General features: G+C 61.1%; 44 protein-coding genes, 1 other RNA gene, 5 pseudogenes and 1 riboswitch (1 of these 51 only partly in view). Of the genes and pseudogenes, 23 read left to right on the forward strand and 27 right to left on the reverse strand.

What is annotated here, in order from left to right; translation table 11 throughout:
* Nucleotides 1-112: 112 nt before the first annotated feature.
* From metE to AC0L2J_RS13325, 3 genes are all read right to left on the reverse strand, one after another.
* Nucleotides 113-2,428 carry a 5-methyltetrahydropteroyltriglutamate--homocysteine S-methyltransferase gene (gene metE, locus AC0L2J_RS13315; RefSeq protein ID WP_473390454.1) on the reverse strand — a complete coding sequence of 772 codons (2,316 nt, stop codon included), beginning with the start codon at nt 2,426-2,428 and terminating at the stop codon, nt 113-115.
* Between the two features lie 99 nt (nt 2,429-2,527).
* Nucleotides 2,528-2,727, reverse strand: a riboswitch (cobalamin riboswitch).
* A 789-nt stretch (nt 2,728-3,516) separates the two neighbouring features.
* Entirely contained in the window at nt 3,517-3,720 is a 204-nt protein-coding gene (locus AC0L2J_RS13320; protein WP_007600001.1) for a 4Fe-4S binding protein, read from the reverse strand.
* A gap of 580 nt (nt 3,721-4,300) precedes the next feature.
* Entirely contained in the window at nt 4,301-5,515 is a 1,215-nt protein-coding gene (locus tag AC0L2J_RS13325) for an EAL domain-containing response regulator (RefSeq protein WP_007605590.1), read from the reverse strand.
* A gap of 616 nt (nt 5,516-6,131) precedes the next feature.
* On the opposite strand from AC0L2J_RS13325, the gene AC0L2J_RS13330 reads away from it, so the two are divergent.
* Nucleotides 6,132-6,590, forward strand: a complete 459-nt coding sequence (locus tag AC0L2J_RS13330; protein ID WP_231171040.1) for a GNAT family N-acetyltransferase — start codon at nt 6,132-6,134, stop codon at nt 6,588-6,590.
* Between the two features lie 229 nt (nt 6,591-6,819).
* On the opposite strand, the gene AC0L2J_RS13335 is transcribed toward AC0L2J_RS13330, so the two are convergent.
* The 6 genes from AC0L2J_RS13335 to AC0L2J_RS13360 form a co-directional block, all read right to left on the reverse strand.
* The gene (locus AC0L2J_RS13335) at nt 6,820-7,977 is read right to left on the reverse strand and encodes an SMP-30/gluconolactonase/LRE family protein (protein ID WP_473390458.1); all 1,158 of its coding nucleotides are present in this window, start codon (nt 7,975-7,977) and stop codon (nt 6,820-6,822) included.
* 37 nt (nt 7,978-8,014) lie between these two features.
* The gene (locus AC0L2J_RS13340) at nt 8,015-8,842 is read right to left on the reverse strand and encodes a citryl-CoA lyase (protein WP_007605586.1); all 828 of its coding nucleotides are present in this window, start codon (nt 8,840-8,842) and stop codon (nt 8,015-8,017) included.
* A 55-nt stretch (nt 8,843-8,897) separates the two neighbouring features.
* The gene (locus AC0L2J_RS13345) at nt 8,898-10,163 is read right to left on the reverse strand and encodes a CaiB/BaiF CoA transferase family protein (protein ID WP_473390462.1); all 1,266 of its coding nucleotides are present in this window, start codon (nt 10,161-10,163) and stop codon (nt 8,898-8,900) included.
* Between the two features lie 50 nt (nt 10,164-10,213).
* A complete protein-coding gene (locus tag AC0L2J_RS13350; RefSeq protein WP_473390466.1) occupies nt 10,214-11,146 on the reverse strand; it encodes an ABC transporter substrate-binding protein in 933 nt (310 codons plus the stop codon).
* Nucleotides 11,147-11,266: 120 nt separating this feature from the next.
* Nucleotides 11,267-12,040, reverse strand: a complete 774-nt coding sequence (locus AC0L2J_RS13355; RefSeq protein WP_007605581.1) for an ABC transporter permease — start codon at nt 12,038-12,040, stop codon at nt 11,267-11,269.
* Nucleotides 12,024-12,815 (reverse strand): ABC transporter ATP-binding protein, encoded by a 792-nt coding sequence (locus tag AC0L2J_RS13360; protein WP_007605580.1) that lies wholly within the window; start codon nt 12,813-12,815, stop codon nt 12,024-12,026. Before AC0L2J_RS13360 ends, AC0L2J_RS13355 begins: the two co-directional genes overlap by 17 nt.
* A gap of 163 nt (nt 12,816-12,978) precedes the next feature.
* Here AC0L2J_RS13360 and AC0L2J_RS13365 point away from each other — a divergent pair, with 163 nt between their 5' ends.
* The 3 genes and pseudogenes from AC0L2J_RS13365 (at nt 12,979) to AC0L2J_RS13375 (ending at nt 16,205) form a co-directional block, all read left to right on the forward strand.
* Nucleotides 12,979-13,668 carry an IclR family transcriptional regulator gene (locus AC0L2J_RS13365; RefSeq protein WP_085383736.1) on the forward strand — a complete coding sequence of 230 codons (690 nt, stop codon included), beginning with the start codon at nt 12,979-12,981 and terminating at the stop codon, nt 13,666-13,668.
* Between the two features lie 428 nt (nt 13,669-14,096).
* Entirely contained in the window at nt 14,097-14,960 is an 864-nt protein-coding gene (locus AC0L2J_RS13370; RefSeq protein ID WP_473390469.1) for a site-specific integrase, read from the forward strand.
* Between the two features lie 57 nt (nt 14,961-15,017).
* Nucleotides 15,018-16,205, forward strand: a pseudogene (locus AC0L2J_RS13375) (IS91 family transposase).
* 612 nt (nt 16,206-16,817) lie between these two features.
* On the opposite strand, the gene AC0L2J_RS13380 reads toward AC0L2J_RS13375, so the two are convergent.
* Nucleotides 16,818-17,123 carry a hypothetical protein gene (locus AC0L2J_RS13380; RefSeq protein ID WP_007599988.1) on the reverse strand — a complete coding sequence of 102 codons (306 nt, stop codon included), beginning with the start codon at nt 17,121-17,123 and terminating at the stop codon, nt 16,818-16,820.
* Between the two features lie 414 nt (nt 17,124-17,537).
* Here AC0L2J_RS13380 and AC0L2J_RS13385 point away from each other — a divergent pair, with 414 nt between their 5' ends.
* From AC0L2J_RS13385 to AC0L2J_RS13405, 5 genes and pseudogenes are all read left to right on the forward strand, one after another.
* Nucleotides 17,538-17,744, forward strand: a complete 207-nt coding sequence (locus AC0L2J_RS13385; protein WP_473390687.1) for a cold-shock protein — start codon at nt 17,538-17,540, stop codon at nt 17,742-17,744.
* 593 nt (nt 17,745-18,337) lie between these two features.
* Complete coding sequence (locus tag AC0L2J_RS13390; RefSeq protein WP_473390473.1) at nt 18,338-19,543, forward strand: MFS transporter; 1,206 nt, start codon at nt 18,338-18,340, stop codon at nt 19,541-19,543.
* A 1,565-nt stretch (nt 19,544-21,108) separates the two neighbouring features.
* Nucleotides 21,109-22,164 (forward strand): LysR family transcriptional regulator, encoded by a 1,056-nt coding sequence (locus tag AC0L2J_RS13395; protein ID WP_456766253.1) that lies wholly within the window; start codon nt 21,109-21,111, stop codon nt 22,162-22,164.
* Nucleotides 22,165-22,263: 99 nt separating this feature from the next.
* Nucleotides 22,264-23,664, forward strand: coding sequence for an aspartate ammonia-lyase (locus AC0L2J_RS13400; protein WP_473390476.1), 1,401 nt, complete (start codon nt 22,264-22,266; stop codon nt 23,662-23,664).
* Nucleotides 23,665-24,739: 1,075 nt separating this feature from the next.
* Nucleotides 24,740-25,143: pseudogene (locus AC0L2J_RS13405) on the forward strand (transposase); the annotation flags it as partial.
* Between the two features lie 86 nt (nt 25,144-25,229).
* On the opposite strand, the gene AC0L2J_RS13410 reads toward AC0L2J_RS13405, so the two are convergent.
* Nucleotides 25,230-26,648 (reverse strand): MATE family efflux transporter, encoded by a 1,419-nt coding sequence (locus AC0L2J_RS13410; RefSeq protein ID WP_317245407.1) that lies wholly within the window; start codon nt 26,646-26,648, stop codon nt 25,230-25,232.
* 706 nt (nt 26,649-27,354) lie between these two features.
* On the opposite strand from AC0L2J_RS13410, the gene queD reads away from it, so the two are divergent.
* Nucleotides 27,355-27,717, forward strand: coding sequence for a 6-carboxytetrahydropterin synthase QueD (queD, locus tag AC0L2J_RS13415; RefSeq protein WP_473390689.1), 363 nt, complete (start codon nt 27,355-27,357; stop codon nt 27,715-27,717).
* Nucleotides 27,718-29,081: 1,364 nt separating this feature from the next.
* Here the strand turns inward: queD and AC0L2J_RS13420 are convergent.
* Both AC0L2J_RS13420 and AC0L2J_RS13425 read right to left on the reverse strand, forming a co-directional pair.
* Complete coding sequence (locus AC0L2J_RS13420; RefSeq protein ID WP_317245409.1) at nt 29,082-32,186, reverse strand: efflux RND transporter permease subunit; 3,105 nt, start codon at nt 32,184-32,186, stop codon at nt 29,082-29,084.
* A 587-nt stretch (nt 32,187-32,773) separates the two neighbouring features.
* Nucleotides 32,774-33,034 (reverse strand): hypothetical protein, encoded by a 261-nt coding sequence (locus AC0L2J_RS13425; RefSeq protein ID WP_473390483.1) that lies wholly within the window; start codon nt 33,032-33,034, stop codon nt 32,774-32,776.
* Nucleotides 33,035-33,662: 628 nt separating this feature from the next.
* On the opposite strand from AC0L2J_RS13425, the pseudogene AC0L2J_RS13430 reads away from it, so the two are divergent.
* Together AC0L2J_RS13430 and AC0L2J_RS13435 are read left to right on the forward strand one after the other, a co-directional pair.
* Nucleotides 33,663-33,823: pseudogene (locus AC0L2J_RS13430) on the forward strand (IS256 family transposase); the annotation flags it as partial.
* 736 nt (nt 33,824-34,559) lie between these two features.
* Complete coding sequence (locus tag AC0L2J_RS13435; RefSeq protein WP_473390488.1) at nt 34,560-36,263, forward strand: recombinase family protein; 1,704 nt, start codon at nt 34,560-34,562, stop codon at nt 36,261-36,263.
* Here the strand turns inward: AC0L2J_RS13435 and AC0L2J_RS13440 are convergent.
* The 7 genes and pseudogenes from AC0L2J_RS13440 to AC0L2J_RS13470 all read right to left on the reverse strand — a co-directional run.
* Nucleotides 36,245-36,325, reverse strand: a pseudogene (locus tag AC0L2J_RS13440) (acyl-CoA thioester hydrolase); the annotation flags it as partial. The gene AC0L2J_RS13435 and the pseudogene AC0L2J_RS13440 overlap by 19 nt on opposite strands.
* Nucleotides 36,326-36,393: 68 nt before the next feature.
* The gene (locus AC0L2J_RS13445; protein ID WP_473390491.1) at nt 36,394-37,311 is read right to left on the reverse strand and encodes a metallophosphoesterase; all 918 of its coding nucleotides are present in this window, start codon (nt 37,309-37,311) and stop codon (nt 36,394-36,396) included.
* Between the two features lie 128 nt (nt 37,312-37,439).
* Entirely contained in the window at nt 37,440-38,492 is a 1,053-nt protein-coding gene (gene ruvB / locus AC0L2J_RS13450; RefSeq protein ID WP_473250669.1) for a Holliday junction branch migration DNA helicase RuvB, read from the reverse strand.
* Complete coding sequence (locus tag AC0L2J_RS13455; RefSeq protein WP_473390495.1) at nt 38,489-39,019, reverse strand: hypothetical protein; 531 nt, start codon at nt 39,017-39,019, stop codon at nt 38,489-38,491. Before AC0L2J_RS13455 ends, ruvB begins: the two co-directional genes overlap by 4 nt.
* Nucleotides 39,016-39,633, reverse strand: a complete 618-nt coding sequence (ruvA, locus tag AC0L2J_RS13460; protein WP_473390498.1) for a Holliday junction branch migration protein RuvA — start codon at nt 39,631-39,633, stop codon at nt 39,016-39,018. The genes AC0L2J_RS13455 and ruvA overlap by 4 nt, the downstream gene beginning before the upstream one ends.
* Nucleotides 39,630-40,157, reverse strand: coding sequence for a crossover junction endodeoxyribonuclease RuvC (gene ruvC, locus AC0L2J_RS13465; protein WP_063994729.1), 528 nt, complete (start codon nt 40,155-40,157; stop codon nt 39,630-39,632). The genes ruvA and ruvC overlap by 4 nt, the downstream gene beginning before the upstream one ends.
* A 71-nt stretch (nt 40,158-40,228) precedes the next feature.
* Complete coding sequence (locus tag AC0L2J_RS13470) at nt 40,229-40,975, reverse strand: YebC/PmpR family DNA-binding transcriptional regulator (protein WP_007605550.1); 747 nt, start codon at nt 40,973-40,975, stop codon at nt 40,229-40,231.
* Between the two features lie 206 nt (nt 40,976-41,181).
* Between AC0L2J_RS13470 and AC0L2J_RS13475 the strand changes: the two genes are divergently transcribed.
* The 3 genes from AC0L2J_RS13475 (at nt 41,182) to AC0L2J_RS13485 (ending at nt 45,297) form a co-directional block, all read left to right on the forward strand.
* Complete coding sequence (locus AC0L2J_RS13475) at nt 41,182-42,930, forward strand: methyl-accepting chemotaxis protein (RefSeq protein WP_473390501.1); 1,749 nt, start codon at nt 41,182-41,184, stop codon at nt 42,928-42,930.
* A gap of 109 nt (nt 42,931-43,039) precedes the next feature.
* A complete protein-coding gene (locus tag AC0L2J_RS13480) occupies nt 43,040-44,464 on the forward strand; it encodes a methyl-accepting chemotaxis protein (protein WP_473390503.1) in 1,425 nt (474 codons plus the stop codon).
* Between the two features lie 689 nt (nt 44,465-45,153).
* Nucleotides 45,154-45,297 (forward strand): hypothetical protein, encoded by a 144-nt coding sequence (locus AC0L2J_RS13485; RefSeq protein ID WP_473250662.1) that lies wholly within the window; start codon nt 45,154-45,156, stop codon nt 45,295-45,297.
* A 530-nt stretch (nt 45,298-45,827) separates the two neighbouring features.
* Here AC0L2J_RS13485 and AC0L2J_RS13490 read toward each other — a convergent pair.
* On the reverse strand, nt 45,828-46,076 hold the full coding sequence (locus tag AC0L2J_RS13490; protein ID WP_473390506.1) for a hypothetical protein: 249 nt from the start codon (nt 46,074-46,076) through the stop codon (nt 45,828-45,830).
* Between the two features lie 107 nt (nt 46,077-46,183).
* Complete coding sequence (locus AC0L2J_RS13495; protein ID WP_473390509.1) at nt 46,184-46,447, reverse strand: hypothetical protein; 264 nt, start codon at nt 46,445-46,447, stop codon at nt 46,184-46,186.
* Between the two features lie 177 nt (nt 46,448-46,624).
* Between AC0L2J_RS13495 and AC0L2J_RS13500 the strand changes: the two genes are divergently transcribed.
* From AC0L2J_RS13500 to AC0L2J_RS13525, 6 genes and pseudogenes are all read left to right on the forward strand, one after another.
* Nucleotides 46,625-46,945, forward strand: coding sequence for a hypothetical protein (locus tag AC0L2J_RS13500; RefSeq protein WP_473390513.1), 321 nt, complete (start codon nt 46,625-46,627; stop codon nt 46,943-46,945).
* A 265-nt stretch (nt 46,946-47,210) separates the two neighbouring features.
* On the forward strand, nt 47,211-49,100 hold the full coding sequence (locus AC0L2J_RS13505; RefSeq protein WP_473390516.1) for a sensor histidine kinase: 1,890 nt from the start codon (nt 47,211-47,213) through the stop codon (nt 49,098-49,100).
* Nucleotides 49,101-49,120: 20 nt separating this feature from the next.
* A pseudogene (locus AC0L2J_RS13510) lies at nt 49,121-49,247 on the forward strand (SOS response-associated peptidase); the annotation flags it as partial.
* Nucleotides 49,248-49,776: 529 nt separating this feature from the next.
* Nucleotides 49,777-50,241, forward strand: a complete 465-nt coding sequence (locus AC0L2J_RS13515) for a (2Fe-2S)-binding protein (protein ID WP_198287862.1) — start codon at nt 49,777-49,779, stop codon at nt 50,239-50,241.
* Between the two features lie 8 nt (nt 50,242-50,249).
* On the forward strand, nt 50,250-52,427 hold the full coding sequence (locus AC0L2J_RS13520) for a xanthine dehydrogenase family protein molybdopterin-binding subunit (protein WP_473390520.1): 2,178 nt from the start codon (nt 50,250-50,252) through the stop codon (nt 52,425-52,427).
* Nucleotides 52,424-53,767: a c-type cytochrome gene (locus tag AC0L2J_RS13525; protein ID WP_473390523.1), complete on the forward strand. Its 1,344-nt coding sequence runs from the start codon at nt 52,424-52,426 to the stop codon at nt 53,765-53,767. The genes AC0L2J_RS13520 and AC0L2J_RS13525 overlap by 4 nt, the downstream gene beginning before the upstream one ends.
* A 157-nt stretch (nt 53,768-53,924) precedes the next feature.
* Here the strand turns inward: AC0L2J_RS13525 and AC0L2J_RS13530 are convergent, their stop codons facing one another.
* The 5 genes from AC0L2J_RS13530 to AC0L2J_RS13550 all read right to left on the reverse strand — a co-directional run bounded on the left by AC0L2J_RS13530 (nt 53,925) and on the right by AC0L2J_RS13550 (nt 56,332).
* On the reverse strand, nt 53,925-54,749 hold the full coding sequence (locus tag AC0L2J_RS13530; RefSeq protein WP_007605532.1) for a TIGR00282 family metallophosphoesterase: 825 nt from the start codon (nt 54,747-54,749) through the stop codon (nt 53,925-53,927).
* On the reverse strand, nt 54,727-55,323 hold the full coding sequence (locus tag AC0L2J_RS13535; RefSeq protein ID WP_473390526.1) for a 5-formyltetrahydrofolate cyclo-ligase: 597 nt from the start codon (nt 55,321-55,323) through the stop codon (nt 54,727-54,729). The genes AC0L2J_RS13530 and AC0L2J_RS13535 overlap by 23 nt, the downstream gene beginning before the upstream one ends.
* A gap of 100 nt (nt 55,324-55,423) precedes the next feature.
* A non-coding RNA gene (gene ssrS, locus AC0L2J_RS13540) (6S RNA) lies at nt 55,424-55,583 on the reverse strand.
* Nucleotides 55,584-55,631: 48 nt separating this feature from the next.
* Nucleotides 55,632-56,015, reverse strand: a complete 384-nt coding sequence (locus AC0L2J_RS13545) for a cell division protein ZapA (protein ID WP_007599950.1) — start codon at nt 56,013-56,015, stop codon at nt 55,632-55,634.
* Nucleotides 56,012-56,332, reverse strand: a complete 321-nt coding sequence (locus AC0L2J_RS13550; protein ID WP_026232773.1) for a DUF4164 domain-containing protein — start codon at nt 56,330-56,332, stop codon at nt 56,012-56,014. Before AC0L2J_RS13550 ends, AC0L2J_RS13545 begins: the two co-directional genes overlap by 4 nt.
* Between AC0L2J_RS13550 and AC0L2J_RS13555 the strand changes: the two genes are divergently transcribed.
* Nucleotides 56,301-56,447 (forward strand): hypothetical protein, encoded by a 147-nt coding sequence (locus AC0L2J_RS13555; protein ID WP_156526966.1) that lies wholly within the window; start codon nt 56,301-56,303, stop codon nt 56,445-56,447. The two genes, AC0L2J_RS13550 and AC0L2J_RS13555, sit on opposite strands and share 32 nt — an antisense overlap.
* A gap of 184 nt (nt 56,448-56,631) precedes the next feature.
* Nucleotides 56,632-57,671, forward strand: partial view of a transketolase gene (gene tkt / locus AC0L2J_RS13560; RefSeq protein ID WP_007605529.1) — the 5' portion only. 946 nt of this gene lie beyond the right edge of the window; only the first 1,040 of its 1,986 coding nucleotides appear in the window; the start codon lies at nt 56,632-56,634; its stop codon lies beyond the right edge, outside the window.

The following is a 57,671-nucleotide window of genomic DNA, read 5'->3' on the forward strand; positions in this document are numbered from 1 at the left end:
AAGCAGACCGGCAGTCGCAAGCGCTGGAAGCTTTGGGAGTTCGCAAGATATCGCGACCTCCCAACGCGCGTGGATCTTATTCACAAATACGTTGGCGACACGCTGCGTACGATCATGCCTCACCCCGCAACTCGCGTGCGGCGGCCACCATATTGACGAGCGCGGGACGCACCTCTTCCCACCTTCGAGTTTTCAGTCCGCAGTCGGGATTGATCCAGAGCTGCCGATCGGAAACCCGCTGCCGCGCCAACACAATCAGCTGCTTGATCTCGGCTGCTGCGGGAATGCGCGGTGAATGAATGTCATAGACGCCCGGCCCAATTTCATTAGGATAATTGTAGCTCTTGAAAGCGTCGAGCAATTCCATTTTGGAGCGCGACGCCTCGATTGAAATGACGTCGGCATCCATTGCTGCGATCGCATCGATGATTTCGTTAAACTCGGAATAGCACATGTGCGTATGGATCTGAGTTCCGTCAGCGACAGCGGAGGAGCAAACACGGAAACTGTCCACTGCCCAATCGAGATAGTCCTTCCACTGCGATTTGCGCAGTGGCAATCCCTCCCGCAACGCAGCCTCGTCGATCTGGATCATGGTCGCTCCAGCCGCCTCAAGGTCGATGACCTCGTCTCGGATCGCGAGAGCGATCTGTCGGCATGTCTCGCTCCGCGGGATGTCGTCACGGACAAACGACCAGTTCAGGATCGTCACCGGTCCGGTCAGCATAGCCTTGACGGGTTTTTTGGTCAGAGACTGCGCATGTCGCCACCATTTAACGGTCATGGGCTTCGGGCGGGAGACATCTCCAAACAGGATAGGAGGACGAACGCACCGCGAGCCATAAGACTGAACCCAGCCGTGCTTGGTGAATGCGAAACCCAACAGCTGCTCGCCAAAGTATTGAACCATGTCATTGCGCTCGAACTCACCGTGTACGAGCACGTCCAGGCCGATATCTTCCTGCCAATGCACGGTATGGGCTGTCTCCGCTTTCAGAAGCTGCTCGTACTGCGTGTCATTCAGCGCTCCCCGCGCATGAGCTGCACGCGCATTGCGGACGTCCGCCGTTTGCGGGAAGGATCCGATGGTTGTGGTTGGAAACATCGGCAATGCGAAGGCGACGCGTTGGACGTCGGCGCGCTGGGTGAACGCACTGCGACGGCGACGCATGCTATCGTCGATCGCGGCCATTCGTCCGGCGACGTTCGCACTGTGGATCTTCGGCGATGTTTCGCGGGTGACGGATGCATCCTCTGAGAGCGTGAGTTCATCGGCCACGTCGGCAGCATGGCCAGCCAGCGCTTTGCCCAAAATCGAAAGCTCCTTGATCTTCTGCACTGAGAACGCCAACCACGTCTTCAGATTGGGATCGAGATCGATCTCTAGTTCAATATCGGTCGGAACATGAAGCAGCGAGCAGGAGGGGGCAATCTGAACACGGTCCCTGCCCAGTTTTTTGACCATAGGAGCAAGTTGGTCGAGTAGCGCCGGCAGATTAGAGCGCCACACGTTGCGACCATCAACGACACCGAGCGAGACCACTAGATCTCTACCTGCTCTGGCGACAATCGCGTCCAACTGGTAAGGTGCACGAACCAGGTCGACATGAACCCCGGCAACGGGCAAGGCCAATACTGTTTCAAGATTGTCGCCGACAGCCCCGAAGTATGTGGCCAGCATGATTTTAAGCGCCGGCACGGCCTTAGCGAAATGAGCATAGGCCCGGCGGACAGCGGCCCGAGATGCTTCGTCGACGTCCATCACTAGGCATGGCTCGTCGAGCTGAACCCATTCAGCGCCGCGCGAGGCTAGTTCGCGGAGAACATCGACATAGACGGGGAGGAGTCGATCAAGCAGCGACAGCGGATTGAATGCGGGATTTACGCTTTTGCCGAGCTTCAGGAAAGTGACTGGGCCCACTAGGACGGGCCGCGTCTGATAACCGAGGCTTCTTGCCTCCTCATATTCCTCGATCGGCTTCCGAGAGGCATACTTAAAGATCTGATCCTGGTGAAATTCCGGCACCATGTAGTGGTAGTTCGTATCGAACCACTTCGTCATCTCCTGTGCGGCTACGCCGGGCCCATGCTGAGCGTGACCACCGTCTTGAGCGCCACGCGCCATGGTGAAGTAGGTTTTGAGCGACACAGGACCTTCGTTCCAGCCGTAAATGTCGGGAATCGCGCCGACCATTAGGCTGGTATCGAGCACATGGTCGTAGAGCGAGAAGTCATTCGAAGGAATGACGGTCGCACCGCGGGATTTTTGCCGTGCCCAATTAGCGGCACGAAGTCCACTCCCCGCCTCGAGGAGCTCGGCTTCGCTAGATTTTCCCGCCCAGTAGCTCTCGAGCGCGAATTTGAGTTCGCGTCGTGGGCCGATGCGTGACGTCCCCAGTGTGGCAACGGGAAGCGAAAGGATTGACATAGCTTAGACCCCATGTTGGGGCAAAGGCCATGGCGGACGCAGACAGCGAACATCGCGTGAGCGACAACTGCTTGGCGCACACCGGGACGCCCCGCCCGTGGACGATATCTTGTCGAGGCAGGTCTCCTGGCTCACGGGTCGTCGCTGCTGTCCGGCCTTCCCGAAGCCGCATGGCTTCAGTGACTTCGTTGGACAGCGGCTCGCCGCTTACAGTTGCGGGGGCAGCGCCGGCATTGCACCGGCTTCCCTCTTAGCTCCGGATCAAACGAAATCCGGAGACCGCGACGGCTTGGATTATGCGCACGAGGATCGATGCGTCAACCTACCGATTCTCGCTGCGACATTGCCCAAGCGATTACGAGCGCACTAGGCAGGTAAGACGGTCTTGCTCGCGGCCTAGTGAACACGCCCGGATCTGTGGAGGCTCCGCTTTTGAAATGCATTCGCTCCCCGCTCGCGTAACGGTTGAGCTCCACCACCGGAACGAACCCGGGCGGCTTTCGGTATCTGTGTGATCGCGAGGAGGCGACCTTTTCCGTCAGCAGCTTTTCGAACCTGCGCGTCAGGAAGGTGCGATCATCCTCGGCCGGCATCCGTTTGGTCACAGCCCACGAGGCTCCCTAGACATTTCGAAAGCCGGATTGCTCCAGGACCGAACGGATGATCAGGTCGGCTCCTTGGTGTTCGGCGGGCCCGCGACCAGGCACGAGGTCGTCCGCCTCCGTGAGGTTGGCCAAGATGATCCTTCTCGGTGCACTAGGTGTTCACGTGCTCAGCGACTTTTGCGCCGGCTTCGATGCGTCCGTGGCCGCTCGACGCCGGGTCTGCCTCGCCTCGACTCGCCACCAGCGACGATAGGCCGTAACGCGGCCACTGAGCATCGAGGGCCTTGTCCTTGTTCGTGACAAATTCGACGGTGTCCTCCGACAGAGCCCTTTGAGGGGTTCCTCGGCGTCGCTCAGCGTCTTAAGCTCATAACGATGTTAATCGACCTCGATGCGCCCCATGCGGTCGTGGTCTCCTCAAGGTCCCACATCTACAACTTCGTTCGCGAAATCGAGCGATGAGGCCTTTTGGTCGCGGGCTGCCTATCCTGTCTTGGACGGGACACAGGTGTCAGGGACCGGACAGACCACCGCGCATTGCGGCGTGTCGCAATGGCCCTCGCACTCCGTACATTTTTTGGCATCGATAACGTAAATGTCACGCTTCAGACTGATCGCCGCGTTGGGACACTCGAACTCACATGCGCCACAAACGGTGCATTGCGAAGCGACGATCTTGTAAGCCATGCCTTCCGACTCCTTAGGCGAGCGATGCCATGGGCGATCCCTTTCAAATGCCGTGCCAAACGCAGACGCGCTCAATGTTGGGCAATTTGCCCAATTCGGCTGTCCCGGGTCTGAGACCATGTTGCGTCTGCGACAGCAACAGGTCGCTTCAATTTCAGGCTATGAGCCATCGGGCCCTCTTGCGAGAGTCAGTCGCGCCTTGAAGCTGGAAGCGTCCGTCGGTTTGTTTGGCACGTCAGCGCGGGGGCAAGCGAGGCTGACGCTTCCTCCACCGGCGGCGACAAAACCCGCGAACGGACGCAGGTCTACGTCGGATCTCGGCAAACCTCCGGTCACACACCCCGACTGGAGGTTTGTGCAAGCCTCGCTCATGGCTGCAACGCTAGCTGCGCGGAGGACTCGCTGGAGGCTTGCCAAAACGGGCTTGTGGTATAACAAGCTTCGGAGGGAAATGAAGTGGCGGCGGGACGAGCGACACTGGCCTTGCAGACCGACTGAATTGCACTCAGCCTCATGCCTGGTGCCGAGTAGGCATGGCGGTGCTCGCGAGCGTCGCTTGGCCGCACTCAGCCACTCGCAACTATTTTGGACGAGCTGGAGCAGGGTTGAAAGATGACTGTGCAAATTGCTTCAGTGGCATGGCTTTTCCGAACAGATGGCCCTGCGCAAGGTCGAAGCCGAGTTCGGCCACAGCGATTAGGTCAGCCTGGCTCTCCACACCTTCGGCGACGGTGCGCACATTGTACTCTTTGGCTAGATCGACGATATGGCGGCACACCGTTCGCTTGAGGGGCCCATTCGCGCAGCCGCCGACGAACTGACGATCTACTTTCAATTTCATGAACGGGAATTTTGTCATCCCCATCAGCTGCGGCCAATTGGCACCGACATTGTCGATTGCAAGGCCAATGTTGTGAAAGCGAACCTCACGCGCAACCTCGACCAGGAGATCTAGGTTCTGGATCGCTTCCACGCTCTCGATTTCAATCGTCAACCCGCCGAAAGCGGCGTGCGACGGCATGCGCCGACAGAGATCGCGTACCGCCTGCGGGTCAATCAGGAATGCTGCCGGGAGATTGATGGAGAGATCGATCGAAGTTTGCTGCTCCAGAAGATACTGCCAATCCTTGATCGCGCGGTCGATCACGAACTGCGACAAGTTCCTAAAATGCGGATCGTGAGATTCCGGGATGAAATAGGCCGGTGGAACAACGCCCCAGGTCGGGTGCCGCATTCGCACATGAGCCTCGGCGCCGCGGCGGCTAAGGGTACACGCGTCAAACTTCGGCTCATACCAGAGCTCAAGCCAGCCAGCGTGTAAGGCTTCTCCGACATGGACCGCGGGACGGGGCGCCGGCTCTCTTGGCAAGAGCATGCCGATCCGATCGCGCAACGTCTCGGCTGCAAACGGCGCCCTGAGCGGCGGCAGCATAGCAAGTCCATATTCACTACCGACCTGCTGCACTGCCGCCATGATGATCGACTCGCGCGCTCCGAACGCCAGCACTCGGCCTGCAAATTCTTCGCGTACCAGTATCTCGAGCAATCGTCCAGGCTCGATGCGGTCCGAGCCAATGCCGAGCAGGATCAGATCAGGGAACTCCGTGCGGAGTACGTGCGGCAACTCGTCAGCAGTCCTGCATTCGCTGATAACAAACCCCATATCCTCCAGCACATCCCGTAGAAAGGCGCGCAGATGCCGCTTGCCGACGGCCAGGCACGCCCGCGGCCGCACCTTACGTTGCCCGAAGATTACAGGTTTCCCTCCGACCAGTTCGGCCTGCCCATGTTCCATCGCAACCACTCCTGTTCCGTGACGGTGCCTTAAACGAGGAGCGAAGGTCCAAACAAGCTGTGCTTCCCGATATCTTTCGATTGTTCGAGATAAGCTTAAGATAGTGCATTGGTGTGCAAAATCTTTCGCGATCTTGCTCAGACGATTTTATCGGACGCACGCGTATGATACCTGTCGCGCTTCGCGCAAGTACGAGTGACGCACGCGAGGTGGGAATCTCTCCTTCGGACGCACCGAGCTGACGCTCTATGGCGCTGCGATCATCGTGGCGCACGATTTGTTGAAGCGAGTAGTTCGTGAGCGACGATCGGCAATCACTCTTACGAATGTTTGATCGGCATGACCGGCGTGTGCCGTGATATGTTTTCCAATCGAAGGCAGTCCATCATGAGTTCGCAGCTGCTCAACCCGCAGTCGATTCTGAGAACGGCAATGGCTTGCAATTACCTCAGCTCTGTTGCCTTAGCGAGTGTGGACGTGCTGCTTCCTACCGAGCCTGATAGTTGCTCTCAATTGCGTTTTCTGTATCCTCCTGAGCATGAATTTCCCCCAGTGGGCCAGGTCGGGTGTTCGTGTTGGTGCTGAAGGGCAAGGCACGTCCAGCGCGGGCACGGCTTTGCGCAAGAGCGTGCCAGGAGATGAGAACGCGGTCGCAAAAGCGGTCGAAGAGCTACTTTCCGAGTTAGGTGGCCCCGGACCGGAGTTCAGCCTTCAAGGCGCGAAGCAGGCGGCGTTGCGCCTGATTCAGGATCCCGAACAGGGCTTCATTTTTGTCGTTGAGGAACAAGGCACCGGGCAGATTGTAGGGGTAGCTAGCATCTCGGCCGTACAGGCCGTGAGAGCAGCCGGAGCGTACGGCGTGCTTCAGGAGCTATGGATTTCTCGTGACTTCCGGAGCTCTGACTGCGGTCGGCATCTGCTCGAGGCGGTAGATTCGGAGGCGAAGCGACGCGGCTGGCAGATGATTGAGGTTGCGTTGCCTCCGGATGGTTATCCGGCCCTAGAACGGGTACGCCACTTCTACGAGGAGAGGGGATATCGGGTTGGAGGATTGCGCGCGCGCAAGAGGCTCTGACAGTAGTACGACCTCTGCGCCACACACTTGAAGCGCTCTGGGCTAGCGTGCTATCGGTAAAGTCCTTCAAGCAGTAAATCCTGGGCTTGTTCCTTCTCAAAACGAACGCTTCACGCGTGCGTCGCGGCCAAGCATGATCGAGAACCTTGACGCTGATGCGGAGCTGACTCCCACCGCGAGCGGTTACCTCTTCGGCCTTCTTGGCGAGAACGTTCGAAAATATCGGCGATCAATCATTCTGCGTTGTGGGCAGCGATACCGCGACCCGCCCGACCAAAAGGCGACAGGTCGGCGGCGGCCCGTTCCGGGCGGAGCCCGACCCAGCATTACGAATCCTTCTTTTGCGCTTCCCATGCAGTGCGATTACCGGCTCTGGTTTGAGATCACCGCACACAAACGCCATCCATTCGTCACCAATTACATTCTCTCGGCGACTGGCTAGCCAGTCGTCTACCACACTCATTCCTGCAGCTTGGTGCGGCGGACCGGCGCGTGAAAAGATTCCGCACCACCTTGCCACTCCTGCTGGCGAATTTCGAGGAAGGTGAGCGAGATCAGCCATCACACTGATCCGGTAGAAGATTCCGTAATGAGCAATGCGCCGAGTGCCGCGTCCAATACGACATTCGTGCAGCTTCCACCCTGCGCAGGACTGGATGCAAGCGGACCGCTTTCGCCGTTTGGCCCCACCGAAGACGTGGCCGAGGGAATCATGCGCGACAAAGAGCCTCCCTTTTTGATCGACCGTCAGTCCGTCAGGACCGCTCGTCGCAAAGAACCAGCTGAATCGTCCGACTTTCCCCATGCCATCACGCATCAGCGGTACGCGCCAGATGCAATTGTCGCGCGTCATTGCAACGTACATTACGGTCTCGTCCGGACTGAGCACCAGGCCATTCGGGCCCGGGCCATTAGAAATCAAGCAGTCGATCCGGCCGTCAGGGCACAGTCGAAATGCCCGGCCGGTACGATCGTGCAATCCAGTCTGGCCCTGATCGGTGAAATAGATGTCGCGTTTGGTCGCGATATGCAGGTCGTTGCAGCCTCTGAAGGACTCGGAATTGCGGTGGCCCAGCAACGGCCGGATGGTCCCTCTCTGTCGATCGAGCTCCAGGAGACCGTTGATATAGTCGGACACGAGCACCCGGCCGTCCGGAGCAACCTTCAGACGTTCGGCCAGCCGTCGTATTCGATGATCAAAGACCAGACGTCCTCCGGTGAAATCCGGAAATCGGCCGAAGGGGATCTCGACGACATAGAGATTCCCGGACTGGTCGAACGACGGTCCCTCGATGAAACAATCTACTGGATATGCCCCGCGGTTCGCGTCTGCCCATTCCGAAGAAACACCCGGGCGACGAAACTCCGCCGGCATCGACGAGAACACGCTGGTCTCCATCAGCTTGGGCGGGTTTTCGAGATGCTTATGATGCGCCTTCCAGCCTGCGACGCGGCTGGCCCTCGTATTTGTAGCCGAACTGCTTGGGCATTGGGCCCTTGTTGCGATCGTTGCGCCCAGTTTGCTCCCAGGCGTGAGCCAGGATTCCGACCGCGCGCGACAAGCAGAAGATCCCCCGCGCGAGCGGAGAGGCGAAGCCCAGTTCGCCGTAAATGACCGCCGTCGCGCCATCGATGTTCATCGGAATGAGCATGCTCTTGCGCTGTTGCATCACCCGCTCGATCGCGCGAGCGGCCTTGGCATAATCGCCGCCGACACTGCCCTCGTCAGCTGCGGCATCCACCAGCGCCAATAGCGGGGCCGCGCGCGGGTCGACTGGATGAAACCGGTGGCCGAAGCCCGGCAGATATTTGCTGCGGGTTGCGGTGAAATGGTCGATTGCAGCGCCAGCGGCCTGCTCGATCTCTCGCCCTTGGCGCCGTCGCAGCACATCCTCGTAGAGTTCGATAGCCTGCTCCCCTGCTCCGCCATGCACGTCATCGAGCGTGTTGATTGCCGAGGCCATTGCGCCATTCAGGGGCAGGCCGCAGCTCACCGCCATTTGGGCAATTGCAATGGAGGGCGCGTGCGGACCGTGGTCAACGGATCCAACCAGCGCAGCTTGCAGCAGCTGCTCCTGTGCTGGCGTCGGCAGATTGCCACGCAACATCAGCCAGATCATGGCGGGAAAGGAAACGCGGCCTATCAAATCTTCAATTGGATAACCCCGATAGGCGATGCGACCTGGCGCGATATCGCAAATGGAGGTTCGCCACCAACTGGCCGCTTGCTGTCTCAGTTCTTCTTCGCTCATTTCCAGTTCCGTCCTTTCAACCTGCCGATTGCCAACCGACGCAAGCCGTCGGATGTCATGATATCGGTCCGTCCGTGGCTACGCGGACGGGCAGGAAATCAGCCTCTCCTTGCTTTGGCGTCCCGACGGCTCGGCTCGAGACCAGTTGCTCAACCTCCGCATACGAATAGCCGAGCCGCTGCAGCCATCGCTCAGTGTCTGCTCCGAGCGTCGCAGGTGGTGAAGGCACCGAAAACTCCTCATCCAGCCGGAACCCCGGCCGCGTGATTCGTAACGGCTGCGCACCGTCTTGTTCTGGCGCCAAAGTCTCGACGAATCCGCGCTCAAGGACCTGTGGCTGCTGCAACACTTCCGAGACCGTCAGCACACGGCCGGCAGGGACACCAGCCAGATTCATTTGGGCCTCCCATTCCTCAGCGGGCTTGCAACTCAATGCCTTGTTCAACTCCGCGCTCAGCGCAGCGCGGTTGACCTTGCGCATCTCGCGTCCAGCAAAGCGTGGATCCGCCTTCAGGTCCGGTCGGTCGATCAGGTCGCATAGGGCTTGGTACTGCTTCTGCTCGTTGGCGGAAATGTTCAGCGGGCCCGTCGCGGTGCGAAACGTGCCGGAGGGAGCCGCGGTAAAGTTCTCGTTGCCGATGGGCTGCGGCTCGACCCCGGCGTTCAGGTGGTTGGAGACGACCCATCCCATCGCCGCAACGGTGGCCTCGAGCAGGGACACGTCGATGAACCGACCCCGTTGCCTATGCCGCTGGTCGACCAGAGCCGCGGCGATGGCAAACGCAGCAGTCAGTCCCGCAATCGTGTCCGAGATCGGAAAGCCCGTGCGCAGGGGAGCCGAGGTTATATCGCCGGTGACGCTCATCGCTCCGGAAAGACCCTGGACGATCTGATCATAGGCCGGACGGGCGGACCACGGTCCGCTCTGCCCAAAGCCGGAGATCGCGCAGTAGACCAGACGCGGGTTCAGCCCGACAAGCACATCAAAGCCGAGGCCAAGGCGTTCCATCACCTTCGGCCGGAAGTTTTCGAGCACCACGTCGGCTTCCTTGACCAGTCGCAAGAACACCTCGCGGCCCGCTTCCGATTTCAGGTCCAGTGCAATCGATTGCTTGCCGGCGTTCACGGCGACAAACGAGAGTCCCTGCAGGCGCTCCGCTCTTTGCGGATCCGCGCCGAGGCGCCGCGCCAGGTCGCCGCCGTTCGGATTTTCCACCTTAATGACCTCCGCGCCAAGGCGCGCAAGATGGTAACCACAGAACGGACCCGCCAACACGTTTGACAGGTCGAGAACGCGGATACCGGTTAGCGGCAGAGACATCTGAAGAGCCTTCTTGTAGGTGATCCGATAGCGAGCGCTTAGTACGCAACTTATTTCAGTTGCTGCGCAGCACGTTCCGCGAATCGATTCGTGAAGGTCTTGATGAGGTCGATCTTTGCGGCTGCGATCTTCGGATCAAAGTCGCCTAGGACAGCGAGCGGGACCTTGGCCGCGTCGATGTCCATCTGACCGGTTGGCGAGAACAGCGCTTTCGACGCGTTCATGATCTCGATGTTCACCTCGCGATTGTCGGTCTTGTATGCAGGAGGCATCGCGTCGACGAGTTGTTCCGTCGACGCCGTGTTGATCCAGCGGTGGGTTTTGAGCAAGGCGTTGACGAGGCGCTGGACCGTTTCTGGATTTTTGTCGATGAAAGTCTGCTGCAGGTAGAGACAGGCGGTCGGATAGATTCCGCCAAAGGCCTGTTTTGAGCCTTCGAGTGTGCGCGCGTCGAACAGCGGCGTCGCACTCTTTTTGCGCGCGAGAAGGGTCGCAATCGGGTCGAAATAGACGAGCGCGTCGATATTCCTGGCCTCGAGCGCCACCATGCCGGGTGCCCCGCTGCCGACCGCGATAATGTTCACGTCGCGCGGACCCAACCCAGATTTCTTGATGTAGTAGCGCGCCATGGTGTCGGTCGATGACCCCGGCGCCGTGATCCCGAGCTTGAGGCCCTTCAGGTCGGCACCGGACTTGACCTTGTCAGCGAGGCCGCTGCGGACACCGAGCAACACGCCGGGAATGTCATTGAGCAGGAACACGCAGGAAATCTGTTTGCCCTGCGCCTGCATCTGAATGGTGTGATCGTAAAAGCCGACTGTCCCGTCCACCGAACCGCCGACCACCGCCTGCAAAGCCTTCGAACCACCGGCCTGGAAGTTTTCGACGCTCACCTCAAGGCCCTGGTCCTTAAACGAACCGAGCTTCACACCAAGCTCGAGAGGCATATAGTTGAGGATCTGTGATCCCACTGCGATCTTCAATTTTGTCTTCTCCGCTCGGCGGCATGCGCTGAAATGAGCGGCAATACAGCTGCCGCGATAACCACCATCAGTCTCGGAAAAGCGTGCATGGGAACCTCCGTGAGAATGGGAGCGCTACGATCAAACTTCGTGGGCAGGTGCCGGCCGCCAGACCAGCAGCCGCTTTTCCACCCGGTCGACGATGGCATCGAGCGCGATGACGAAAGCGGAGAGGACGATGATTCCTGCGAAGACACCGGCGGCATCAAGGACGCCCTCGGCCTGCGCAATCAGGTGCCCCAATCCTGCGGACGAACCGAGATATTCGGCGACCACCGCTCCCATCACGGCCATGCCGACAGATACCCGCAGACTCGACAGGATCCACGTGGTGGCGGACGGCAGGTAGACATGGCGCAGCAGGGAGGACTTCGATGCACGTAGCAGGCGCGCATTCGCGAGCACGACCGGATTGACCTCGCGAACGCCCTGAAAGGTGTTGAAAAAAGCGACGAAGAGAACCAGCGTCACGCCCAGCGCGACCTTGGAGGTGAGGCCCAATCCGAACCAGATGACAAAAATGGGCCCCAGCAAGATGCGCGGGATCGCATTGAACATCTTGATGAAGGGCTGAACGACCTCGGCCGCAAACGGGCTTAAGCCCAACCAGATACCAAGCGCCGTGCCGATCCCGATACCAGCCAGGAAAGACAGGACCGTCTCCAGCAGTGTTATGCTGACATCGGTCCAGAAGTCGGCCGTTGACATCCACTCTCCGATCCTTGCGATGAGTGTCGACGGGGCCGGAAAGAAGAACGGGTCGATCAACCCGGCCCGCACGCCCAATTCCCAGATCAGGATCAGCCCAAGCACGATGGCGAACTGCGTGAGAGCGACCTTACCCCTGCGTGGCATAGCTTTTCTCCACTTCGGCGCCGAGCAGCGACCAGATTTCACGGTAAAGCGCGACGAACTCGTCGGTGGTCTGTAGCGCCGAGACGTCGCGGGGACGAGGCAGCGTGATCCTGACATCGCCAACCATGCGGCTGGCGGGACCGGCAGACATCACAACGACGCGGTCCGCCAGCGTGATCGCCTCATCGAGGTCATGGGTGATGAAAACGAGTGAGCGCCGGTCCGCCTGCCATAGCTCGAGCAGGATGCGATGCATGAGGCGGCGCGTGTGAACGTCCAGCGCGGAGAAAGGCTCATCCATCAGGACGATCTTCGGCTCCATGATCAGGGTCTGCGTCATGGCGACCCGCTTGCGCTGGCCGCCGGACAATTGGTGCGGATAGCGCTCCTCGAACCCTTTCAAGCCAACCTTGGCGAGCCAGGGCCGCGCCTGCTCGCGCGCTTTCGCGATCGAGCTTCCCTGAAACACCAGCCCGAGGCCGACATTGTCCTGGGCTGTTTTCCAGGGCAGCAGCCCTTCCTGTTGCAGCATGTAGCCGGACTGACCGTTCAGGCCCCTAAGCGATTTGCCGAAAATGCGAACCTCGCCGGCGGCCGGCTTCAGCAGTCCGGTGACAGTATTGAGAATGGTCGATTTTCCGCAGCCGGTCGGCCCGACCACTGCAACGAATTCGGTTTCGCCGACCTGGAGGTTCATGCTTTTCACGGCGGTGAAGTCGCCGAAGCGAATCATTACGTCGCGCAGGTCGACGGCAAGTGCCGGCTGCCCTTCCATTGTTTCGCTCCGCAGAACCTGTTCTAAGCTTCAAAACAGGTAACTTTTGCTCTATCCGGAGTCAATTGCATTCTGCAACACAGAACGCAGGTGAGCATGGGACACTGGACTTTCCATCCATTCTGGATATCTGTTCTGCAGAACAGAACACGAGGCTGTATCAATGGCAAAGACAGGGGTTGATGCGGTCGGGCGCGCCCTGGCGATCCTCAAGGCCTTCGGTCCTGAGCGCGCAGCTATGACGCTGACCGAGATTGCCGAGGCGACGGACTTTTACAAGAGCACGGTCCTTCGCCTTGCCGCATCCCTGGAAGCGGACGGATTCCTGGTGCGGGGGACCGACCGCCTATTTCGACCCGGACCGGAGCTATGGCGCCTTGGGGCGCTCTATCAGCGTGGGCTGGACCTCGGTGACCTGATCAGACCCTCGCTCCATCGTCTGGTCGAAGCAACCGGAGAGACCGCATCCTTCTACATCGCGGAGGGCGACGAGCGCATTTGCCTTTATCGCGTTAATTCTCCGCGTTCCGTCCGGCATCACCTCGAAGAAGGACAACGATTGCCGATTGATCGTGGCGCTGCGGGCCGCGTTCTTACCGCTTACCGCGATTTTGCATTAGCTGGTGGAAAGAAGATCAGAGATCGTGGCTTCTACGTCTCGATCGGCGAGCGTGATCCTGAGGTTGCGGCCGCAGCGGTGCCCGTAATCGATGTCTATGGCAAATTGCGGGGCGCGCTCTCAGTCTCCGCCATTCGCACTCGCTTTGATGCAGATGCTCGGAAATCTGCCGTTGAAGTGCTGAAGTCCGAGGCTAAAGCGCTGATTGGTTTGCTGCCTGCAACCGAGCGCTGAGCTACAATGGCAGCGTTCTGTTTATAACGCACAGCTCAGCGGGTGCCGCAATGGCCTCTCCTGAGCGTAGCGCGCATTTCTCGCATTGTTGAGGCCTGCAGATCATCCTCGATCTCGACGCCACCCATCCCTACACGGACATCAGGAGGGAGGCTTCTTCAAGGCTATTACGCCGCTCGTGTGATGTGTGCTGGTGCGCGTGTTCTGGAGCCGTCATGGCCTGACGGCCAAGCTGCGGCGCGCCGACATCGATGCAAGCGCGGTTAGGACGTTTCGCGGATTGTGCGGCCTAAAGCCGGATGGGGTTAGACCGAATCGATTTGGGATTGAACGAAGCCGCTGTCGCGGCGTGCGTGGCGAGGTGGCGTAGATCGCCTCCTGGCTGAGAGGATGTGGGTGTTGGAGCCCCCCTCAGACAGGGTATTGAGATGGCCGATTTGAGCCCTCTTCGCCGCCGCATGATCGAGGATATGACAGTCCGCAATCTGTCGCCGGCGACGCAGCGATCCTACATCAGCGCGGTTCCGAAGTTCAGCCGCTATTTCGGCCGATCGCCTGAGCGGTTGGAGCTGGAAGACGTCCGGGCCTTCCAGGTGCATCTGGTCTCGACCGACATCTCATGGCCGGCGCTGAACCAGATCATCGTCTGTGCGCTACGGTTTTTCTACGGCGTCACGCTCGGCGAGGCGCTCATCCCGGAGCGCATTCCCTATGCGCGAGAGCCCCGCAAGCTGCCGGTCGTTCTCAGCGCCGACGAAGTGGTGCAGTTCCTCGAGGCGGTGTCGAGCCTGAAGAGCCGCGCCGCGCTCACCACCGCCTATGCGGCCGGCCCCAGGGCCTCCGAGGTCGCGGGACTGCGGATCGAAGACATCGACAGCACCCGCGGTGTCATCCAGGTGCGCCACGGCAAAGGCGCGAAGGATCGCAACGTGATGCTGTCGTCCCAACTGCTCGGCATCCTGCGCACCTACTGGCGGCTCGCCCGGCCACGGCTTTATCTGTTCCCTGGGCGTGACGAAGGTCACCCGATTGATCCGACCGTGTTGCATGCCGCCTGCCGCTCGGCGGTCAAGGCTGCGGGCCTGACCAAGCGCGTCACGCTGCACACGCTACGCCACAGCTTCGCGACACATCTTCTGGAGAACGGAATCGACATCCGGATCATCCAGGTTCTGCTCGGGCACAATAATCCGTCGTCGAGGGCGCGCTACACGCAGGTCGCCACCCATACGATCCGGGCGCCCCAGAGCCCGCTCGACCGCCTATCGCTGGAGGTGACGCCACCGGCATGACAACGGCTCCGGGATCCGGCTTATGACCCCCCCGACGTCCGCCCGCACCGACCCGCCATCGACATTGCCGATATCTTGCGCCGGCATGGCGACGCCTATCGTCGTGACCATGCCGGTCATCACGGTTGCGTCGAGCGGCGGGTGATGAGCGCCATTGTTGGGTGCCGAACCGACGCGCTCGGCGGCCACGTCGAGGCCCGCAATGACTGCGGCATGACGCGGATCGCCTATAATTCCTGCCGGAATCGGCATTGTCCGAGGTGTCAGGGGCCAGCCCGAGCCGCGTGCCTTGCCGCGCGAGAAGCCGACCTGCTGCCGGTTCCCTACTTCCACGTCGTCTTTACGCTTCCTGCACCGATCGCCGCGATTGCTTTCCAAAACAAGGCGGTCGTCTATGCCATCCTGTTTAAGGCCGCCGCCGAGGCGACCACCGACGCTTGCTGCCAATCCGCGCCGGCTCGGCGCGGAGATCGGCGGCGTCGCGGTCCTGCACACCCTGTGGAAAAGCGCTAACGCATCATCCCCACATTCACTGTGTCGTGCCGGGCGGCGGCCCGTCACCTGATGGAACACGCTGGATCGCCAGCCGACCGAACTTCGTCCTGGCTGTCAAACCGCTGTCCCGGCTCTTTCGCTGGCTTTTTCTCAAACGGCTGATCGGGGCCTTCAACGCCGGCGCCTTGCGCTTCTTCGGCGATCTTGCTTCTCTTGCCGAACTCGACGCTTTCGCTGGTCGCATCAAAGCCATGCAGCGCGTCAACTGGGTTGCTCATGCCAAGCGGCCCTTCGGCGGACCCGCACAGGTGCTGGCCTATCTCGGCCGCTATACCCATCGCGTCGCGATCGCCAACAGCCGGCTCGTCGCACCCGACAACGATCATGTTGCCTTCACATGGAAGGATTACCGCCAGGACGGCGCGACAAAGATCATGAAGCTCAAGCCCGACGAGTTCATTCGCCGCTTCCTGCTGCATACGCTGCCCGACGGTTTCCATCGCATCCGCCACTTCGGCTTCATGGCCAACCAATCGCGCTGCCAAGCTCGCCCTTTGCCGCGAACTTCTCGATCATGAGACAGCCCCAAACGACAGCCAGCCGCCGCCTGTGGATTCGGAAGCTCAAACCTGGGCCGAAGTTCCTGCCTGTCCGGATTGTGGTGGCGTCATGCGCATCATTGAGCGCTTTCGACACAGCTTCAGACGCTCCAGCCCTCGAACATCACCGTTTCGATGCGACACATCGTGAGCCAAGTCACGCCGTGCACGACGATCATCATTCGTCATTTCGCTCCCAGCGTCTCGATCATCGCGGACGATGTCGACTCCGTGCTTTCACACTGCGCGACAACAACGGTCCCATGCAGCAAAATGCCTATCGCGATCTCCAGTGAAGCGCGTCTGATCTCAACTCTTCCCCGATGCGCACATCTCGTGTCTCTGCCTCACGCGCCGAGCCAGCAGATCGGGCCTTCCGATCTCGAACGTGCTGCATGCTCTGGTCCTCGTCTTCGGCCAGAACGAACTTCAAACTGGATTAAGCCCGAGGGGCAGGGTCAACACCCACGCCTTCCTCGGCGGTGCAAAATCCATGCGCCAGATTCGTGTGGGCGTGGGCGGCGCCACTACGACGATCGCGTGGTTGCCCCCCAGCGCATCCAGTACGACGGCAACCTATGGCGTGAGGACACCACGCGGCAATCCTCAGCGCGCGGCAATCCTCAGATGGGCTGTGACGGGCGTCTCTTGGAGACTCGTACGACTCTCACGGCTACTCGCCGTTCCCAGCCGGTGGTCGGCCGCAGTCGACTCTTCTGGCGCGTGGCGGATTGTTAGCAAAGTTGCGCGACTGTCCGACGGCCTACATCTGTTCGTCGGAGCCGTGGCCTCTCGCGAGATCCCGTGTCCGTTGCATCGTGCGGGAAAAATATTCGTCGCGCTCGCGGCGCACGCGCTCTTGATGCGCTCTGAAATTCGCAACTCGTTTGCTGATGTGCTCTCGCTCGGAGGTGTCCCAGCTTAACCGCGGGGGAGAATCGGGTGGGGAAGCTTTTGCGATTGGCGCGATGGGTGCTATCAGCTTTGGAATAGGCGCTACGCTCCGTGCGCGTTCTACGAGTGCCGCGGATTGTTGAACCAGCGCCTCCAGTTCCTTCTTCCAGTTCATCTTCCATGTTCTCCGAACAGTCATGGGAGCATGCTAATTTGGTGCGGTACGCTCGTCCAGCTACCCCTTTTGGTAGTTGCGACGCCGCTGCTTGTCCGCAAATAGTGGCCGATGAGCCATTTGGGCCGATGAAATTCGCGGCTTCCCTGCTAGGAGAACCCACCCACGTGACCTTCGTCACCCAAGTGACGCAACAGCATGGAAGATCAGAACGATGCGACCTGGGTCAAACCCGTCGGCTGTGCCTGGTCTCTGGCATGAAAGCATGATCGCCCAGGCTCACCATACTCGAACTCCTCAAGCGAACTACGCTGACGCCGAAGCAGCGGAGATTGTGCGTCAATGCGCGAATCGGTGCCGCCCGAATGGTCCGACCAGAACTACTCTGCAGTATTGCTCAAATGGGAGACGGGAGTGGCGAGGGGTGTTGTGAAATGGTTTAACGCGACGAAGGGTTTCGGCTTCATTCAGCCGGATGGGAGCGGCCAAGATGTTTTTGTACACATAAGCGCCCTGGAGCGCGCTGGCCTCGCTGACCTGCGGGAAGGGCAGGCAGTCTCTTACGAGCTTAAAGTCGACCCGAGGCGTGCTAAAAGCAGTGCGGAAAATCTGCGTTTCTGATTTCATGTCGTAGGCGTCTGGCCTCAGCCCCCCGCCCATGTCTGGCGCTTACCTCGGAACGACCCCAGCCGCTTTAAGCACTGGGGTCGTTTCATTTCTCGCCAATTTTCGACGTTTCGCGGGTCCGAATGCCGGGACATTGTGAGTGAGACCTCCTCCTCGTTGTTGGCAGCTCAGCAATCTGCAGGCCGTCCGTGCGCACGAAAGGCATCACGATTCTATTGCACCGTTCGTTTGGCGCGGTTGGCGAAGCGCAGCGCCTGGTGGCGAGCGACGCAGCTCTTCGAGTAAGGTCAGGCCCTCCTTCACGATGCCGGCCGGAACGACAGTCCCACTCAGGACGCCAGTCGGAGGACACCGAGTGCCATTTGTCGTGTGTCAACTATCAACTCTCGCAGTTGATGGAGAGAACGACCCATGCAACCGTAACGATCAGATACTACCGATGCAGGTCGATCAACATCCGGAGAGACGCCCATGCCATGCGGCGCCACGTCCATGGATGAAAAATGCGTACAAGCAGCGGCTGATCATCGACCAATGAAACGGGCGGATCCTTCGTACAGTGATGTTTAATACAGTGATGTTTAATAATGACGAGTGACGGCACAGACTCTTCGCTCCGCATCTGGCTCGCCGTCATCGTGCTAGGCATCGCCTCGTTTCACATCGTCTTGGCAGAGATAGCACCTATCGGGCTGTTGTCTCAGATTGCTCGCGACCTCGGACGAGATCAGGCAGCGGTCGGGCTCACGGTGGCCCTCTATGCCTGGATCGGTGCTGCCAGCGCTCTGTTGTCGCCCGTTCTGCTTCAGAAGTTTCCTCGCAAGCCGCTAGTCATCGCCTTAACTATTATCCTTTCCGCAACAACGTTTGCGGCGACGATGTCTCACACTTTCGAAGGGTTGTTGCTGGCACGCACGGTGGGCGCTGTCGTTCACGGTTTCTATTGGGCCATGGCGGCTGTGGTTGCGTCTAAGATTGCGCCGTCCGGCAGTATGGGTGTTGCGACGGCAATCGTATTCGGCGGGATCTCGATGGCGACCGTTGTTGGCGTGCCGCTCGCGAACTTCGTCGGTCAGGTGAGCGGATGGCGTGCAGCGTTCAGATTGATTGGCGCCATCGGACTGATCACCTCAGCCCTGATGGTGGCAGTTCTTCCGAAAATGCAGGCCGGGACGCCAGCGGGATGGAGAGAGCTTGGATCAGTCTGCCGCAGGCATGACCTGTTGGGGATCTATGCCGTAACGACATTCATGGCGGCGGCGCATTTCGGGGCGTACACATTTATAGAACCATTCCTCAACGAGATTCCAAATGTTGCCCAAGTCATGATTGGCGCGCTGTTGTTCGGCTTTGGCGGAGCAGGATTCCTGGGGAACATCTTGGCGGGCGTCCTCATCGACCGCTTCATGAAACCCATCATCACTGCGGGGCTGCTTGCTCTGTGTCTGGCGCTCGTTGGCCTTGGATGGTTTGGTCCCCAGTTGGGGACAGGCCGGGTCCTTGTCTTGCTGGTCATCTGGGGCGTGGCCGTCGCGGCGCTGTTCGCGGGACTCCAGACCTGGATCCTGCGCGCCGCCGGTTCGACAGTGATGACTGCTGCCGCGATGCACTCGGCGGTCATCAATTCGGCCATCGGCTTCGGAGCCGTCCTTGGCGCCCAGGTGTTGACTGTAGCCGGCCCATCAGGAGTGATGCTGGCAGCTGGTATGGTCGTCATCATCCCTCTGCTGATAGTTCTCCCGCAAGCGGCCCCAGAGGGTGATCTAAAAAAGGGGGCGTTGCTTGATGGATAACGCCGCAGCCGTGCGCACGGCGCGGATCGCCGCGTGCCCTACCACGAATGTCGCACGAAACCTTCCGCTGGTACGCGAGCATTGGACCAAAATGTTCGTGCAGCCCGGCGGACCGGTCGAAGGGGGGTGAAACACCACGCCAGGCCTTGCCCGAGAACTCGTTGAGGAACTCGGCATCGAAGTTTCTGGCGATGTACGCGAACATCTCGGGCGATTGCGCCGTTGCGGCATTGCGAGGAGCATTCGGTCGAGCGGTCTACCGCACTGCGGGACACTTTTGCATTCTTTCCACACAACAATGTCTGTGTCCTGAGATTACCCCGCATTCTAGCATCATAATTGACGCTACCCGACAGACGGGCAAGCTCGCCTTCTTCATCCCGTGAGCGTCCTCACGCTGGCGTGTGACGCGCTTCTCGATGATCGGTCCTATCGCGCTCAACCGAAGGCGCTCTTTGCTGGCTCTTCCGAGGCGCTGCCAAGCAGCTGAGCCATCATCGCCTTCCTGCGCGGAAGAGCAAGCTGATGACGTCTACTTGCGTGCTTTCCTGATTGAGCGCTCACCAGCATCACAATGGCACTCCAACCAGCGACTTCGATCAATTGCGTCCTTAGACCCACTGGGATCTCAAAGCCATGGTCTAGAACTGGGCTTACTGTCGATGAACTCGCATGATGGTGCCGAAGACGAGACGCAAGATCGGCGCGGCCTCTAGATCAAGTTTACGCTCTTGAGCGCATTGTGGCAGGTGGCTTCACTCCTTTCGGGATGGCCGTCGCATTGGATCATCGGCCGGTGGTCGGACGTGTCTGCGGATACCCATATCCGCGAACTCGCAGGCACCTACACATCGACGCCCGCGTCGGCCAAAAGGCTCAAGAGGGAGCTCATGCGCGGCGGCCATCGCGTCAACTTCTGACCTCGTGGACAAAGGCGGCGCACTCATCGTTGACAAGAGAGAGGCGCGGCTACGTCCATGATCCAATAGGTGCGTGCACGAAAATCGAGCTGTTCCAGAAGCTCCTAAAATCGGGCTGCAGGGCGGAGGACTCAAAACTGCGGACCGCAGAGCGGCTCGCTAGTTTGATGGCGGTCGTCTGCCCTCTCAGCTGGCGCGTCCTCTGGCTCATCATGCTCAATCGTACGGCCCGGACGCATCACCGAAGATCGCCTCCACGGACACCGAGATCGTATTGCCCGATGAACTCATCAAGGACGTCGGCATTCGACGAGGTCGCCTTGGAACCCCGCATTCTACTTGACCGAACTTGCACAATTGGGTGGCGACCTGGCCAGGGCCGCCGATCCGCCACCCGGAAATGTTGTCATTTGGCGCGGACTCTCCAGACACACCGGATCGAACTCTGCGCCGAAATTGGAGCGGTTGGAAATGTCGATAAATGAAGTGTCATCGAACAGTTCCACCGCTGCGGCTTTGGAATCGGCTGTTTGCGCAGTAAGCGCGAGTTTCCGGTGCGCCAACCTGTCGAGTAGATTGACTCGCCGCAACTGAGAAAACGGACTAGTGGCACACCCGATAAAAATCCATTAGCGTAGGCTTCCTATGTTTAGTTTGCCTGATTTGCGTGTACTGGAAGTCGCGGCCGTCGTCATCGAAGAGGGCAGCATGAGCGCGGCCGGCCTCAGACTTGGCATCACTCAATCGGCCGTTTCACAAGCGATGAAGCGCGCGGAGGCGCATATTGGCGCATCCCTCGTCCGTCGCGATCGTCGTCCCCTTGGGCCCACGGAGGCCGGGCAAGCTCTGCTCACCCACATGCGCGAGATAACCCTGCGCGTCGGACGAGCTGTCGAGGAAATGCGGGCCGCCGCAGCGCGTCCCGAACGCGAGGACCTTCGGCTCGGGATGATCGACACGTTCGCGTCCACAGTGGGACCACTGTTGGTCCGCAGCCTCATGGCGGGTTCAATTGCGCTTCGCGTGAGCGCGTATTCGGGGCTGGTACCCGCGCACGCCGAGGCATTGATGCGCAACGAGATCGATGCAGCTGTCACATCGGATCCAATGGAGGGCGTTGACGAAGTTACCCGCTTACCCCTATTGCGCGAGCCATTCCTCCTGGTAGCACCGATTGCCTGGGCGGATACTCTTCGCGATCGTCCACTGGACGACCTACTACTCGAGCACCGACTTATCCGCTACACCGCGCGTTCGCACATGGGAACGCAAATTGAACGTCATCTCCGGCGTCTAAGGATAGAGCATCCGCAGACGATGTCGTTCGACACGTCGGACTCGCTGCTCTCGATGGTCGCCAATGGCATGGGCGTGGCGATTACAACACCCCTGTGCATATTGCAGGCTGCCGTCCATCGACCGGCGCTCGAAGTCATGCCATTGCCGGCGACCGGCCTCTCGCGCACGATCGCGTTGGTGACTAAGCAAGGCGGATTAGGCACGTTGGCTGCGCGAATAGCGGATGATACTTGTGTGCTCCTGCGGAACTGGACCTTGCCCCAGATCGCGGCTCAAATTCCCTGGATGGCTCGTTCCGTCGGCAGCATCGTGTTGGATCCGCTCGCTCACGAGGACGCCGCCTGCCGGTGCGTTGCGGGTGGCTCCACCCGGACTCTCGACGAACAGTATAACCCTAATTAATCATACTTATTAGCCTTCATAACATCTCCGATCTTAGCTTTAACTCTCACCCGTCTTCGGAGAGAGTTGTTTGCGTAGCGTCCGAACCCGGGATCAGAGATGTCAGCGACTCGCACCGAAATAGACAGTCTAGGAACGCGCGAGCTGCCGCTGCGCGCCCTGTACGGCTTGGCCTCCCTGCGTGGGAGCGAGAACTTCGACATCTCACTCCAGAAGCTCGGTGATCAGCCGGCACTTCTTCGGGCACTAGCGCGCATCAAGCGCGCTGCCGCGGCGGCGAACCGTGAGCTCGGAGCCCTCGACGCCAAAGTAGCAGGAGCACTAATCGCAGCTGCGGACGAGGTCATTGCTGGTAAACACGATGGGCAGTTTATCATCGATTTGCTCGAAGGCTCCGGCGGTACATCGATCAACATGAACATGAACGAGGTTCTGGCGAACCGGGCCCTGCAAATTGTCGGTGAAAAGCCCGGTCGGTACGACGTGATCCATCCAAATGATCACGTGAACCTATGCCAGTCGACGAACGATGTGCTGCCCTCGGCGCTCAAGTTGGCGGCGCACGAAAAGTCCGGCGATCTGGTGGGTGCGCTGGACCAGGTGGCGGCCGCTCTTTCGGAGCGGGCCATTGTATTCGCCGACGTATTGCGCGTCGGCCGCACATGCATGCAGGCCGCCCAGCCGATGACGCTCGGTCAGGCGTTCGGCGGTTACGCATCAGCGATCAAGCGGCTCTCCTTGAAGCTGTCCGTGGCGCGCCAGGAATTGATGGTGCTTCCCCTCGGAGGCACTGCGATTGGCACCGGGCTCGGAGCAGTGCCGGGCTATCGCCGTGCCGTTTATGGACATCTTGCGGCAATCTTGGGCCACGCGGTACGCCCAGGCGACGACATGTTCGATGCCATGCAGAACGCCGACGCCTTCGCACGCGTGTCGTCGGAAATCCGCATCGCAGCAGAGGTAATGGCGAAAATCGCCTCTGACCTGATCATCCTTTCCTCTGGGCCAAATACGGGCCTTGGCGAATTGCGGTTGCCCGCTCTCCAGCCCGGTTCTTCGATCATGCCAGGTAAACTCAATCCAGTCCTGCCGATGATGATCCAGCAAGTTGCGTTCGCTATCGTGGGCAACGACGCCGCAGTATCTCTCTCAGCGTTGAGCGGCCAACTCGAAATCAATCACTTCGAGCCAGTCATCGCCTCGCGCCTCTTCGATTCGATCGAGCTTTTGACGCGATCGGCCAGAATATTTGCCGACCAATGCATCTCGGGGATCCGGGCAGACCGGGAACGGTCGCTCAGCAACTTGATGCAATCTTCGGCTCTTGCGACCGTGTTCGTACCGCGCCTTGGTTATGAACAGGTATCGACACTTGTGCTTACAGCCGCTGAGCAAATGCGGCCCTTCATCGAAATCGCGATCAACCGCGGACTTCTGAACCGTAGCGCGGTTTTGCAGATGCTGCACGAGAGCACCCGTTATCGCGAGAATGCCGCATGAGCCGCGATTCTGCACTTGCCCTTGTACGCGAAGGGCTCACGAGCATGCCGCGAGTCGATGCACAACGCCAGAGGATCAACCTACGAAGGTCATGCCACAGCCAACTCGCCATAGCCCTGTCTCCAATCCGATGCGGCGGATGAGACGATGCGCCGCGATCGAGAGGCCGCTTGTCCATAGGTCAGTGCTCCGGCCTCTCTTCAAGTCGTGCTTATACGGACGCGCCTGGCCGTAGTGCCAGGGGCAGTGATCGGCAAAGTCAGCAAACACGTAAGACATCGTCGATAACGTATTCTAACCATTCGCGTGGGGCCGTCCTGGCCTCCGCCAATCCTCACATCCTGTTCGGCCGGTAGCCCGATCAAGATGTGCAAGTTCTCCGATAGCTGGTTACGGCCTGATTCACCTGATGATACATTCACGAGGCGTGATCGAGTCCCGCAGGTTCGAACACTGGCCCAACATTTTTTCGTTCGTTCGCTGCCGTATTCAAGACGGCACTGAGGCACGCGAAATCCATCCGATGCCGAGAGGCAGCTGCGCGCGTCAGAATCTCATCCGTCGTATCGACTGGGCCCAGCTGAAGTTTCCCCACTCCCAGACGTTGTTTATGTCGTATGCGACATTCGGTTTGAGTATAAGGTAAGGTCAATCAAGATGCTCTGGCTGTAGGCCTTGTCGATGACCGTGCCAGTGTTTACCTGGTTTGTAGCAAAAGTTAGCATCACCTTTTGTATTGGCGCCATTGCATTTAGCTGCTTGCCATAGAGTAGCAAAGCGCAAAGGGGGTTCGCATTTCCATTCACCAATTCGGAAACACCGCATGTTACTGGTGTGACAGTCAGCTCTCGATTGAGATCACCCCCGCTTCACGGCCGACCACATTGCCACTGCCTTGGGGCGCTTCGACTTCCAGCCTTTGGCCGATATCAATGCCGTAAGAGCTGACGCCCTTAATTTGGCCGTTAGGGCGCGCAATCGGGCCGCCAAGCAGTTTGGAGTGGCGATCAGCACGGCGATCGGCTGGATGAAGCGGGTCGATGAGACCGGCAGCGTTGCTCGGGGCCAGATGGGTTGGAAAACCATTACCTTTCTGGCGGCCCTGCGCGATGACCGGATCGATGCGCCATGGTTCATCGAGGGACCAATCATGGCGTGAGCTTCCGGATCTATGTGGAGAAGGTTCTCCTGCCGACCCTTCGGCCCGGCGACATCGTCGTCCCGGACAATCTCGGCAGCCACAAAAGCAAAGCCGTGCGCCAGCTCATCCGCTTCGCCGGAGCAAAGCTCTTCTTCCTGCCAAAATACTCACCCGACCTGAACCCCATCGAACGAGTCTTTGCCAAACTCAAGCATCTGCTCCGCAAGGCAGCCGCACGAACCGTCGATGCGGTCTGCGCCGCCATCGGCGAACTCCTTTATGCATTTACACCCGAAGAATGCGCCAACTACCTCAAAAACTCAGGCTATCGAAGCTAGTCCCATCACGCTTTAACGGCGAGCCTCCCAGGAGGCTAGCGCCCAATGATCTGTGCCTCGATCATATCCGTTCTCAGCTCAACCCGCTATCCCGATCGCTCTTGAGGACCGTGCCGGAGCGCTCGTCTGAGCTCGCCGAACTGGTTGAACATGACGATGAGAGCGATTATTCCGGCGCCAAGCTCTGCGAGCGCTTGACTGGCTAACAGTCCGTTAAAACCCGCTACCAGCGGGAATAACAGTACGGCCGGTATGAAGAGATACCCCTGCCTGGCCAAGGACACAATTGCACTGAGGCGCGCTCTCCCAAATGACTGAAGCATTGCCGTCACGAAACTCTGCACCCCAAACAGTCCAAAGAAGAGATGGAACACGATGCAGGTCGAGACGGCAATTTCGGTGACGTACTCGTTATCGCTAAATAGGCTCACTAAAGGCCTCGCAAAAATCACAACGGCAGCAGAATACAGCACCGAGAATGCGATCGTCACGAAGAGCATGAACTTCGCAGCCCTCAATATATGAGCATAGTCGCGTGCGCCCCAACCGAAACCCAGGATAGCTTGAGCACCAATACAGAACCCGGTGATAGGCAGTGCGCCGACCATCAAGATACGCACAGCTATTCCAACCGCGGCGATGGAATCGTCGCCGAACGGCGCAGCAGCTCCGTACAAGAGCATAACGGCAAGAGCAGATAAGATACTCGTCATTGTCGCCGGCGCGCCTACCAACGCGAGCTGTCTGATGCGATCTGCTCGCAATGATATGTGAGATATCCTGACGAGAACCGTCCCGCCAAGCTTCGTAAAATACGCGATATACAGTCCGACAGCAGAGATCTGAGACACCAGCGTTGCGAGGGCTGCGCCTCGCACGCCAAGGTCAAGTGAAAATATGAAGACGGGATCAAGCACAGCGTTCAGGATAAACGCGGTCATCATCACCCACATGCTAAATCGTGTATAGCCTTCGGCTCTTACAATGAACCCGCTGACGGTATTTAGTAGCATCGGGGTGCACCCCAACAAAACCGTTCCCGCGTAGTCGAGCGCCACGGGCATGATGGTTGGGGTTGCTCCGAGCGTTGCAAATATCCCTGGCAGATTTGGAAGCAGAGTGAGGGTGACTATGATACCGATCGGAGCGGCGAGCGCGAGTGCCGTGCTTGCGCCTCGACTCGCTTCTAGGTACTCACGAGCGCCCAGATGACGAGATATGAACGACGCTGCTCCAACACCGATCCCCTGTCCGGCTGCGGCGAGCAGGACCACGATCGGCAAGGTCATGCTAACAGCTGCGATCGCCTGCGCGCCTAGGGCGCCAACAAAGATCGCGTTGACGACCTGCTGCAGCGCATGGATCGATAATCCAACAACCGATGGAATGGCGAGCCGCAGGATAAGACTCAAGAGATTCTGGTCCGATAGATCGACGTGCTGTTTTTTCTTTGGCATCACATTGCGCTTGCTGTCGAGGGCGAATTCTGTATTCGGTCCATTCACGGACGAGTGAATTTTTCCAAATTCGACGATGGCGTACTCAGCGCAATCCTCTCTGGATCTGCTCTGGCACGCCGTGATCGCCTGGATAGGTTGACGTTTTCAAAGCTGATTTTTGCCTGGGCATACGCCTCCCGTCAGTTGTAGCGAATACTGACTGAGGTGTTCGAGGGTAGCCCCCAGGTTCTGCTAGTCATATTGTGCCGTTCCGCCCTTTGGTTGAGCATCGTGCCGGTTGCGTTCACTTCTCGGGATGATGATCGGCGGGGAAACGCGGCCAGACCCTAGAGCCTCAAGTTGGTTTTGGCATCTACCGGATCTTGTAGTAGACACTCCATCATCTGCATGGCACAAGCAATGAACGTGCTCGGAACCACTGTGGTGGTTCGATGATGTCCTGCAATCTTTACACGATATCGGGTTCCTCAGCGCGATCGAGACGAACGGCAGGCTGCCGGCCCCGGCCAGCGTGGTGACTGGATTTGCGTCAGTAAATCGCGCCGCGCTGGCCGTCACTCGCGGACACGAACTGAAAATTCGTGTGGCCGCAACCGGCAGCCTGCCAGACCGGTTCGATGAGCGTGGCTTGAACAATTTCTGCTTCGATCGAAAGACCGCCCTGACGCCGTCGAGCGGCGGGCTATCTCGGACTGCCTGGCTCAGCCGAAATGGCGGCTCAGCGTGCAGTCCCACAAACACTCGGCATCACATGAAGATATCCCAAGCATTTAAGTTCGAGGCAGCGCACCGACTTCCAAACGTCCCGCAGACACATCGCTGTCATCGGGTGCATGGTCATTCCTATCGCGTCGAGGTCGTGCTGAACGGGGCCGTCGATCCGCACACCGGATTCGCAATGGATTTCTTCAACATGGAGGAAGCGTTTGGCCTTCTTATAAAGAAGCTCGATCACCATTGCCTGAACGACGTCCCGGGACTGGAAAATCCGACGGCGGAAAATATCGCCATCTGGATCTGGGAGCACGCGAAACCGCGCCTCGCCCAACTCTCGAGCGTGAGGGTGTACGAGACGACGGATAGTTGGGCGGAATATGACGGGCCCGATCGCTGAATTCAGCGCTGATTTGGGACTGTGTCGATGCGGCGCGCCTGTCGTTCTTCGGCTCAGAAGCGGACTTGCTCGATCTGCGATTCGGCTCTTCATCCGCCACGCCCGCGGCCAGATTTCCGCGCTCACAGAAGAGCCCTTGGATCCGACCGGAGCGCCCGGTTTGGCTATGAGGACACCCATCACGTGACCGCATTCGAAAAGCTTCCGGCCAAACGATTCGGAATCCCGCGTTGTGCTAACCGCGCAGAGCGATTCGTCCTCAGGAGCGAATTCGATGCTGATTGTACCGGCGAGACGACCCGCCATTCCGGACGCTGCGGCTGGGCGACTTGGTGCTGCAGCAGGTCGGCGCTAGCCGCCAATGCGAGGAGCACGGGTTGATGCAAGATCGCGCAAGCCCGCATGTGCGCGAGCGTGCCATAGACATCGCCGTCAATACCCCCCGTTCGACACTTCGACGGGCGAAGCCTCAATTGAAGCTGGCGAGGTGCCGGACTCGAGCGTCCGCGCTGACTGGTCACGGATGCATCCCTTGGCCGACTGGTTATTTCCACCCAACCAATAGCTGCGGACGTAAACCGGGCGAACAGCTGTCCACAGGAACCGATGCCTCGCCCCGCCGCATCCGATAGAGTGCAGTCAGGCAGGCACCGACCGCGGGTTCATCCCGGGAGCCTCCGATCCCCAAACCTTAGCCGAAATGGCGGCCGCGCTCGAGTAATCGCCGGACTATCGCGTCTTGGCCGGCTCGTTTCGCGCCCAAAATTGGCGGGGATTGAATTTCTTGGCAACTATCTAAGCCTGCAGCAAATCAGCGGTCTCTTTTCAGACAGCAATTGCAGCGCGGTCAGGAAGTGAATAATTCTCCACCAAGAACCAATTGAAAAATGGGTACGCCACCCATTCGGGGAACATGGATTCTGTCCCTGTCCCGGGCGACGTCAATCCTGCGAGTTATGCTGCCGTGATGTCCGGCAACTCACGTGGGTGGCCTGCTCGGTCAGGTAACAACAGCATCCGCCTGTCGGAGCAGAAACGGATCCACGACGCGCTCTTCGCCGAACACATGATTCCCCCAAGCTTCGCACCACCGGTTTGAAGCTCCGGACGCGCAAGGGACCGTGAAACCCTCCCAGGCATCCGTCGCTCACCACATCTGCACAATGAAGCGGCCGTATTTGGTCGCGATGTAGTCCTTCACCTCGGGCAAGCAGTAGATTGAGACGAAGCGCAGCAGCCGCGGATCATCCTTCCTGTCCGCCGCCATGAACTGCAGGCACCCAGTGCGATCAAGTTACCGCGGTCGGCGAGCAGCGCCGCTACGCTAGCGGCGCGATCGAGCAAACCCGAGTTGATCGTTAGGATCATCGCTTGGCCAGGTGGGCATCGGATGCTCCGATGAAGGCGAGCTCGGCGGCGTTCTGGACGTGATCGGAACTCGCGTCGGCGCGGTGATCCGACGCGATCGCGACATAGAGCGCCGGCAGCACGAAAAGCGTGAACAGCGTGCCGATGGACATGCCCGCGACGACCACGAGCCCGATCGAGAAGCGGCTCGCGGCGCCAGCACCCGTTGCGGTCAACAAAGGTAAGAGGCCCGTGACCATCGCCGCGGTGGTCATCAAGATTGGGCGGAGGCGGACGCGCGCCGCCATCTCGATGGCCGAGCGGGAATCGAGTCTCTCCTTGAGCTGCAGCTGATTGGCGAACTGGACCATCAGAATACCGTGCTTGGATATCAGCCCAGCCAATGTCAACAGTCCGATTTGGGTGTAGATGTTCATCGTCGCCAAGCCAAAGAATAGCGGGATTAAGGCGCCGGCGATTGCCATGGGAACGCTGAACATGATGATGAGGGGATCGCGCAGACTTTCGAACTGCGCCGCAAGCACCAAGAAAATGACGATGAGTGCAAACGCAAAGGTGATGACTAGTTTGTTACCCTCCTGCACATATTGACGGGCGTCCCCGAGGAAGTCGTGACTGAACTCTGCGGGCAGTTTCATTGCCTCGACGTCGAGGAAGTCCACAGCCTGACCGATCGTGACGCCGGGCATCGGTACGGCTTGGAAGGTCGCGGAGTTGAGCTGGTTGTAGTGGGTGAGTGCGTTCGGATTGGTCGCAGTCTCGATGGAGACCACGGTCGATAGCGGCAGCATCGAGCCCGCCGCTGTCTTGACATAATAGCTCCCAAGTGATTCCGGCGTAAGGCGTTTCTCGCGCGGCACCTGCGGGATCACTTCGTAGGAGCGGCCCTGCAGGTTGAAGCGATTGACGTAGTTTCCGCCAAGGAGGGTCGCGAGCGCGCTACCGACGTTCTGCATGGTGATGCCAAGGTCGCTCGCCTTGGATCGATCGACCTTGATTCGCACCCCCGGCTGGTTGAACTCAAGGTCAGAGTCGCTGACCATGAACAGACCGCTCTTGCGCGCGGCATCCTTCAGCTCCGACATCTGCTCGTAGATGTACTGGAAACCGAGCGTCGACTTGATCACCATCTGCACTGGTAAGCCGCCCGAACCGCCCGGAAGCGGCGGCAAGCTAAAGGCAAATGCGTTGATGCCTTCCAGTTTGGACAGCTCGGCCTGGACCAGCGATTTCAGCGCGATCGATGAGCGCTTGCGCTCGGCCCAAGGCTTAAGCAACATCCCGGCCATGCCGCCCTGCGGACCGCTGATGCCGTTGAGCACGAAGCGAAAATCCGTCTCGGGAAACTTCTGGAGTGCCTTGTCGAGCTTGGCGCCGTAATAATCCAGGTAATCAATATTGGCGTATTTCGGCGCTTTTGTCAGTGCGAATACGATGCCCTGATCCTCCTCGGGTGCGAGTTCCTTGGAAGTGTGCATATACAGAAAGGCGACGAGGCCCAGCATGGTCAGCGCAAACAGCCCGGTAATCGGGCGATAGTCGAGCGAGCGGTCGAGCTTGCGGCCGTACCAGCGCGTCATGGCGCTGAACACACGATTCACAAACTTTGCAAACCGCCCCTCTTCAGCGCTCTTCAGGAAGACCGCGCACATCATGGGCGACAGCGTCAACGCGATCACGCCCGACACGATCACCGAACCCGCCAGTGTAAACGCGAATTCGCGGAACAGCGCGCCGGTGAGGCCGCCGAGAAAGCCGATGGGCGCGTACACGGCGGCCAACGTAATCGTCATGGAGAGGACGGGGCCGACGATCTCGCCCGCGCCGTTCGTAGCGGCCTGCGCGGGCGACGCACCTTCTTCCATATGGCGATGAACGTTCTCCACCACGACAATTGCGTCATCAACCACAAGACCGATCGCAAGCACCATCGCAAGGAGGGTCAGCAGATTGAATGAGAACCCCAGCGCCAGCATCATACTGCAGACGCCAATAATGGACAGCGGAATGGTGACGACCGGAATGATGACAGACCGCAAGGAGGCCAGGAACAGGAAGATCACCAACACCACGATCGCGACCGCCTCAAGGAGCGTCTTCTCCACCTCGTCTATCGATGATTGGATGAACTTGGTGGAGTCGTAGGCCACTTCCATCTTCAGCGATGGCGGCAGGCTGCGCTTCATTTCTGGAAGCAGTGCCCGAACGCCTCGGGCTATGTTCAGTGGATTACCTTCTGGGCTCGCCTGCACGGCGACGAAGATAGCGTGTTCGCCGTTCATCGCGACGCTGGCGTTTGTGCTCTGCGCCGCAAGCTCGACTGTCGCGATGTCCTCCATGCGCACAAAGCCGCCGTCATTGGCTTTGACGATCATGCGCTTGAATTCATCAACACTCCGCAGATCAGTGTTGACCGTGACGTCGGAGAGAGTGAAATAGCCCTTAGTCTGGCCGGCCGCAGCCTGGAAGTTGTTGGCCGCGATTGCAGCAGAAACATCAGCTGGCGACACGCCGTGGCCCGCCATTCTCGCGGGATCGAGCCATAACCGCATCGCAAAACTCTGGCCGCCGAGGATGTCTGCCGCTGCGACGCCATCTACAGTTGACATAATCGGTTGCACCACGCGCGAGAGATAGTCGGAGATCGCGCTGGCCGTCAGTTCTTCGCTGGAGAAGGCGATATACATGACAGCTGTGGTCTGACCGGCAGATTTGGTGACGACCGGATCGTTCGATTCCTTAGGGATTAAATATTTGACCGAGTTGACCTTGGAGAGCACTTCAGTGAGCGCCTCGTTGGGCTCGAAATTGAGCTTGATATAGACCTGGATCGTCGAGGCACCGAGCACCGAGGAGGACGTAATGTAATCAACGCCTTCGGCCGAAGCGAGCGCTTGCTCAAGGGGCGTGGTGATGAATCCCTGGATCATGTCGGCGGAGGCGCCAGGATAAGAGGTAGTGATATTGACGACCGTGTTGGTCAGCTTAGGATACTGCCGGATTGGCAAAACGGTGGCCGCACCAATGCCGGTCAGCAGGATCAGGAGACTGACGACGATAGACAATATAGGACGTTTGATGAAGAGCTCGGTAAATGCCATCGCGATGCTCGCATTCAAGAGACTGACGGAAATTCGCCAGTAAGCCAGGCTACAGCAACAGTCATCAACGCGGCGACTGTGGCTAGGGGCACCTTCTCAGGGTATAGCCCCATGTTTCTCTTAAGCTAGCAACCGCCCCGGGGGGCCGGCTCGAAGCAGTAGAGCTGAGCCTCTGGGCAAAGCCGCAGACAATGTAAAGAGTCAGCTCCGTCGTAGCAGCCGATGTCCAAGATCACTGGGTCTTGCTTCTGGAGGGAGCACACAATGTGCTGATGGACCTCCAACGCGGAAGTGGGCTGACTTATTTCCATTTAACCTCGTCCCACGCCTCAATGGCAGCAATGCCTTGCAGCACACTTATCAACTCAGCTTAGGATTTCGCGCCGCCCCACCCTTCGGACGGTCCAGCTTCGACGCTGAAACTACAGACAAGCCGACGGGCAGCTCAACTCTACAGAGGTAAGCGGGGGATATAGAACGGGTTGCATAACCTATACCAACGTTTGTCGAAGAGCGACGCCCGCATGAGCCGCGCGAGACTTGTGATGTTGCTCGAGAGCACAGGCGTTTCCCTTCGGTCTTGTGCTTCACGATGAACCGGCCATCTCGGGTCCGCCCGCAAAGTAAGTGAATCCCAGGAAGGCGAAGGTCTCGGCCACCGCTCGCTGCGCGGCTGACGCGGGAGGGCCGCGAACCGCGCCAGACTCGATCAACGGGTTTTGTCCGCATGGAGCGCCGGCCAGTCGCGCATTGAGGGCCAAGAGCATTTCCTGGGCATCTGCCTTGCTCTCGAAGCCGATGACGAAGTCGTGCGCAAAGCGCACGGTCACAACGCGACCGCGCTGCATGGCGACCGCTCCAGTGGTCGACCCAGCGATCGAGGAGGTAATGCAGGAAGATGTTGGAAAGGAGCGGACTGATCCTGCCCTTTGCGGCGTGTGTCTTGCTTCTCGCCGCTCTCACGAACGCCAGCTCGCAGCCGCATCTCGATGAGCTGCAGGATACGAGGATCGGCAATCCTGTGCGCCACCATCCGCAGCAGCCACTCGTGGTCGACCGAATCGAAGACACTGGATATGTCATGATAGCCGGATCGAGGGCATCAAGCTCCATCTGAGGATCCCGCCCCGGCCGGGAGCCGTAGGAGAACCCGAGGAATTCGAGCTCATAGGCGGCGCTCAACACCTCGGCCACCGCGCTTTGGACGATCTTGTCCTCTAGCGGCCGGCACACCGAGAGGCCGCCTACCCCCGTCGGGTTGGGGATGTAGACGCGCCGCACCGGCTGTAGCCGGTAGGGACAGTGTGGAACCGTGCGCAGAGATCGCGGATTGGTCCGTGAGCCCCTCTTCGTACTTTGCCTCCCTTATCCCATCGACCTCCGCGCCGGCCTGCGGGCTTTTGTCGTCGAAACGCCCGAAGCAGAGCGTCTTTCTCGATGTGGTGCAGCAAGGCTGTGAACCGGTTTGGACATATGGTCGGCATGTTCCCCAACGAGGAGGCCATGGTTCGCCTCATTGGAGTGGTCCTGCTCGAACAGAACGACAATGGGCCGTCCAGCGCGCCCGTTACATGACGCTAGAAATCATCGCGCCTTTGAGCGATGATTCGAGCGTCAGCCTTCCGGCCGCCAGCTGACCGGCCCGGCCCTCTTGCCGGCGAACCGGTTGCCCGAGCGCCAGTTACAGCATGCTGAGGAACACGAGTATTTCTGACAGTGCTTTTCGCGCCCTACTGCGGAGCTCACGAAGACGCGATTGCTGGCTCTTGGAGCCTCGACGCAAGATCGAACAAGCGGAATAAGAAAAGACCCAATCATCGAAGGGGCCTTGGGGTCGGACCACCGCGTCTGGGCTGAACGTTACAGTTCGCCGGGGCTCTGCGGCAGCCACTACAATATGTGGGGAACCGAGGACGGCTCCTACGCACCGGGCACCCGCACCCGCACCCGCACCCGATAACAAACTTACGCCGCCGCCAGTATTTTTACTCCGCTTTGCTTAGCATTTCTGCTCTGGACTACGCGCCTCATCGCCAGGAATGCCCTCACGCACGCTGCGGCACTTGACGAATTTCATTTTCATTCGACGCTGCCGAAGCCAGCATGAGGGACGCGTTGCGAGTAATCGCTGCGGCTTGGCCGTAGCGCAGCGCGGAAATTTACGCTAGCTTCCGCTCGCGAGTTTGCAAATGCCTACCCGCATCCGATCTTTCCGAAGACAACGAGCGACCATTCGACCGCTTGCCCCCTCCCATCCTCAGAGCTGGGATAATCCGGACAATGAGGAAATCTGGTTTGAGTTGGCGCGCGCCATCGGCCGTCAGATCGCACGGGATGAAAATCATGGCTCGGGGCAGCCGATAGAGGACCGGCATGACGACACCGTCATCGAAGAAAACGGCCGTAATATACGCGCGCTATTCGAGCGACATGCAAAAGGCGAGCTCGATTGACGGTCAGCTGTTACTCTGCCGCAAGGTCGCATTGCGCAACAACCTCGATGTCGTCGGCGAGTTTGTGGATGCCGCAAAATCTGGTCTTACCGAAGGTGCGCGGGACGGCTATCAGCGCTTGCTCAACGGTGTGCGAAGCCGGCAGTTTGACGTAGTCGTCGTTGAGCATTTCGACCGCTTGTCGCGCGATCCCGCAACCATCCAGCGTCTCAAGCAGGTTTTCGAGTTCAACGGCGTTGAGCTGATGGATCAGAAAGGAGTCTACGCGACCGCCACTGACATTAGCATCGCAAGTCTGTACAACACGATTTACAAGCCGCAGCTCGCCGAAAAGGTTCGGCGCGGCCATGACAACGCTGTTGCGAACGGAAGAATTCCGGGCTCATACGCCTATGGTTATCGGCCAAGGCCGGGCGCGCCCGGCGAGCGCGCAATCGATGAGAACGAAGCAAAGATTGTGCTCCGCATCTTCAAAGAATATGCAGCGGGCCGCTCGACCCGAACTATCGCCGCTGACCTCACCCGCGAAGGTGTGCCCTCACCAGGGGCAACTCGTCACAAGAACAAGGCGGGTCGCACCACCTGGAACCATCAGTGCATCACAGGCGGTCGGCATGGTCGCGGCATTATCGGCAACGAACTCTACATCGGCGAGATACATTGGAACGTTCGCTCGACAATTCTTAACCCAGAGACGCAGAAGAAACAGAAGCGCCGCAATCCAGCTGAACGCCACATTATCGTCAAAAAGCCAGAGCTGCGGATCGTTCCGCAAGGGCTCTGGGATCTAGCGCAGAAGGTTCGTAGGGTGCGCGCGGTGTCTATGTTCGGACCGACTGGCCAGCCGCGGCGTCGCGCCGTGAGTCCGCGCAACAATGAGCACCCGCTTGCCGGTGTGCTCCGGTGTGGCGTCTGCAATGGCCATATGCGAATCGCTCAATCCTCGCGTAACGGTGCGCCGCGCGCGGCATGCGCCAGCGCGCATCAGCGGGGCACCTGCGAGCACACCCGTAGCTTTGATATGGACGTTCTGCTCGAGGATGCCTCCGAAAAAATCCAGGTGAAATTGCTTTCGCCGAAAGCCATTGAAGAGGCGATGCGTACTTGGAAGGAGGAGCGCAAAAACGATCGGAACAATGGTAGCGAACACAATAAGCTAGAGCGTCGACGCCGCGTATTGACTACCGAGATCGAACGCCTCTCTTATGCCATCGCAAATAGCCGCCGCAAGCCGGACGAATTGCTCAAGCGGATCGATGAGTGCGACCTGGAGCGGGAAAGCGTTGAAGAGCGCTTGCGGCTGCTCGGCGGTGGCGGCGAAAATATAGTTTGCTTCGATCGCCCGAAATTCAGTGACCGATACTCCTCGGAGGTTAGAAGGCTTATCACCGCGCTCAAAACCAATCCGAAGGCGATCGAAACTCGCATTGCCTTCCGCAACTTGATTGAATGCATAGTAGTGCATCCGGTTCGCAAGCGGATGCCCTACGAATATACGCCCTACCTGAACAGCTCCGCGCTTTGCGGAAAGAACCTTTTTCCCGAAAACCGCAGCAAGGAGCGAGAGATAAGCACGTTTGCATACTACGACAATGGCAAGTCAGGGAAATCCGTGTCCTCGTAGTAGACGCGGACCTGCATGTGGTGGCGGCCGTCGCGGATCTCGCCGTCGAGATGAGCTGTCACGTCGCGAGCCTCTTCGCTTTCAGATAGAGGCCCGTTTTGCGCAAAAACGGCCGGCCGCGCAAGCTGGACTACGCGACCGCCGGCCCCCGTCCCAGCCTGACCTCGACGATCTCCGGCGGCACACCGACGCGGAGCGGCATGATGCTGCAACCGAGGCCGCCGGAGATGATGACGTCGCATTTCAGCCGGACATGACCATAGGCGAGCCGGAGGCCGTGCTGCGGTGGAACCGCCGGCGACCAGCCGAGCAGGCGGACCTGGCCGCCATGGGTGTGGCCGGACAGTTGCAACGCGACTCGGGCGGGCACGCGCGGCGCGATATTGGGCTCATGCGCGAGCAGGATGATCGGCGCGTCGTCGCTGACCTTGGCAAGCGTCGCATCGAGATCATCGGCGCCGAAGCGCCCCGTGCTCCGCAAGCGTCGCGCCGGCAGAAAGGCGAGCTGATCGCCGAGGCCCGCGAGCCAGAACGCGCGGCCGTCCTTGGCGAGCCGCACGACGTCGTTCTCGTAGACGGGAATGCCGGCCGCCTCCAGCGCGCGATGCGCGACCGTCGGCCCGTGCCCAGCCTGCTGCACGGTCCTGTCCACCCAATAGTCGTGGTTGCCCATGACGGCATGGACGCCGAGCGGCGCTTTCAGGCCGGCCAGCACCTTGGCCCATTCGTTCGCCGGAATGATGCGCGTGACCTGGTGCAGGCCGGCGACATAGTCGCCGAGCAGCACGATGATATCCGCGTTGAGCGCATTGGTGCGATCGACGATGGCCTCGATCCGCTCCAGCGACATCCAGGGATCGCAGGCATGGATGTCGGCGATCACCGCGATCTTCAGCTGGAAATCCGCCGGCCATTGCCGCGGGGTTGGATGATAGCGGGTGACGCGAAGCCGCAGCACCGGCTCGACGCCGACGCCATAGGCCGCGGTCGAGACGCCGAGGGCGGACAGGGCGCCGATGGAACGGATGAGATGACGACGCGTGATCATGGAAGCTCGATGGTGATGCAGCTCCTTGATGCGACCCTATTGGAGCAGAAATGGGGTGCGTTTGTGCAGACCCTCTGCACGAGATGACCGGAAATTAATGACGGCCGAGCAGTCCGTACTTGCGCAGATCAGTCGTCACTCTCGTCGGTGCCGAACAGGCCGAACTGTGCCGCCACATCGCGCGAGGGCTCGGCGATCCCGAGATGGCGGAAGGCGTGCGAGGTGAGCAGGCGGCCGCGCGGGGTCCGCTGCAGATAGCCACACTGGATCAGATAGGGTTCGATGATGTCCTCGATCGCATCGCGTGGCTCCGACAGAGCGGCGGCCATCGTCTCGACGCCGACCGGGCCGCCGCCATAGTTCTGCGCGATGGTCGTGAGGTAGCGGCGGTCCATGGCATCGAGGCCGGCGGCATCGACCTCGAGCGCGCTCAGCGCGTGGTCGGCAATCTTGCGATCGATCCTGTCGGCATCGGCCGCCGAGGCAAAATCGCGCACGCGGCGCAGCAGCCGGCCGGCAATACGCGGCGTGCCACGGGCGCGGCGCGCGATCTCGTTGGCGCCGTCCGCGCTCATGCCGACATTGAGCACCCGGGCGCCACGGGTGACGATGCTTTCCAGCTCTTCGATGGTGTAGAAATTGAGCCGGATAGGAATGCCGAATCGATCGCGCAAGGGATTGGTGAGCAGGCCGGCGCGCGTGGTGGCGCCGACGAGGGTGAATTTCGACAGCTCGATCTTGACCGAGCGAGCCGCCGGGCCCTCGCCGATGATAAGGTCGAGCTGGAAGTCCTCCATCGCGGGATAGAGCACCTCTTCCACTGCCGGGCTCAGGCGATGGATCTCGTCGATGAACAGCACGTCACGCTCTTCGAGATTGGTGAGCAGCGCGGCAAGATCGCCAGCCTTGGCGATCACCGGGCCCGACGTGGCGCGAAAGCCGACACCGAGCTCCTTGGCCACGATCTGCGCCAGCGTGGTCTTGCCAAGGCCCGGCGGACCGACGAACAGCACGTGATCGAGCGCCTCGCCGCGCTTGCGCGCCGCCTCGATGAAAATCGAGAGGTTCTTGCGCGCCTGCTGCTGACCGACGAAGTCGGATAGCGATTGCGGGCGCAGCGCAGTGTCGCCGACATCATCGCTGCGGCGCTCGGGCGTGACCATGCGGGGAGGAGTGCTCATGCGGGCAGGATAACACGGTGCAGCGGTTTCGCGAGCCACCAGCACAGGCTGGCCGGCATGACAGCGACGATAGCGAGCAAGGCGGACAGCTTCAGCGCCTCAGGCGCGGAACGGACACTCGGCAAGATCACTGCGGAGGTTTCGGCGGGCACAACGAACATGCCAAACCCGACGAAGCCGGCGGCGGCCACGGCCGCGGCGAGCCACGCCATCCAGATCATGTTGAGCTCGGCGTAGACCGCGGCCAGCGCGAAGATCAAGCCGGCGGCGACTGCGGGAAGGAATGAGGCGAGAACCGTGGCGATGGCCAGTAGCACGATCGCGACCGAAACCAGGGTGCGCAGTGCCTCCAGCTCGAGGAGCGCAAGAAACATCTGCAGCACCGCGGCACCGAGCGTCGCCACCATCACCGAAACCAGCGTGGCGACCGTCAGCGGCCCCACAACGGCGAAGATCACGACGATACCGGCCACGCGCGAAAGGCGACGGAAAAGAACGGCGACGGGATTGGCGCGGGCCGCACTCACTTCGACAGCTCCTTCAGGCCCAGCCGGATGAGCTGCGCGGTCTCGGCGCTCTCGCCCGCGCTGCGCGAGGCCGATGCGATCGCGGCCGCAGCCTGCGGCTGGCCGTAGCCGAGATTGACCAGCGCGGAGATCGCGTCCGCCACGGGCCGGGGCGCGCGCTGGTCGTCCATTGCACCGGCGAGATGCACGACCGCCGGATCAACATTGGCGAAGGCCGGCGCCTTGTCCTTCAGTTCGGTGACGATGCGCTCGGCGACCTTGGGGCCGACACCAGGCGTGCGCGCCACCGCGGCCTTGTCGCGTAACGCGATGGCGTTGGCGAGGTCGGACGGCTGCAGCGTGCCGAGCACGGCGAGCGCGACCTTGGCGCCGACACCCTGCACGGTCTGGAGCAGGCGAAACCATTCGCGCTCCTGGTCGCTGCGGAAGCCGAACAGCTTGATCTGATCCTCGCGCATATAGGTCTCGATCGACAGCACGGCGGCCTCGCCCGGCGAGGGCAGATGCTGCAGCGTGCGCGTCGAGCAATGCACCTGATAACCGACACCGCCGACGTCGAGGATGACGAAATCCTCGCCGTAGGAATCGATCAGGCCCTTGAGCTTGCCGATCATAAGCCTGCCACCTTCAGCCGCAGCGCGGTGCTCTGGCGATGATGGGCGTGGGTGATGGCGATGGCGAGCGCGTCGGCGGCGTCTGCGGACGGCGGATCGGCCTTGGGCAGCAAGATCTTGAGCATCATCGCGATCTGCTGCTTGTCGGCGTGGCCGGCGCCGACCACCGTCTTTTTCACCTGGTTCGGCGCGTATTCGGCAACGCTGATGCCGAAAATCGCGGGCGCGAGCATGGCGACGCCGCGGGCCTGGCCAAGCTTCAGCGTCGCCACGCCGTCCTTGTTGACGAAAGTCTGTTCGACCGCGGCTTCCATCGGCTTGTGACCGGACAGAATGGCGGCGAGCCCCTCATGGATCGCGAGCAGTCGGCTCGCCAGCGGCAAATCGTCCGGCGGTTCTACCGAGCCACAGGCAATGTAGATCAGGCGGTTGCCCTCGGCCTCGATCACGCCCCAGCCGGTGCGGCGCAGGCCGGGATCGATGCCGATGATGCGAACGGGGCCACGAATCGGGAGCGTCGTCATGGGCCAGTGATAGCGGCTGGCCGCCGTGGGGGAAACAGAAACAGAACGGAAGTAACAGGGGAAGTGGCCCCCTACCCGCCCATCTTCGCCAGCAGCGCGTCCGACACCTCGAAATTGGCGTAGACGTGCTGGACGTCGTCGTGCTCGTTGAGCAGGTCCATCAGCCTGAGCAGCTTCTCGGCGGTCTCGTCGTCGACCGCGACGGTGTTCTGCGGCTTCCAGATCAGCGCGGCCTTGCGCGGCTCGCCGAACTTGGCTTCCAGCGCCTTGGCGACGTCGCGATAGCCTTCAGTCGAGGCGTAGATCTCGTGGCCGCCTTCGCTCGAGATCACGTCGTCGGCGCCGGCCTCGATCGCGGCATCCAGCACCGCATCGTCGGAGGCGACGCTGCGGTCGTATTCGACGATGCCGGTTCGGTCGAACATGAAGGACACCGAGCCGGTTTCACCGAGATTGCCGCCGGACTTGGTGAAGAAGGAGCGGATGTCGGAAGCCGCACGGTTGCGATTGTCGGTCAGCGCCTCGACGATGACGGCAACGCCGCCGGGGCCGTAACCCTCGTAGCGGATCTCGTCATAATTCTCGCCGTCATTGCCGAGCGCCTTCTTGACGGCGCGCTCGATATTGTCCTTCGGCATGTTCTCCTGACGCGCCGCGGTGATCGCTGCCCGCAGGCGCGGGTTCATGTTGGGGTCGGGCGTCCCCAGCTTGGCCGCAACGGTGATTTCCCGCGCCAGCTTGCCGAACAGTTTCGACTTCTGGGCATCCTGCCGCCCCTTGCGGTGCATGATGTTCTTGAATTGGGAATGTCCGGCCATGCGTGATCTTCTCTAGGGACTCGTGCGCCAAGGTGAGCGTGGGGAAACGCGGCCTTATAGGCCGCCACCCCACTGGAATGAAAGAGACTCTACGACTTTAAGGTAACACCGTACGGGACCGTGCCTAGATGTCAGGCATCGTTAACCCTGATTTCATTCCAGCCTGCGAAAATAGCCTCCGACCGTCCCCCGACAAGAGAGACCTGATGGCATTCGGACTATTTCGGAAGCGTCTGCCGGACATGGCTGCAACTGCGGCTGCCCCGCAGGCTGCGCAGCCGGCGGCCCATTCCGAGCCTGCCGCGGCCGTCGAGAGCGATTCGGCCAAGGAAATCCTGGAACTGCTGGAACTCGAGTTGGGCGCCATGATTCGCCAGCTCGAGCGCGCCGCCAATTCGGTGGCCGGCGGCGCCGAGGCGACCGCCACGACGCTTGCCGCCATTCGCGACCGCACCGACGCCCTGACCGGCCGGACCAACGCCGCGCAATCGAACGCCTCCACCTTCGCCCATGCCGCCGACAAATTCACCCAGTCCGCGCTGGGCATCGGGGCGCAGGTCCGCGAGGCCGGCAAGCTCGCCGACGAGGCCAGCGCCGCGGCGCAGGAAGCCCGCGCCAACGTCGATCGCTTGCGCGAATCCTCGGCCGCCATCGGCAACGTCGTCAATCTGATCGCGCAGATCGCACGGCAGACGACGCTGCTCGCGCTCAACTCGACCATCGAGGCCGCGCGCGCGGGCGCTGCGGGAAGAGGCTTTGCGGTCGTCGCCACCGAGGTGAAGGCACTCGCGGTGCAGACCCAGGGCGCGACGGAGGAGATCACCAAAAAGATCGACGCGCTGCAGCGCGACGCCGCCGGCTCCGCGGATGCGGTGCACCGCATCTCGCAGGCGATCGAGGCGATCCGCCCGGTGTTCGAGACCGTCAACGGCGCAGTCGCCGAACAGAACGCCACCACCAGCGAAGTCTCCGGCAACGCGACAAGCGCGTCGGAGTTCATCATCTCGGTCGGCGAAAGCGCAGCCGAGATCGATGCTGCGACCAAGGCAGCCGAGAGCCACGGCGAGAACGTCGCCAGCGCCGGCAAGGCCGTGACCGCCTTCGCACAGAAACTGAAATCGCGCTGCGCCGTGCTGCTGCGCCAGAGCGAGCACGACGACCGCCGCAAGACCGAGCGGCTGCCCTGCCATCTCAAGCTCGAAACCGCCCGGGGCGTGCTGCCGGTCTACGAGATAGCGATGGACGGCGTGCTGATCGGCGGCGCGGACGCGGGCCGCCTTGCGTCGCAAGCAATGGTCGAAGGCACCCTCGAAGGCGTCGGCGCCTGCCGCCTGCGCGTGGTCGAGCAATCCAAGGCCGGCGCCCGCGCGCAATTCGTCAATCCCGATGCCGCGCTCAACGAGAAGATCGAGGACCGGCTCTGGTCGATCCACGAAGAAAACACCGAGTTCGTCACCCGCGCCATGGAAGCGGGCAACGCGCTGACCGCGATCTTCGAGCAGGCGGTTGCCCGCGGCGAGGTGAAGATCGACGACCTCTTCGACACTGACTACGCCGAAATCGCCGGAACCAATCCGCAGCAGTACCGCACCAGATATCTGGACTGGGCCGACCGCGCGCTGCCGGCGTTCCAGGAGGCTTTTCTGGCAAAGGACCCGCGCTTGGCGTTCTGCGCCATGGTCGACCGCAACGGCTTCCTGCCGGTGCACAACAGGATCTATTCGCATCCGCAGCGGCCGGGCGATGCTGCCTGGAACACGGCCAACAGCCGCAACCGGCGGATGTTCAACGATCCCGCGGGGTTGGCCGCCGCGCGCAACCTGCGCTCGTATCTGGTCCAGAGCTATGCACGCGACATGGGGAACGGAAATACGGTGATGATGCGCGAGATCGACGTTCCGATCCGCGTGCAGGGCCGGCACTGGGGCGGATTCAGGACGGCCTACAAGCTCTAGTGCGCGCTCAGGCAAGACGCCAAAGCGCGAATCACCTCTTAAGACCGGAATTGGAATGGGAATGCCGCGGTGAGCCGGCGAACGGCTCTGACTGGAGGACTCTCAAGACATGTCCGTCGTACAACTTGCAGTACTGGACACCGGCTCCAACCGAACGCTTGCCGAACGGCTGATCGATCAGCTCGCCGACCGCATCGGCGGCCTCGGCGTGGAACTCGCTGACATCGCCGGCAACGTCCAGGAAGTCGCAAGCCGCGTCGCGAACCAGTCGGAGCGGTTCCATCACCTCCAGGAAACCGCCGAGACGATGGTGTCGGCCAATCACGACATCGCCAATGCGTCGCAGGCAGTGCAAACGACCACGTCAGCGGCGGTCGGCGAGATCGCGCAGTCGCGCGGCGCAGTCGACGCCGCGGTCAGCCACATCTCCGAACTCGTTGCAGCCGTGGAGCGGATCGAGGCGCGCCTGAGCGCCGTCGGCTCCGCGCTGGCACAAGTCGCAAAAGTGTCCGGCTCGATCGAGGCGATCGCGAAGCAGACCAACCTGCTCGCGCTCAACGCCACCATCGAGGCAGCACGCGCCGGCAATGCCGGCCGCGGCTTCGCGGTGGTGGCAAGCGAGGTCAAGAACCTCGCGGAAGCCACCCGCCAGGCCACACACCAGATCTCCGACACCGTGCGCGATCTCGACGGCCAGATCGAAGGCCTGATCGGCGAGAGCAGCGACGCCTCGCAGCGTGCGAAGACGGCCGGCGAAGGCGCCCAGCGCATCTCCGGCATCATCTCGCGGGTCCAGCAGGGCTTCGCCTCCGTGGAAGCCGAGATCGGCAGCGTCACGCGCGCGGCGACCTCCAATCTCGGACACTGCGACACCGTCATCAGCGAGCTCAACGAACTCGCCAGGGGCGTCGACCTCTCCTCGCGCGATCTCAAGAACGCCGACCAGCGGGTGACGAAGCTGCTCGACACGTCCGAAGGCCTGATCGCGCTGATCGCCGACAGCGGCGTGGAGACGTCCGATGCGCCGCTGATCCGAATCGTCGTCGAGACCGCCAAGCGGATCGCGGACGAGTTCGAAGCCGCCATCGGGCGCGGCGAGATCACGCTCGACCAGTTCATGGACGAGAACTACCGGGAAATCCCCGGCACCGATCCCAAGCAGTACAACACTGACTATGTCGACTTCACCGACCGCTTGCTGCCCGCGATCCAGGACCCGATCCAGAAGTCCGATCCCCGCATCGTGTTCTGCGTCGCCTGGGCCAAGGGCGGCTATCTGCCGACGCACAACCCGAACTACCGCCTGCCGCAGGGCAAGGACCCGGTCTGGAATAACGCCAATTGCCGCAACCGCCGCCTGTTCACCGATCGCGCGGTGCAGAAGGTCGCTGCCAACACCAAGCCGTTCCTGCTGCAGACCTATCGCCGCGACATGGGCGGCGGGCAGTTCGTTCTGATGAAGGATCTGTCTTCGCCGATCATGATCCGCGGCAAGCACTGGGGCGCCTTCCGGATGGGCTTTCGGCAAAACTGACGGTCGTCGCGACGCGCTTACGGCGGCGGCGCATGGCGTCCTTGAATCAAAAACCTCGAAAACAACCCCATGCACAGTAGCCGGGGCGAGCAGAATCAAGGACTTAAGCGCCTGATGAATCCGTCGATCCAGTAGGTGCCTGTTGAGGCCATTGCGCCGTCGGGCAAAACAGGCGTAGAGTGCTATTATTCCGAAATCCGCACCCATCCTTGCAGAGGATCATGAGGAGTGAAACTATTTACGTTCATCCAATGCGTGGAGAGGGCGAAGAACAGCCATACGCTATTACCCCGGCAAGGACCTCGAAGAAAGCCACCGCAGCACACTTGACGAGCATCCGCACGCAACAGGCGCCGTGCAGCAGCAGATAAAACGCTCACGCGCACAGATGACCGCATCTCAAGAACTTCTGCGTCGACCAGCAATCAGCGGCACCGGACCTGCTGCGATGCCCACGGCCGCAGCTTGCCGGGAATTCGCCGCTGCGCTCAGATGCAGGGCCGCTGAACCCGGCACACCCGAGCGAACAGTGAACATCTTGAAGAATATATCCCGCAGTTTTACCGGCCTCGCGAGCCAGCTTGCGATACTGGAGGCTGCGGATAAGGCAGACCGCAGCGCCTCTATTTAGGGCACGCTGTTGCCACTTTTGATAAAACCTTTTTCCGGTACGCCGCGTACTAAGGAGAATGGACGATCCTGACGAAGACCCTGCGGGCAACGACGCGCCGGAGCGGAAACAATCACCTATAGAGCAGGCGCGGCAGCTACTTGCCGAACACATTGACGACCTGCGCGCCCTCGTTGAGAAGCTCCGGCGCAAGATGAATTAAGGTCGTTCTTCAGGCTGGATACGGTAGGGGCTCGGCAGCTGTCTGGTAGCCCGGCGCTGGCGGCGCGCTGTACGGCCTTCCGGGCCTACGTTGAGGTGGCCCGGTAGCTGTGCTTGCCAAATCGGATTACTTCTTTTGCTCCGTGGTCGTCGCAGCGGCCGGGGTGCCGTCGCGAGCGTCCCGTCGCTCGTCACGTCCTGTACGCCTCTCTTGGCGCCGCTCTGTGCGTCCCGTACGGCGTTCCTGTCGCCGCTCGGTTCGCCCGCTGCGCCGCTCCTGTCGGCGTTCTGTGCCTGACTTCGGCACGTCCGCTGGCGGCGTGGTAGGCGCGGCGGCTGGCGCGGTGGTTTGAGCAACAGCCTCTGAGGCCGCAAAAATTGCGGACGAAGCCAAAAGCCCAAACACTCCTGCGTATCCAAGGAAGGTTAGTGCGTTGCGACGACAGACCTGTTTCGGCTCCGAACGTTCATTCATGTTCAGGCTCCCGGTTGCTGCCCCGTCAGAGCATGTCACCAGCGTCGGTGGCCGAGTTATTGATCTGGATCAACCTGGCCCGGTGCTTCAAGCCACGTTGGGATTTCCGTCGATGGGATCGACACTCTCGGAAAGTGAGGGATGATGGTCCCTGCAGTGACGATCAGTCCGTCGTGGAATTTGGTTCGCGCAAAATCCTTAGCTGCTGCTTCGCTTTCAAACGTGTTGGTCAGGCGCGGATGTCGCCGCCTTGACAGTGTGCCGTCCGGCGGCACTTCAAAAGTGACGTACCAAGTGTGTTTCATGCCCTAATGCCGCCCCGGCGGTACCACTGGCCTATCCTCGCCAGACAAAGAAAAACCGCCACCGGGACGAAACGATGACGGCTTCTTCTGGCTTGCGAAATCGGCCTTTACCGCCTGGCTCCAACGCGATTGACGCCGCCATTCGCATTGCCACCGGCGTTATGACGCACTGCAGCGCGCGCCACCGGGCGCGGCCTGAGCACGACGCCTGCCCGGGCAACGCAGCCCACCGGGTAAGCAGTGTACTGGCAATACACGACCGCATTGGCTGGGCCTGGAGTTAGCGTGAGACCTGCAACGCCCAACAGGGCGCTAACAGCAATCCCGGCAACAGTCGCTGACCTGATCGAAAGAAGCTTTCTCGAATGCATGGCGGACCTCCCTTTTCGCACTTGCGTCACCGAAAGTGACGGAAGCCGCCTCAAGTGCGGCTGAACACAGCGTAGGCGTCGCAGTGCGCGGGTTCGATTGATCTACATCAACCTCACGCGCGGAGTGAGCCGCAATCTCGCGAGCGGGGCTCAGTGAATTCATGGAAGGGTTCCATCATGCTCCGCTATATTCTCGCTCCTCTTGCCGCTTTCGTTTTGCTCATCGTCTGCTTGATCCCCGATAATGCCGAGGCTCGGCGCGGCGGAGGTGCCTATCGGGGTGGCGGCGGTTACCGCGGCGGTGCCGTCGCGGTTCGAGGACCCCGGGGCGGCGGCGCTGTTGCAGTGCGCGGCGCAGGTTATCGGGGCGGCTATCGCGGCTATGGCTATCGCGGCTACGGTGTGGGAGCGGCAGCGGTCGGCGCGGCTGCCGTTGGCGCTGCTGCGTACCGCCGCAGTTGCTACGATTATTACGGAAACTATATTTGCGCCTATTGATCCGTACGACGCGCGATAGCGCGGCTTGGCCCTCTGTGCGCGCAAGCAAGCGTTGGCGGTGACCGTCCGACGATGGCGACCCAGCGTCATCGGTCTGCAGGTACTCTGGGCGACGTGGCCTATCGCGGGACCGCGCGACGCCCCGCTATGAACTCTTGCGAACCTGCTTGTGTCAGAATTGCCCCGGAGTTTCCCCTTGTCTCCGCTTGTTGATAATCTAATCGAGCGGATACGGTACTCCACTTGGATCGGGGCTCGGGCTGCGATGCTTTTCTGGCTGCCTCGCTCATGGCGAACCTGTCGGGTGCGGAGCTTCACCGCGGCGATGACCATCGCATTGTTGATCGCGACGACAGGCCAAAGTCCGGCAGCCGATCCACAGCCAAAGCGAGTACTGATGCTGCATTCATTCGGTCTCAGGTTCAGGCCTTGGACTGATTATTCGGAAGCCCTTCGCGCCGAGCTGAGCCGACGGGCATCCATTGAATTTCAAGACCAATCGCTGCTGAATGCCCGGCGAAGCAGCGACAAGTCAGACGCCCCTTTTGTCGAGTATCTTCGTTCCCTCAATATAGACCAGCCGCCCGACCTGATCGTCGCGATCGGTGCGCCTGCTGCCAATTTCGTGCAGGCGCACCGCAAGGACCTCTTTGCAACTACGCCGATGCTGTACACTCTGGTAGAGCGACGCCGCGTGGACTTCGATAAATTGACCAAGTACGACACCGTCGTGGCAATCACGAACGACGATCCTGTTTTCTTTGAAAATATCCTGCAGGTCCTACCTCAAACAACTACGATTGCCATCGTAGTCGGTGCTTCGCCGAGCGAAACCTGGTGGCGTAACGAGGTCGCCAAGTCCACCGCGCGGTTCGCGGATCGTGTCCAGTTTCGATGGTACAATGAACTTTCCTTCGAAGACATGCTCAAGGATGCGGCCAACCTTCCGCCGCACAGTGCGATTTTCTGGATTGGTTTGAATGTCGATGCGGCGGGAGTGGCGCATGAGGGTAACAGTGCGTTTACCCGATTTTACAGCGTAGCCAATGCACCCATCTTTTTTCACGACGAAAGTTTTTTCGGAGAGGGCATCGTCGGTGGACCAATGCAGGTCGTCGCCAGACAAAGCAAGCAGGCGGCGGAAGTCGCGCTTCGCATCCTCAACGGCGAAAATGTTGCCGACATCAAGCCGAGTTTTGTCCAGCTGGCTGCGCCTATGTTCGACTGGCGACAACTGCAGCGCTGGGGAATTTCTCAAAGCAGACTGCCGCCTGACAGCACGGTTTATTTCCGGGAGCCCAATTTGTGGGAGCGATATTGGTGGCAAATCGCATTCACTATCGCGCTTGTCCTCGTGCAAGCGGGACTGATCGCACTTTTGCTGTTTGAGCATCGTCGTCGTCAATTTGCCGAAGTACAGTCGCGACAGCGCATGACTGAACTGGCCCACGTCAATCGCTTCGCGACCGCTGGCGAACTGACCGCCTCGATTGCGCACGAGATCAACCAGCCGCTTGGGTCTATTCTGACGAACGCCGAAACCGCAGCCGCGATCCTGCAATCGCAGCGTCCCGATATCGCCGCGCTTTCTGATGTTGTCGAGCTCAGGGAAATTGTGAGCGATATTTTGCATGATGACCGGCGTGCCACCGAGGTCATTCGCAGGATGCGCAGCCTCCTCAAAAAGGCGCCGTTCGAATTGAAGCGATTGGACCTCAATGAAATTGTGCAAGAGACGATCAGGTTTCTTTCGGCGCTGACCGTCAGCCGAAAATTCGAAATGGCCAACATGATCACGGCGGAGGCTCTACCGATCCTCGGCGACCGCATTCAGCTTCAACAAGTCATTTTGAACCTTGTGCTGAACGGGGTCGAGGCTATGAAGGACACGCCTCACGAAAGCCGCACTATCACCATCCGGACTGCGCGCGCCGATCAATTTGCCGAGTTATCCGTATCAGATCGCGGACCCGGCATTCCAGAAGACAAATTGAAACAGGTTTTCGAGCCGTTTTACACCAGCAAAGCCGAAGGCATGGGCATGGGCTTGTCCATTGCGCGCACCATTATCGAAGCGCACAACGGGTCCATATCGGCGAGCAATCGGGAGCACGGCGGTGCCTCGTTCACGATCAGGCTTCCCTTTGCCGGGTGATCCAAGACGGCGCCCGCGGGCCGAACGCCGTGGTTGAGCCGATCCCCTCCAAAGGCTATGTCGGTGATCCTGACAACCGCCGAAGAGCGCGAGGTGCGGATGCGCGCGCCGCGGGATCAGGCCAAGACATTGCAGCGACCGCTGCCGGCGCCAACGTTCTTACCCAATTTGCGAATCTCCCCTGCGGCCATCCTTCGAGACGCCCGCCTCCGGCGGGCCCTCAGGATGAGGACGGAGCACGTGGCAGCAATTTCGACAGGCACAGTTGCCAGTCAGCCTCATCCTGAGGAGACCGCGAAGCGGGCGTCTCGAAGGACGAGGCGCTCGCTCAGGCTCCGCCGAGCTCATATGCGATAATCCGCGCCGTCGATCGACTTCCACAATCGCACGACTTTCGTCATCGCATGATTTTGCGCATTCGCACGATCATCTGCGGCGATCAATGACGCGCACGAAGAAAAAGCGTCAGAAAATGACGCTTATCATATCAATTAGCCCAAAATCGCTGCAGCGATCGCCGCACAAATTCGTGAACGTCATGGCCTGACGCGCTCGCTGCGCAAAAATGCATTGCCGGACATGTCGACGCTTCATCGTTTCGCATCGATATGATTATTGTGCGCGCGAATTCGCTGACTAGATCGCCGTAAGCGATCGAGCGAGCAAGGGGATGCATATGGCAACTGTTCTCACCATCAACGGCGAAACGAAATCGTTCGACGCGCCACCTGACATGCCGCTGCTGTGGGTCCTGCGCGACGTCCTCGGGATGACCGGCACCAAGTTCGGCTGCGGCATCGCGCAGTGCGGCGCCTGCACCGTGCACGTCGATGGCAAGGCGGTGCGCTCCTGCGTCTTGCCGGTCAGCGCGGTCGCGAACCGCGCCATCACCACGATCGAGCATGTCGGCAGCACACCGGCCGGCGCAAAAGTGCAGAAGGCCTGGCTCGATGCCGAAGTGATCCAGTGCGGCTACTGCCAGTCCGGCCAGATCATGGCGGCCGCGGCACTGCTGGCGGCAACGCCCAGCCCTGACGATTCCGACATCGACGCGGCGATGGCCGGCAACATCTGCCGCTGCGGCACCTATGTGCGCATCCGCGAGGCCATCAAGCAGGCCGCCTCCGGCCGGCCGTCGTGAGGTTCGCCATGATCACTGAAAAGACTCTTCCCGCCGTTTCCCGCCGCTCGCTGCTAACTGGCGGTCTCGCCACCGGCTTTCTGCTTGCCTTCCACCTGCCGCTGCGCGCTGCCGTCAACGAGCCGGAGCAGCCGAAGGACACCACCGACGGCAAGTTCGCGCCGAACGCCTTCATCCGGATCGAAGACACCGGCCGCACCGTCCTGATCATGCCGCAGGTCGAGATGGGCCAGGGCATTTATACCTCGATCTCGATGATCCTGGCCGAAGAGCTCGACGCCGATTGGGCAAAGGTCGCGGTGCTGCACGCGCCGCCCAACGACCAGCTCTACGCCAATCCCGCCTTCGGCCTGCAGGCGACAGGTGGTTCGACCTCGGTTCGCGCCTGGTGGAAGCCTCTGCGCACTGCCGGCGCGAGTGCGCGCGCGATGCTGGTGCAGGCCGCAGCGGCGCAATGGCAGGTCGAGCCTGCAAGCTGCACGACGTCGAAAGGCGAAGTCGTGCATGCCGCAAGCGGCCGCAAGCTCGGCTATGGCGAACTGGCACTGGCCGCACAGGGCCAGACGCCACCGAAGGACGTCCCGCTCAAGGACCCCAAGGATTTCGTGATCATCGGCCAGCCGCTGAAGCGGCTCGATACGCCGGACAAGGTCAACGGCAAGGCCGTCTACGGCATCGACGCGATCCTGCCCGGCATGAAGATCGCCGCGATCGCCAATTGCCCGGTCTTTGGCGGCAAGGTCGGCAAGGTCGACGACAGCGCGGCGGTGAAAATTCCGGGCGTGCGCAAGGTCGTGGTGCTCGAGGACACGGTCGCCGTGATCGGCGACCACATGTGGGCCGCCAAGAAAGGCCTCGATGCGCTCGAGATCGAGTGGAACGAGGGCCCGAACGCGAAGCTCAGCACAAACGACATCTGGCAGCATCTGCGCGCCGCCAGCGCGAAGGACGGCGTGGTCGCGAAATCCGTCGGGGACATCGCCAAGGGGCTCGCAACCGGCGACAGGTTCGAGGCGAGCTTCGAACTGCCATTCCTGGCGCATGCCTCGATGGAGCCGATCAATGCCACCGTTCACGTCAGGCCGGACGCCTGCGAGATCTGGACCGGCACGCAGATCATGACGCGCGTGCAGTCGGAGGCGGCGAAAGCCGCGGGCCTCCCGGTCGACAAGGTGATCGTCAACCAGCATCTGCTCGGCGGCGGCTTCGGCCGCAAGCTCGAGCCGGACATGGTGGTGGCCGCCGTGAAAATCGCAAAACAGGTCGACTATCCCGTCAAGGTGATATGGACGCGCGAGGAGGACATCCAGCACGACGTCTATCGGCCGGTCTATCGCGACCAAATCACGGCGTCGCTGGTCGACGGCAAGGTGGCGGCCTGGAAGTACAAGGTCGCCGGCTCCGCCGTGCTGGCGCGCTGGCTGCCGCCGGCGTTCCAGAAGGGTATCGACATCGACGCGGTCGACGCCGCCGTGGATGCGCCCTACGACTTCGCCGACTTCCATGTCGAATATGTCCGCGCCGAACCGCCGGCGGTGCCCACCGGCTTCTGGCGCGGCGTCGGTCCGAACAACAACGTGTTCGCGGTCGAATGCGCTATGGACGAGCTCGCGCGCAAGGCAGGAAAGGACCCGGTCGAATTCCGCCGCTCGATGCTGACCAAGAATCCGCGCATGCTCGCGGTGCTCGATCTCGCCGCCGAGAAATCCGGCTGGGGCCAGGCATTGCCACCACGGGTCGCCCGCGGCGTCTGCGTGCAGCCGTCGTTTGCGAGCTTCCTCGCGACCGTCGTGGAAGCGGAGATCGACGATATCGGCGAGATCGTGCTCCGCCGCATCACCTCAGTCGTCGACACCGGCATCGCGGTCAACCCCGACACGGTGAAGGCGCAGATCGAGGGCGGCCTGATTTTCGGCCTCACCGCCGCTCTCTATGGCGAGATCACCATCGAGAAAGGCCGCGTGCAGCAGTCGAACTTCGACGACTACCGGATGATGCGCATCAACGAGATGCCGAAGATCGAGGTGATCGTCGTCAAGAGCGGCGAGGCGCCCGGCGGCATCGGTGAGGCCGGCGTCAATGCCGGACCGCCGGCGCTGCGCAACGCCATTTACGCGGCAACCGGCGTCGCGCTGCGGCGCCTGCCGATCGATCGGAAACTGCTGGCTGCGGGGAAAAAGGCATGAGCGGCAAGATGCGTATCCTCACAAGCTTGGTCGCGATCGCCATTGTCGTGGTGGCGCTCGGCGTCTGGTTCATCCGCGGGCCCGGCCCGCTCGACTTCGCGGGCGGCCCCAAGGTGGCGCTGGCGGATTACCGCGCCGGCAAGCCGACCGGCGTGCCGGCCAGGCTGGAGAAGGCGAGCCTGGTTGAACGCGGCGAATACCTCGCGAAGGCGGCCGACTGCATGGTCTGCCACACCAAGCCCGGCGAAAAGGACTATTCGGGCGGGCTCGGCTTCAAGCTGCCGTTCGGCACGCTGTATTCCACCAACATCACGCCGGACAAGGACACCGGCATCGGCAATTACAGCGACCAGGATTTCCTCAACGCCGTCCAGCGCGGCATGCGCCATGACGGCGCCCGGCTTTATCCGGCGATGCCGTACACGTCCTACACCTACATGACCGACGAGGACGTGCTGGCGGTGAAGGCCTATCTGTTCAGCCTGCCGGCGGTGCGCGCGAAGCCGCCAGAGAACACGCTGTCGTTCCCGTTCAACCAGCGCTGGGCCATGATGGTCTGGTCGGCCGTGTTCAATCCCGACACGCGCTTTGCGCCCGATACGTCGAAGAGCCCGGAGTGGAATCGCGGCGCCTATCTCGTGGAGGCGCTGGCACATTGCGGCGAATGCCACACGCCGCGCAATCTCGGCTTCGCGCTGGACAACCGCAAGAAGTTCGCCGGCGCGATCACGGCCGGCTGGCGCGCCTTCAACATCTCCTCCGACAAGGCCACCGGCCTCGGCAGCTGGCGCGACGAGGATCTGATCTCCTATCTCTCGCTCGGCCATGCGCCGGGCCACGGCTCGGCGTCGGGGCCGATGGGTGAAGCCGTCGACCACAGTTTTAGCCAGTTCGCGCCTGAGGACGTCCGCAGCATCGTCGCTTATTTGCGCAGCGTGCCGCCGCAGCCCTCGCCCGACCTGCCCGCAACCACCGCGCCCGTCGCGCCCGCCTCGCACAAGGACGGTGTTACGGCGGACGCACGCGGCAAGAAGGTCTTCGCCAGCGCCTGCGCCAGCTGCCATGGCTGGAGCGGCGAGAGCCCGGTCTCGCCGATGGCGACGCTGACCGGCACCTCGGCCGTCAACGACCCCGCCGCCACCAACGTCGCGCAGATCGTGCTGTCAGGCACCAAGCGCCACACGCCCGACGGAGCGCTCTCGATGCCGGCGTTCGGCAACGCCTATAGCGATGACGAGATCGCGGCGGTGGCGAATTACGTCACGGCGCGGTTCGGGACGAAGGGCTCGAAGCTGACGGCGAAGGACGTTGCGGAGTTGCGGGAGCAGACGGCGGAGTAGGTCTCAATGTCGTCCTGGCGAAAGCCAGGACCCATTACACCAACTGCCTGTTTGGCGCGACACGCTCGACCACGAGCCTGCCCATTACCATCGCCGGTGGTAATGGGTCCTGGCTTTCGCCAGGACGACACTGAGTGTGTAGCGGGCTACGCGCCAACTAGCTCAACCAGAACTTCGGCGTCGTCGGCTCCAGCCGGCCGCCTGCGCGCACCGGTGCAATCCGCAGTGCGAGTCCGGTCGCGTCATCCGTCTCCACGGCAACGCCGCTGAGCGTGGCAGCGCCCGCCGCCGGCTCGAAGCGGCCTGACGGGATCCCGGAGGTGAACCTGCGCAGCGGCTCCTCCTTCTGCATGCCGATGATGGAATCGTAGTCGCCGGTCATGCCGGCATCGGTCATGTAGGCGGTGCCGCCCGACAGGATCTGGTGGTCGGCGGTCGGCACATGGGTGTGGGTGCCGACGACGAGGCTGGCGCGGCCGTCGCAGAAGAAGCCGATGCCCTGCTTCTCGCTGCTCGCCTCGCAATGGAAGTCGACGACGATGGCGTCCGCCGCAATGCCGAGCGGACAGGCCCCGAGCTCGCGCTCGAGCGCAGCGAAAGGATCATCGAACGGGGTCATGAAGACGCGGCCGAGCGCGTTGACGACGAGCGCGTGCTTGCCGTTCTTGGTCTCGACCAACGCGGCGCCGCGACCGGGGGTACCGCGCGGATAGTTCGCCGGCCGCACCAAACGCTCGGCGCGCTCGATGAACACCAGGGCTTCGCGCTGGTCCCAGGAGTGATTGCCGAGCGTCACCGCGTCGGCGCCAGCGTCGAGAAATTCCTGATAGATCGCTTCCGTGATGCCGAAGCCGCCGGCGGAATTCTCGCCATTGACGACCACGAAATCGAGCGACCAGTCCTTGACCATGCCGGGCAGATATTCGGCGATGGCATTGCGCCCGGCACGGCCGACGACATCACCCACGAACAGAATGCGCAACTTCAGAACTCCGGAAATCGAATACGTCCGATTCCGTTAGCACATAATCCAGCGCCACGTCGTGGGATAGTGCCGGAACCGCCTTGATCTCCTGCGCTGCAAAAGCGAGCCCGATGCCGACGATATTCTTGGCTTTTCGCAGATGCGCGAAGGTGTGGTCGTAATGCCCCGCGCCATAGCCGATGCGATGGCCGAGGCGATCGAAGGCAGCGAGCGGCGTCAGCATGATGTCGGGAATGACTTCAGCAGCCCCAGGAGACGGCTCGGGAATGCCGAGCGGGCCGAGCATCAGGCGATCGTTCGGATGGAAGACGCGGAAGATCAGCGCCTGGCCGCGCGCGGTGACGCAAGGCAGTGCCAACCTGGCGCCCTGCTCGGCGAGCTTCTTCAGCAGCGGCATCGGATCAATCTCGCTGCGGATCGGCGAATAGCCGGAGACGACGCTGCCAGGCAGGAGCTGGAATGGCAGCCCGCGCTTGGCGAGCTTGGCGGCGGCGGCGGTGCGTTTCTTGTCGCTCAGCGCATCGCGCGCCGCGAGGGCTTTGGCGCGGAGTTCGGCTTTGGTGTTGGTCATGCGCTTGCCCCCGAGGCAGAGCTACCCCCGCTGTCATCACCCGCAGCGTGTCGGGGACGCAATTTCGACAGGCACGAACCAGAAGGAAGAACAACAAAAGTGCGAAGCCGCGAACGCCGTTGAAGCACTCGATCCCGGAGTTCCCTACGAAAGTAGGTGGGCACCATATGTCCGAGCCCACGGGCCCGGCCAGGGACAGTTCCCTAAAGGATCGATAAGGCCCCGGGGATAATGGCTCCTGACGCGCGTCGCAGCCCCGCTCGGGCAATGTAACAACGATGCTGACGAATCGCCAGCCCGGTGAACGGTCAGCCGATGGCAATCCCGTTGCCGACGGTGCGGTTCAGGACCTGGGTCGACTTCTCGATGCGCTCGGCCGCGGAGTTCAGTGCGTTCACGACCGCGGTCTGGGTCAACCGGGCGCGCTCGACGGCGGCGTTGCGGAAATCCCGTAGCTCGGTCAGCTCCTGCTCCATGGTGCGGATGCGATTGCCGGCGTCGACCAATTCGTCGCAGACGGTCAGCGCCGCCATCACCGTGAGCCTGGCATCACCGATCTCGCCGAACTTTCCGCGCAGCGACTGGATCCGCGTCTCCAGGCTTTCGGCGAGCTTGAGCAGCCGCACCTCCTGGCCCTCCTCGCAGGCCATGCGGTACTGCCGGCCGTTGATGGTGACGTTGATGTGGCTCATCCGTCCTCTCCGGTATCGAGCACCGAGCGTATCGTGACGATCGCGGAATCCAGCCGATCGGAGATCTCGCGGCTGGAGCGCTCGAGCTTGCGCGCCTTCACCAGCGCGCCGTCGAGTTCGTCGGCAAGGCGCGAGCGGTCCGCGCCCAGCGCCTGGATTCGCGCGGCGAGCTCGTTCTCGTCGCGATCGGCATCGCGCCGCCGCTCCACCGCGCTTTCGAGCGAGTCGAGCGCCGCCATGAGCCTGCGGGTCGCGATCTCGATCTCGACGGCCGAGGACTCGGTCATGGCAGAGCTGTTGGATACGCGATCGTTCATGCAGTCAGCGGCGGAACCTGTGGCCTATCTGGTGGCATTTACCTTGGAGCTTGCCGTCCGGCAAAAGACTCGGTTCGGCAAGCGGTTAGAAGCAGAAATTTACGTGGCAAGCTAGCGGAGCGCAACGCCGCCACGAAACTATGCACCGTTAAGCAACTTTTGCCGCCAAACCGGCGTTTGATTGCCTTGGCCTGCCGGAACCGAGATGCTATCCCAGCCGCGACCCCAGCGGCCGAAAGGCTCCTTCCGGCGCGGCCAAATCCAGCCACAAGCGCCTCATTTCAGACGGATTTTCAGACATGACGCAGGTCGATCACAACCGTATGGCCAATGCGATCCGCGGCCTTGCCATGGACGGCGTCGAGAAGGCGAAATCGGGTCATCCGGGCCTGCCGATGGGCGCCGCCGACATGGCGACCGTGCTGTTCACGCAATTCCTGAAATTCGACGTCGCCGCGCTGGACTGGCCGGACCGGGACCGCTTCGTGCTCTCGGCCGGGCACGGCTCAATGCTGATCTATTCGCTGCTGTATCTGATCGGCAGCCCCGAGATGACGATCGACCAGCTCAAGGACTTTCGCCAGTTGGGGTCGCTGACACCAGGACATCCCGAGCATGGCCACACCAAGGGCATCGAGACCACCACCGGTCCGCTCGGCCAGGGCATTTCCACCGCCGTCGGCATGGCGCTCGCCGAGAAAATGCTTGCCGCCGAGTTCGGCAGGAAGATCGTCGATCACCACACCTATGTGATCGCTTCCGACGGCGATTTGATGGAAGGCGTGTCGCAGGAAGCGATCGCGATGGCCGGGCACTGGAAGCTCAACAAGCTGATCGTGCTGTATGACGACAACGGCATTTCGATCGATGGTCCGACCTCGATCTCCGATTCCGTGGACCAGGTGAAGCGCTTCAAGTCGGCGGGTTGGGCGGCCGAAAAGATCGACGGCCACGACCAGGCCGCGATAGCAGCCGCGATCACGCGCGCGCAGAAATCAAACAAGCCCACGCTGATTGCTTGCCGCACCACCATCGGCTTCGGCGCCCCGCACAAGGCCGGCACCAACAAGGTCCACGGCGAAGCGCTCGGCGCCGACGAGCTCAAGGCCGCCAAGGAAAATCTCGGCATTTCGCTGGAGCCGTTCTCGGTGCCCGACGACGTGCTCAAGGCCTGGCGCGCAGCCGGCAGCCGTGGCGCGGCGGCACGACAGGAATGGGAAGCAAGGCTCGGTGAACTCGGCAGCCGCAAGCGCGCCGAGTTCGAGCGTCGCCTGCGCCACGAGCGCCCGGCAGCGCTGGCAAAGGCGTTCAAAGGCTACAAGAAGGAGCTGCTGGAAAA

It is taken from the genome of Bradyrhizobium sp. MV1.5 (assembly GCF_055807615.1).

Excerpts from the sequence above, each read along its gene's own strand:
- queD (WP_473390689.1), top strand. The coding sequence starts at position 27,355 with ATGAAGATATCCCAAGCATTTAAGTTCGAGGCAGCGCACCGACTTCCA.
- AC0L2J_RS13545 (WP_007599950.1), bottom strand. The coding sequence starts at position 56,015 with ATGAGCCACATCAACGTCACCATCAACGGCCGGCAGTACCGCATGGCC.
- AC0L2J_RS13425 (WP_473390483.1), bottom strand. The coding sequence starts at position 33,034 with ATGCAGCGCGGTCGCGTTGTGACCGTGCGCTTTGCGCACGACTTCGTC.
- ruvA (WP_473390498.1), bottom strand. The coding sequence starts at position 39,633 with ATGATCGGCAAGCTCAAGGGCCTGATCGATTCCTACGGCGAGGATTTC.
- AC0L2J_RS13535 (WP_473390526.1), bottom strand. The coding sequence starts at position 55,323 with ATGACCAACACCAAAGCCGAACTCCGCGCCAAAGCCCTCGCGGCGCGC.
- AC0L2J_RS13470 (WP_007605550.1), bottom strand. The coding sequence starts at position 40,975 with ATGGCCGGACATTCCCAATTCAAGAACATCATGCACCGCAAGGGGCGG.
- AC0L2J_RS13515 (WP_198287862.1), top strand. The coding sequence starts at position 49,777 with ATGGCAACTGTTCTCACCATCAACGGCGAAACGAAATCGTTCGACGCG.
- AC0L2J_RS13325 (WP_007605590.1), bottom strand. The coding sequence starts at position 5,515 with ATGGAACATGGGCAGGCCGAACTGGTCGGAGGGAAACCTGTAATCTTC.
- ruvB (WP_473250669.1), bottom strand. The coding sequence starts at position 38,492 with ATGAGCACTCCTCCCCGCATGGTCACGCCCGAGCGCCGCAGCGATGAT.
- AC0L2J_RS13485 (WP_473250662.1), top strand. The coding sequence starts at position 45,154 with ATGGACGATCCTGACGAAGACCCTGCGGGCAACGACGCGCCGGAGCGG.
- AC0L2J_RS13435 (WP_473390488.1), top strand. The coding sequence starts at position 34,560 with ATGACGACACCGTCATCGAAGAAAACGGCCGTAATATACGCGCGCTAT.
- AC0L2J_RS13550 (WP_026232773.1), bottom strand. The coding sequence starts at position 56,332 with ATGAACGATCGCGTATCCAACAGCTCTGCCATGACCGAGTCCTCGGCC.
- AC0L2J_RS13390 (WP_473390473.1), top strand. The coding sequence starts at position 18,338 with ATGACGAGTGACGGCACAGACTCTTCGCTCCGCATCTGGCTCGCCGTC.
- AC0L2J_RS13365 (WP_085383736.1), top strand. The coding sequence starts at position 12,979 with ATGGCAAAGACAGGGGTTGATGCGGTCGGGCGCGCCCTGGCGATCCTC.
- AC0L2J_RS13500 (WP_473390513.1), top strand. The coding sequence starts at position 46,625 with ATGCTCCGCTATATTCTCGCTCCTCTTGCCGCTTTCGTTTTGCTCATC.
- AC0L2J_RS13400 (WP_473390476.1), top strand. The coding sequence starts at position 22,264 with ATGTCAGCGACTCGCACCGAAATAGACAGTCTAGGAACGCGCGAGCTG.
- AC0L2J_RS13355 (WP_007605581.1), bottom strand. The coding sequence starts at position 12,040 with ATGCCACGCAGGGGTAAGGTCGCTCTCACGCAGTTCGCCATCGTGCTT.
- AC0L2J_RS13520 (WP_473390520.1), top strand. The coding sequence starts at position 50,250 with ATGATCACTGAAAAGACTCTTCCCGCCGTTTCCCGCCGCTCGCTGCTA.
- AC0L2J_RS13360 (WP_007605580.1), bottom strand. The coding sequence starts at position 12,815 with ATGGAAGGGCAGCCGGCACTTGCCGTCGACCTGCGCGACGTAATGATT.
- AC0L2J_RS13395 (WP_456766253.1), top strand. The coding sequence starts at position 21,109 with ATGTTTAGTTTGCCTGATTTGCGTGTACTGGAAGTCGCGGCCGTCGTC.
- AC0L2J_RS13340 (WP_007605586.1), bottom strand. The coding sequence starts at position 8,842 with ATGAGCGAAGAAGAACTGAGACAGCAAGCGGCCAGTTGGTGGCGAACC.
- AC0L2J_RS13490 (WP_473390506.1), bottom strand. The coding sequence starts at position 46,076 with ATGAAACACACTTGGTACGTCACTTTTGAAGTGCCGCCGGACGGCACA.
- AC0L2J_RS13555 (WP_156526966.1), top strand. The coding sequence starts at position 56,301 with ATGGCAGAGCTGTTGGATACGCGATCGTTCATGCAGTCAGCGGCGGAA.
- metE (WP_473390454.1), bottom strand. The coding sequence starts at position 2,428 with ATGTCAATCCTTTCGCTTCCCGTTGCCACACTGGGGACGTCACGCATC.
- AC0L2J_RS13505 (WP_473390516.1), top strand. The coding sequence starts at position 47,211 with ATGCTTTTCTGGCTGCCTCGCTCATGGCGAACCTGTCGGGTGCGGAGC.
- AC0L2J_RS13420 (WP_317245409.1), bottom strand. The coding sequence starts at position 32,186 with ATGGCATTTACCGAGCTCTTCATCAAACGTCCTATATTGTCTATCGTC.
- AC0L2J_RS13445 (WP_473390491.1), bottom strand. The coding sequence starts at position 37,311 with ATGATCACGCGTCGTCATCTCATCCGTTCCATCGGCGCCCTGTCCGCC.
- ruvC (WP_063994729.1), bottom strand. The coding sequence starts at position 40,157 with ATGACGACGCTCCCGATTCGTGGCCCCGTTCGCATCATCGGCATCGAT.
- AC0L2J_RS13370 (WP_473390469.1), top strand. The coding sequence starts at position 14,097 with ATGGCCGATTTGAGCCCTCTTCGCCGCCGCATGATCGAGGATATGACA.
- AC0L2J_RS13495 (WP_473390509.1), bottom strand. The coding sequence starts at position 46,447 with ATGCATTCGAGAAAGCTTCTTTCGATCAGGTCAGCGACTGTTGCCGGG.
- AC0L2J_RS13525 (WP_473390523.1), top strand. The coding sequence starts at position 52,424 with ATGAGCGGCAAGATGCGTATCCTCACAAGCTTGGTCGCGATCGCCATT.
- AC0L2J_RS13380 (WP_007599988.1), bottom strand. The coding sequence starts at position 17,123 with ATGAACTGGAAGAAGGAACTGGAGGCGCTGGTTCAACAATCCGCGGCA.
- AC0L2J_RS13345 (WP_473390462.1), bottom strand. The coding sequence starts at position 10,163 with ATGTCTCTGCCGCTAACCGGTATCCGCGTTCTCGACCTGTCAAACGTG.
- AC0L2J_RS13320 (WP_007600001.1), bottom strand. The coding sequence starts at position 3,720 with ATGGCTTACAAGATCGTCGCTTCGCAATGCACCGTTTGTGGCGCATGT.
- AC0L2J_RS13475 (WP_473390501.1), top strand. The coding sequence starts at position 41,182 with ATGGCATTCGGACTATTTCGGAAGCGTCTGCCGGACATGGCTGCAACT.
- AC0L2J_RS13480 (WP_473390503.1), top strand. The coding sequence starts at position 43,040 with ATGTCCGTCGTACAACTTGCAGTACTGGACACCGGCTCCAACCGAACG.